Below are 46,804 nucleotides of genomic sequence, written 5' to 3'. Positions count from 1 at the left end.
GGAACCTCGACCATCCGAAGGATGGACGGGGTATCAACATATCTGGCGTTGACTTTTGGCACGCTGTTGAGTTCTCAAGGAACGGACGCTTCCTTTGTACTCACCCGAGAGACTCTCTCAGGCTTTCCTCCGGGCGCTTCCCTTCGGTCTTGCGTCTCCGACTCTATCAGATCCTTTTCCGATCCGATCTCCTCGGTGCTTTCCAGGTTCCCGCTTCCGCGTTTCCCTTTCCGGCGGTTCCGACTCTATCAGATCCTTTCAGGCCCTGATTCCCCGTCAGAGGGGGTTGTCTTCCCGGCCCTTGGGCCGTTCCGACGTCCCAAACCTTAGCGGACTTTCCCGGCGTTTCCCAATCGGTGTCGATCGGGCTGCCGAGTCCCCCGCGGAATTGAATTCGGACATGCCGAAACAGTTCCCGGAGGAAGGTCGTGCTGGTGGTTGGGGTTGCCGCTGCTGCGGCGGAGGTGCTGCCGCAGAACCGTTACGGCTCCGTGGCAACCCGAAGAACCTTACGGATACCGCAGGGGGCTGTCAAGCTCCCCTGTCAAGATCTTTAATCGAGGTCGCTGAGCCGGCCACCGGCGTCGGGCTGGGCGTGCTCGACCCTGCGCAGAAGGCGGGTGAGGACCTCGCCGAGGGCCGAGCGCTCGTCCGGCGACAGGTCCTGGAGGAGGTCCTCCTCGAAGACCGTGGCGAGGCGCATGGCCTCCAGCCACTTCTCGCGCCCCTCCGCCGTCAGCTCGACGATGACGCGGACCCGGTTCGTCTCGTCGCGGTCGCGCGTGACCAGACCTTCCGCCACCATCCGGTCGATGCGGTGGGTCATGGCGGCCGGCGTCAGGCCGAGACGCTTGGCGAGGTCGCCGGGGCCCAGCCGGTAGGGGGCGCCGGACAGGACCAGGGCCTTGAGGACCTCCCAGTCGGTGTTGCTGATGCCCAGCTCGGCGGTCTGCCGGCCGTACGCGACGTTCATGCGCCGGTTGAGGCGGGAGAGAGCCGAGACGATCTTCTCCACCTGTGGGTCGAGGTCCTGGAACTCGCGCTGGTAGGCGGCGATCTGTTCTTCGATTGACGGCTCGCCGACGCCGGAGGTGTCGCCCATGGCCGCAGTATGGCACGTCGCTCCTTTGCCTTGAAGTCCTTCGCTATGTACTCTTTAGCTTCGAACTTTAGCTTCTAAGTCTTCAGCTCTAAGGGCTGGAGCGGACGACTCGAGAGAGGGTGAACGTGACCAGGGCAATGGGCGCCGCGATGCGCCGGATCCACGTGGGCAACGCACTCAGCGCGTTCGGGCTCGGTTTCACCGTCCCCTACCTGTACGTCTATGTGGCGCAGGTCAGGGGACTGGGATCGGTGACGGCGGGTCTCGTGCTCGCCGTCTTCGCCGTGGCCGCGCTGATCGTGCTGCCGTTCGCCGGGCGGGCCATCGTCCGGCGCGGCCCGCTGCCGGTGCTGCTGTCCGCCCTGGTCGTCGCCGCGGTCGGTGCGCTGAGCCTGGGGCTGTCGGCCTCCGCGGCCACGGTGCTGCTGTCCGCCGCGGCGCTGGGGGCGGGACAGGCCGTGATGCAGCCGGCGCTCGCCACGATGATCGTGGACTGCTCCCCGTCGGAGACCCGGTCGCGGGCGTTCGCGATGCAGTTCTTCCTGCAGAACCTGGGGCTCGGCGTCGGCGGGCTCATCGGCGGTCACCTGGTCGACACCACGAGCGCGTCCTCCTTCACGCTGCTGTTCGCGATCGAGGCGGCAATGTTCCTGCTGCTGGTCGCGGTGATGGCGACGGTGCGGATGCCGCGTGCGCCGCGGGTGGCGGACGCGCCGGGGCAGGCTGCCGGCGGCGGCTGGAAGCAGCTGCTGGGCAACCGGGCGATGGTGCAGCTGTGCGTGCTGGGCTTCGTGCTGTTCTTCGCCTGCTACGGGCAGTTCGAGTCGGGCCTGAGCGCGTACGGCGTCGAGGCCGCCGGTATCTCGACGTCCGCGCTGGGCACGGCGCTGGCGGCGAACACGCTGATGATCGTGGTCGCGCAGTTCGCGGTGCTGAAGTTCGTGGAGCGGCGGAAGCGGTCGCGCGTCATCGCCGCCGTGGGTCTGATCTGGGCGGTCGCCTGGGCGGTGGCCGGGTACGCGGGGCTCGGGCACGGCAGCCAGACGATGGCGACGGCCGCGTTCATCTCGACGTACGCGCTGTTCGGGCTGGGTGAGGCGATGCTGTCGCCGACGCTGGCGCCGCTCGTGGCCGACCTGGCGCCGAGCGGGATGGCCGGGCAGTACAACTCCGCCTTCGCCCTGGTGAAGCAGCTCGCGCTGGCGATCGGGCCTGCGGTGGGCGGGCCGCTCGGGGCCTCGCTGCACGCGCCGTACATCGTGGCGTTCACGCTCTTCTCGCTGGTCATCACGGTGCTGGCGCTGCGGCTGGGGCGGCAGCTCACTGATGTGCAGAACCAGCCGTCGCTCGCGCGGAGCCGGGTGGTCACGCAGGGCGGGGCGCCCGCCGACGCGGTGGCGGCCGCGGACGCGTGACGGCGGCCGTGACGGGGCCCCCGGCCGATACGGCCGCGGGCCCCGTCACGGTTTCTGCAGGAGGAACTCGCACCAGACGGCCTTGCCGCCGCCGGGGGTGTGTCTGGCTCCCCAGTTGGAGGCGATCGTCGCGACGATGGCGATGCCCCGGCCGGACTCGTCCCCCGGCTGCGCGCAGCGGCGCAGCGGCAGGTGGTCGTCCCCGTCGGTGACCTCGATGATCAGGCGGCGGTCGGTGCGGCGCAGGCGCAGCCGCATGGGCGGCGTGCCGTGCTGGAGGGAGTTGGCGACCAGTTCGCTGGTGGCCAGGACGCCCGCGTCGTGCAGGTCGGCGGGGAAGCGCCAGCTGGTGAGGACGCCGGAGGCGAAGGCACGTGCGCGGGGTGCCGCCTCCACGCCGCCGAGGAGTTCCAGGGTGGCGTTGCGGAAACGCTCGGCCTCGGCGCCGCTGCGGGCGGGGTGCTGGAGGACCAGGACGGCGACGTCGTCGTCGTGCTCCGGGGTGACGCCGGCCGAGCGGACCAGGCGGTCGCAGATCACCTGGGGGCTGCCGGTCGCACCCGCCAGGGCGCGTTCCAGGGCGGCGATGCCCTCGTCCAGGTCCTCGTTGCGCCGTTCCACCAGGCCGTCGGTGTAGAGGACGGCGGTGGAGCCGGGGGCCAGGGCGATCGAGTCGGAGGCGTGCATCCAGCCGCCGGTGCCGAGCGGGGGGCCGGTGGGCTCTCCGGCACGCTGGACGGTGCCCTTCTCGTCGCGGACCAGGATGGGCAGGTGCCCGGCGGAGGCGTACACCAGCCGGCCCTCGTTCGGGTCGTGGATGGCGTAGACGCAGGTGGCGATCTGGTTGGCGTCGATCTCGGCGGCGAGGCCGTCGAGGAGGCGGAGGACCTCGTGCGGGGGCAGGTCGAGGCGGGCGTAGGCCCGCACGGCCGTGCGGAGCTGGCCCATGACGGCCGCCGCGCGCACCCCGCGGCCCATGACGTCGCCGATGACCAGGGCGGTGCGGCCGCCGCCGAGGGTGATCACGTCGTACCAGTCGCCGCCGACCGCGGCCTCGGTGCCGCCGGGGTGGTAGGTGGCGGCGACGCGCAGGTCGTCGGGCTCCTCCAGTTCCTGGGGGAGCAGGGAGCGCTGGAGGGTGACGGCGGTCTCGCGCTGGCTGCGTTCGCTGGCGCGCAGGCGGGCGGCGGCCTCGGCGTGGTCGGTGACGTCGGTGGCGAAGACGAGGACGCCGCGTCCGCCGTCGTGGGCGCCCTCGGTGACCGGGGTGCAGGTGAAGGTGTAGGAGCGGCCGTCGGGGGCCTTGCGGGACTTGAGGGTGCGGGGTCTGCCGCTGCGCTGGACCTGGTCGAGCAGGGGGAAGAGGCCCAGCTCGGCGAGTTCCGGGAGGGCCTCGCGGGCCCGTCCGCCCGGGGGGCGGGTGCCGAAGGCCGTGACGTAGGCGTCGTTGACGTAGGCGAGGCGGTGGTCGGGGCCGTGGACGAGGGCGACGAGGGCCGGGACGCGGTCGAGGACGTCGCGCGCCGGCAGGTCGTCGACGGACGGTACGGGCGGTTCCGCGTCGGTCAGCTGCTCGGCGCGGGCGGTGGGCACGGAGCCGTCCGGGCGGTGGTCCGGGGAGTGCGTCGGGTCGGTCCGCGCGGTGGCGCGGCGTGTGCCGGGGAGTCGGGCGCTCCAGCGCGTGAAGTTCACGAATCCTTGCCTCGGGTAGTCGTCGGCGGCCGGTACCGGAACCGGCAGGGCCCGGGAGCAGCGCGGGGCGGACGGTGGCCCGCCCGCGGTGGTGGACCAGTCTGGCAGGGTGCCGGCCGGGCCGACATCCGTCGGACGCCGGGCCGGGCCGGGGAGTTCCTGGGACCGGGAAGGACTACTCCTTCGGGTTGCGCGGTGGTTCCCCGGAAGGCTCTCCACCGGCCGCGCGTTCGAATTCTGCGCGAGGGTGTTCGAGGGATCCGAGGGAGACGATCTCCCGTTTGAAGAGTCCGGCGAGGGTCCACTCGGCCAGCACGCGTGCCTTGCGGTTGACGGTGGGGACCCGGCTGAGGTGGTAGGCGCGGTGCAGGAACCACGCGGGGTACCCCTTGAGCCTGCGTCCGTACACGTGGGCGACGCCCTGGTGGAAGCCGAGGGAGGCGACGGATCCGGCGTAGGTGTGCGCGTAGGTGTCCAGGGGTTCGCCGCGCAGGGCGTGGGTGATGTTGTCGCCGAGGACCCTGGCCTGGCGGACGGCGTGCTGGGCGTTGGGGGCGCACTTCTGTCCCGGTGCGGGGGCGGTGACGTCGGGGACGGCGGCGGCGTCTCCGGCGGCCCAGGCGTGCGGGGCGCCGTCGACGGCGAGCTCGGGGGTGCACACGAGCCGGCCGCGGTCGTCCAGGGGCAGATCGGTGGCGGCGAGGAGCGGGTGGGGTCTGACGCCGGCGGTCCAGACGACCGTGCGGGCGGGGAAGCGGGAGCCGTCGCTGAGGACGGCGACGCGGTCCGTGCAGGACTCCAGGCGGGTTTCCAGGCGTACGTCGATGTTGCGGCGGCGCAGTTCGGTGACCGTGTAGCGGCCCATGTCCTCGCCGACCTCGGGCAGGACGCGGTCCGAGGCCTCGACGAGGATCCACTTCATGTCCTCGGCGGTGAGGTTGTGGTAGTAGCGGGTGGCGTAGCGGGCCATGTCCTCCAGTTCGCCGAGGGCCTCGACCCCGGCGAAGCCGCCGCCGACGAAGACGAAGGTGAGGGCGGCGTCGCGGAGCGCGGGGTCGCGGGTGGAGGAGGCGATGTCCAGCTGCTCGAGGACGTGGTTGCGCAGGCCGATGGCCTCCTCGACGGTCTTGAAGCCGATGCCGTGGTCGGCGAGGCCGGGGACGGGGAGGGTGCGGGAGACCGAGCCGGGCGCGAGGACGAGTTCGTCGTACGTCAGCCGGCGGGCGCCCGTGCCCTCGTCCCCGGTGGCGAGGGTGGTGACGGTGGCGGTGCGGCGGGTGTGGTCGACGCTGTGCGCCTCGCCGACGACGAGACGGCACCGGTCGAGGACGCGGCGCAGCGGTACGACGACGTGGCGCGGGGAGATGGAGCCGGCGGCCGCCTCGGGGAGGAAGGGCTGGTACGTCATGTAGGGGTCGGGGGTGACGACGGTGACCTCCGCCTCGCCCCGCCGGATCTCGTTCCTCAGGTTCCGCTGCAGACGCAGGGCCGTGTACATCCCGACGTAGCCACCGCCGACAACGAGAATGCGCGCACGTTCCTTCACCATCCCATGACGCACCCGTCGCTCGCGTTTGTCCACAGGCCCGGCGATTCGTATGACCGGTGGCCGGGTGGGTGCCCGGACGGCCGGATCGCCGTGCCGGTCCGTGGCGTCGCAGGTCAGCGGGGGTGCGTCCGTCGGCGGGCGGGGGCATACTCCGGGCGAATACGGCTCGTGCCCCGATCGGTGGGCACTCCGTGCGGAACCTGCCCCTTCTGAATTGACCCCCGCTCAACTATGTTCGTCCCCACGGCGTGTGGGGGGATGTGCTCAGGGGATCCGCGACGAACGGCTCCGCCGGTCCGGCCCGTACCGCACTCCGGCTTTCGATGACGGGGAGAGTCTCCGGGGGGAGACGTCATTACCGGGGGATTGGCTATGCATGTTCAGGACTCTCATCGGCCGTCCGCATCCGCGTCCGCTGTCGCGCCGGGCGGCGCGGTGAGCGCGGCGGCGGGCGCTCCGCGGGCGGGCTCGGGGCGTTCGGCGCCCCTGCGGGTGGACGCCCAGCGCAATCTGGAGCACGTGCTGCGTGCGGCGCGCGAGGTCTTCGGCGAGCTGGGGTACGGCGCTCCGATGGAGGACGTCGCACGGCGCGCCCGGGTCGGCGTCGGCACGGTGTACCGGCGTTTCCCGAGCAAGGACGTGCTGGTCCGGCGGATAGCCGAGGAGGAGACGGCCCGGCTCACCGACCAGGCCCGGGCGGCGCTCGGGCAGGAGGACGAGCCGTGGTCGGCGCTGTCGCGCTTCCTGCGCACCTCGGTGGCCTCGGGGGCAGGCCGGCTGCTGCCGCCGCAGGTGCTGCGGGTGGGGGTGTCGGACGACGCCGACGGCGCGGTGGGCGGTGGCACGGCCGGTGAGCCGCGGGTGCCGCAGCAGCGGCTGCAGCCGGGCTCCGGCGAACTGCGGCTGGTGCCCGGGGACGCGGTTTCCCCGGCGCCGGGCCACGGCGCGTCCGGTTCCGGCGCCGCTCCGGCGGCCGCGGCGGACGACCACGGGGCGGCGGCGCTGCTGGAGGTCGTGGGCCGTCTCGTGGAGCGCGCGCGGGCCGCGGGTGAGCTGCGGCCCGACGTGTCGGTGGCGGACGTGCTGCTCGTGATCGCCACGTCGGCGCCCTCGCTGCCCGACGCGGCACAGCAGGCGGCGGCCTCGGCCCGGCTGCTGGACATCCTGCTGGAGGGGCTGCGCTCGCGTCCCGCGTGACACCGGCCCCGGAGCAGAGCGCGTATTGATACCCCGAACGGTTGAACGTCAGTACCACTGCGGGGCAAGTACCCACGGACGGGTGACCGTCCGACCTGCCTCTCTCTGTCCGGATGCTCCTGTGGCACTCTGACCCGATGTTCGGATCTGGTCGGGCAGGGGGCGGGGGCTTTCCGCGATGAGCGTTGACGGGCGGGACGGCGCACGCGACGACGACGCCGTACCGGGTGCTCCGCCACCGGTTCCGGAGCAGGGGGGTCCCGCGCGCGTTCCGCGGGGCGGGGCCTTCCCCGACGGGGGCGTCCCGGCGCAGCGGGAGGTGCACGAGGACAGCGTGCTGCCGCCCCCGCGCGAGGTGCCCCCGCACGACGCGCCGCCGTCCGACGCCGAGCTGATCGGGCTGATGCGCTCGGGCGACGACACGGCCTACGAGGAGCTGTACCGGCGCCACGCGGACGCGGTGCGCCGGTACGCGCGCACCTGCTGCCGGGACGCGCACACCGCGGACGACCTCACCGCCGAGGTGTTCGCCCGCATGCTCCAGGCGGTGCGCGGCGGTTCCGGCCCCGAGCACGCCGTACGCGCCTACCTGCTGACCGCGGTCCGGCGGGTGGCCGCCGGCTGGACGCGGACGGCCGGGCGGGAGCACCTGGTCGAGGACTTCGCGGTGTTCGCCGCCCAGTCCGCGTACGCCGCCAAGGCCTCGGACGACGACACCCTGGAACTGGGCGCCGACGTCCGCGCCATGCGCGAGGCCGAGCAGTCCATGGCCATGCAGGCGTTCCGGTCGCTGCCCGAGCGGTGGCAGGCCGTGCTGTGGCACACCGAGGTCGAGGACGAGTCGCCGAGCGAGGTGGCCACTCTCTTCGGGCTGGACGCCAACGGCACGCGCGTGCTCGCCAGCCGGGCCCGCGAGGGCCTGAAGCAGGCCTATCTCCAGGCACACGTCAGCGAGGCCCTCGCCGCGGACGAGGAGTGCGCCCGCTACGCCGACCAGCTCGGCACCTACGCCCGCGGCAGGCTGCGCACCCGGGCCGAGCGCGGGCTGCGCAAACACCTGGAGGAGTGCGCCAGGTGCCGGCTGGCGGCCAGTCAGATCGAGGAGGTCGCGAGCGGCATCCCGGCCGTGGTCCCGGTCGCGGTCATCGGCTGGTTCGGTGTCGCGGGGTACGCCAAGGCCGCCGGGTTCGTCGCAGGCGGCGCGGGCGCGGGTGCGGCCGGTGCCGCGGGCGCCGCCGCCGCGGCGGGCGGCTCGTCGGGAGGGGCGGCCGGCGGTGCGGCGGCCTCCGAGGGGCTGGGCGCGCCGGTGAAGGCAGGCATCGCGGCCGGCGTGGTGGCGGTGGCCGCCGCGGCCGCGCTGGTCCTCGCGCTCACCGGCGGTGACGCCCCGCCCGGGCAGCCGCCCAGGGCGGCCCCTGCCGAATCGGCGCCCGCCGCCCAGCCGGCCCCGCCCACGCCCACTCCCCCGGCACAGCCGCCGCGCCCGCGTCCCCCGGTGGCCGCGCCCGAGCCGCCCCCGGAGCCGACGCCCACACCGACCCCGACTCCCACGCCTTCCCCGACGCCCACTCCCACGCCCTCACCGACCCCGGCCCCGACTCCGCCCCCGTCACCGAGCCCGACGCCCACCCCGGCCCCGACGCCTCCGCCCGCACCGGCCGTCTACCAGTGGAGCGAGCTGGCGTACGACCTCACCGGTGACGGCACCGGGCCCGAGATGCGGCTCGCCGGGAGCAGCTGGGTGTGGCAGCGCGACTCCCTGTCGATCGGCGACCGGCGGTACGCGCACGGCGTCACCGTGCACGGCCGCTCCTCCGTCACCGTCGACCTGAACCGCGCCTGCTCGGCCTACGACGCGCTGGTCGGCGTGGACGACCTGACGAGGGGACTGGGCAAGGTCCGCTTCGCGGTCGAGGCCGACGGCGTACGGCTGTGGAGCTCCGCGGTGCTGCGGGGCGGCGATCCGGCGGTGCCGGTCCACGTGGACGTCGCGGGCCGCAGGACGCTCCGCCTGGTGGTCGAGCCGCACGGTCCCGTCGACACCGTGGCGCTCGCGGACTGGGCGGAGTCGCGGTTCACCTGCGCGTAGGGCCTGCCGGTCGGATCATGCCGGCTCGCGGGGCGTCCGCTCACCCCCGCCGTGCCACGGTCCCCGCGCCGCCCAGCGCCCCCCGCTGCGGGGCGATCCCGGCGGGGACCGCGCGCCGGCGTGCCGGGGTACCGGTCCAGCAGGTGCCCCGGCGGGCGAGGAGACGGCGGAGCCAGAGCTCCAGGGAGACGAGGTCGGCCAGCCCGTCCAGCGGCAGCGGCTCGCCCGCGGCCGCCGCGCGCACCGCCTTGCGCACGACCCGGGCCTCGACCAGCCCCGCCTCCGCGAGCAGCGGCGTGTCGAAGAGGTCCAGCAGCGAGTCGGCGGCGACCCGCAGCCCGGCCCGCGCCGCGGAGGCCGCCACCGCCTGCGTCGGCGCTCCCCAGCCGCTCGGCAGGTCGCTCACGCCGGCGCCCTCCAGCACCGTGCGCAGGATCGCGGCCCGGGCGCCCGGCCGTACGCGCAGCGCCTCCGGCAGCGCACGGCAGGCGCGGACGACCTGGTTGTCGAGGAACGGCGCGTGCAGCCGCTGGAACCGGATCTCCGCCGCCTGCTCCAGCACCCGCAGATCGGCCGCCTGCCGGGCCAGTGCGGCACGCGCCCGGAAGTCGCCGGGCCGCTGTCCCGGACCGATCCCGGACCGCTGGACGGACGCCTGCAGGCGAACCGATACTTCAGCGAGCGCCTCCCCGGTCAGCCACCGCGCCGCCGGCCCGGGTCCGGCCCAGCTCAGCACGGCGAGCGACGCCTCCACGGCACCGCCGCCGCTGCCCGCGCCGCCCCCCGGTTCGTCGAAGCGCCGCCGCAGCAGCCGTTCGGCGAGTCCTTCGAGCCCCGCCCGGTAGGGGGTGCGCGACAGGCGCCGGGCCGCGGCGTACACGCGCGCGGGGACCAGCACCGAGCCGTCCGCCCTGGCGAGCGCGGCGACCGGACGTACGAGGTGGCGGCGTTTGCGGTCCATCAGCAGGTCGGCGAGCCGGGCCGGGTGGGCGTCCAGCACCTGCCGCGCCCCGTAGCCGGTGAAGTGGTCGGCGCTGCCGGCCGCCAGGCGCGCCCGGTGCCGTGCCGCCGACACCAGACAGGGGCCCGGTTCGTCGGTGAGGGGCCCGTCCAGCACGGTGTACGGCAGGACCTCCTCGCCGCCCGTGACCACCACGTGGTGCAGCCGCGGATCGGCGGCCAGCTCCCCCGCCCGTTCGAGTTCGGCCTCGCTGCCGCCGACCGCCAGGTCGTTGAAGGTGACGGCGAGCAGCCGCTCGCCCGCGCCCGTGCCGTGTCCGAGCAGGGTGCCCGGCATGCCCGGCAGCCCGGCGGCCAGCAGCGCCAGCGTCCCCGAGGCCGGTCCGCCGGACAGGTCGGCGCCGATCCCCGGCACCGGCATGCCGCGCGCGGCGCGCCGTTCGGCGGGTCCCATGCCCGGCACCGGTCCGGGGTCTATGCCGTCGCCGGGGACGTGCCGGGGCGCGGCGAGCCGGGTCCGCACGGCCTCCACCAGCGCGTCCCGCACCGCGTCCACGGCCCGGTCCGGGTCGGCGGCGGGCGCGGCCACCGCGAGCGAGGCGACCGGCTCGTACCCGGCGATCTCGCGCGCCCCCGCGCGCAGGATCAGCGCGTGCCCCGGCGGAACGCGCTTCACGCCGTCGTACGGGGTGGAGTCGTCCAACGCGGCCGGTACGTCGGGCGCGGCGAGCAGCGCGGCGAGGTGCCCGAAGTCGAGGTTGGCCTCGACGAGGTCGGCCAGGGGCAGCGCGGCGGTCGCGTACGCCGTGCCGCCCGCCCAGGGGGCGTGGAACACCGGGCGGGCGCCCGCGAGGTCGCCGCACACGGTGATCCGCCGGCCGACCTGGACGACGGCGGTGTAGCTTCCGGGCCAGGCGGTCAGATGGCGGAGGGCCCCGCCGCGGGCGGCGAACAGACCGACGCGCAGCTGCTCGTCGCTCGCGCCGCAGATGCCGAGGACGGCGATCCGGGTCCGGGGGTCGACCGTGACGACACGCACCTCGTCGGGACGCCAGTCGCCGACCGCCCACAGCGGGTCGGGGCCGCCCCACAGCGGCTGGGACCCCACGGGCTGCACCGTCCCACCGTCGTACCCGGTGGCACCGTCGTACCCGGTGGTCCCGTCGTACCCGGTGGTCTCGGCAAAGCCGCCGGTCACCGTGTTCCCCACGGGCCCCACGGCGGTGCTGCTCCACCCCACCAACCACCGCATCGACGCCTCCACAGGCTGGGGAACCAGTGCACCGTACGAACTGGTTCCCCATGCTGCCATGAAGGGCGCGCCACGGAGCGCCGGCGGTGCCGCATGTGCTCCCCCGAATGCGCCCCCGCGGATACCCGCGCGGGAGCGTCAACTCGCCGTCCCGGTAAGCGGTACAGGACGCGTGGTCCGCTCGGGGAGCGCACCGGCGACGTGAACGCGCCCCGTGGGCAAGCCCTTTGGCGCCCCCGCGCGCCCCCCGTTTCCCGTGGTGGGAGGGCCTGCGCGCGCGGACGGCAGGGGGTGCGTTCCGGCCAAATCCCCGCGTCACGGACGGTGTTGGGCACAGGCCGTACGGGCCCGGCGCACCGTACGGTGGCGTACGGTCCGGGAGGCGGGCCACGCCTCCCGGACCGGTCCGCCGCCCGCGGGGATGTAGGCGGCGGTCTCCCCCGGCCCACCGGATCCAGTACAGCGGGCCGACCCACGCACCGCCATGGAACCGGCCCGCCGATGGCCGGAGAAGAGCGCACGGGCGGGCGCACGGCCACACATCGGGAGCACGTGACGACGTTCCGTACAGGCGCCGCGCCCGCGTACGGGCCACAATCCCGCCATCCGGAACAATGCCTCTTAACGCATGGGATGCGGCGAACTACGCTGGGTTTACGAATGCCGCGCGGTTATGCCAGCACGGCAGCCGTCTGTGTCGAGGGGTGGCGCATGTCCAGGGAGCAACGCGGGCCGAACGAAAAGCTCGGCGCCGTTCTCGCCCTCGCGGGAATCAGCAACGCCGGCCTCGCCCGGCGCGTCAACGACCTCGGCGCCCAGCGCGGGCTGACGCTTCGCTACGACAAGACGTCGGTGGCGCGCTGGGTGTCGAAGGGCATGGTGCCGCAGGGCGCGGCGCCGCACCTGATCGCCGCCGCCATCGGCCAGAAGCTCGGCCGCCCGGTGCCGCTGCACGAGATCGGCCTGGCCGACGCGGATCCCGCGCCCGAGGTGGGTCTCGCCTTCCCGCGGGACGTCGGCCAGGCGGTCAGGTCCGCCACCGAGCTGTACCGTCTCGACCTCGCCGGCCGCCGGGCCGGCTCCGGCGGCATCTGGCAGTCGCTGGCCGGATCGTTCGCGGTGAGCGCGTACGCCACGCCCGCCTCACGGTGGCTGATAACCCCGGCCGACAGCTCGGTGGCGCGCGAGGCGAGCCCCGCGGAGGGGTCGGGCGCACCGGTCAAAGTCGGCCACAGCGATGTGCGGAAACTGCGCGAGGCCGCCGAGGACGCCCGCCGCTGGGACTCCAAGTACGGCGGCGGCGACTGGCGTTCGTCGATGGTCCCCGAGTGCTTACGCGTCGAGGCGGCACCGCTGCTCCTCGGCTCCTACTCCGACGAGGTCGGCCGCGCCCTGTTCGGCGCCTCGGCCGAACTGACCCGGCTGGCCGGCTGGATGGCCTTCGACACCGGCCAGCAGGAGGCGGCCCAGCGGTACTACATCCAGGCCCTGCGCCTGGCCCGCGCGGCGGCCGACGTCCCCCTCGGCGGCTACGTCCTCGCCTCCATGTCCCTGCAGGCGACCTACCGCGGCTTCGGCGACGAGGGCGTGGACCTCGCCCAGGCCGCCCTGGAGCGCAACCGCGGCCTGGCCACGGCCCGCACCATGAGCTTCTTCCGCCTGGTCGAGGCCCGCGCCCACGCGCGCGCGGGCGACGCGCCGGCGGCCGGCGCCGCCCTGAAGGCCGCCGAGAGCTGGCTGGAACGCGCCCGCCCGGGCGACAACGACCCGACCTGGCTCGGTTTCTACTCCTACGACCGCTTCGCCGCCGACGCGGCCGAGTGCTACCGCGACCTGAAGGCGCCGCGCCAGGTCCGCCGCTTCACCGAGCAGGCGCTGTCGCGGCCGACGGAGGAGTTCGTCCGCTCGCACGGCCTCAGGCTCGTCGTCTCGGCGGTGGCCGAGCTGGAGTCCGGCAACCTCGACGCGGCCTGCGAGCAGGGGGTGCGCGCGGTGGAGGTCGCCGGCCGCATCTCCTCGGCCCGCACCACCGAGTACGTCAAGGACCTCCTGCACCGCCTGGAGCCGTACGGCGACGAACCGCGGGTGGCCGAGCTGCGCGAGCGCGCCCGTCCGCTGCTGGTGACCCCGGCCTGAGCCGGCCGCGCCCGCCGGGTTCGAGGGCGTTGTCAGTGGCACAGTGCACTATCGGAGCCGGGAGGTGGGACGAGTGCGGACCGGAATCGCGCGCGGTGCCGCGTACGACTGCGACGTGCTGGTGGTAGGCGGCGGCATCGTCGGCCTGTCGACGGCGTACGCGATCACGCGCGCCGCGCCGGGCACGCGGGTGACGGTGCTGGAGAAGGAGCCGGGTCCGGCCCGGCACCAGACGGGCCGCAACAGCGGAGTGATCCACAGCGGCATCTACTACCGCCCGGGCTCGCTCAAGGCGCGCTACGCGGTGCGGGGCGCCGCCGAGATGGTCAAGTTCTGCGCCGAGTACGGCATCGAGCACACGGTCACCGGCAAGCTGATCGTCGCCACCGAGCGGGCCGAGCTGCCCCGGCTGCACGCGCTCGTGCAGCGCGGCCGGGAGAACGGCATCCCCGTGCGGGAACTGGGCCCGGCCCAGATCCGGGAGTACGAGCCGGAGGTCCGGGGCCTGGCTGCCATACACGTCGGGACGACCGGCGTCTGCGACTACACCGGAGTGGCCCGGCAGCTGGCCCGCGCCTCGGGGGCGGAGATCCGCTACGGGGCGGAGGTCCTGCGCATCGACCGGCGCCCGGGCCTCGGGGTCGCCGTCCGCATCCGCACCGGTGAGGTCGTCCGCGCCCGCGTCATGGTCAACTGCGCCGGTCTGCACTGCGACGAGATCGCGCGGCTGACCGGGGACGAGCCGGGGATGCGGATCATCCCGTTCCGCGGCGAGTACTACGAGCTGGCCCGGCCGGAGCTGGTGCGGGCGCTGGTGTATCCGGTGCCGGACCCGGCGTTCCCCTTCCTCGGCGTCCATCTGACCCGCGGCGTCGACGGCGGCGTCCACGTCGGCCCCAACGCGGTGCCGGCCCTGGCCCGCGAGGGGTACGGCTGGGGCGTCGTCCGGCCCCGCGAGCTGGGCGCGACGCTCGCCTGGCCGGGCGCGTGGCGGATCGCCCGGCGGCACTGGAGGTACGGCGCGGGGGAGCTGCGGCGGTCGCTGTCCAAGAGGGCGTTCACGACGGCGGTGCGCAGGCTGCTGCCCGCGGTGACGGAGGACGACCTGGTCGCGGCGCCGGCGGGGGTGCGGGCGCAGGCGGTGCTGGCGGACGGGACGCTGGTGGACGACTTCCTGATCCGGGAGGGGGCGTGTGCGGTGCACGTGCTGAACGCGCCCTCCCCGGCGGCGACGGCGGCGCTGCCGATCGGGCGGGAGGTGGGCCGCAGGGCGCTGGCCGCGCTGGGGGCGGGGTGAGGCGGTCCGGCACCGACGGGAGAAGGCGGCGGCGGGAGACAGCGGGCGGCAGCAGCGGCGGGCGGTGAAGACGGCGGGCAGTAAAATCGACTCACTGTGTCTGATTCCCGTCACTCCCCCGAGACCCCGCCGCAGGCGCTCGACGGCGCCCTGGACCGGCATGACCGTGCTGCGGGTGAGCCCCGGTTCCCCGACGGCCCGAAGGCCGATCCCGCCGGGTCGCACTTCGAGCGGCGGATCCGCAGCTTCCAGCCGCGCCGGAGCCGGGTGACCGCCGGGCAGGCGGACGCCCTGCGACGGCTGTGGCCGAAGTGGGGACTGGACATCGACGGACAGCGGGTCCTCGACCTCGCCGAGCTGTTCGGGAACACCGCCCCCGTCGTCCTGGAGATCGGCTTCGGCATGGGCGAGGCCACCGCCCGGATGGCCGCCGCCGACCCGGACACCAACATCCTCGCCGTGGACGTCCACACTCCCGGCCAGGGCAACCTGCTCGCCCTCGCCGACCGGCAGGGGCTCACCAACGTCCGGGTCGCCAACGGCGACGCGATCATCCTCCTGCGCGAAATGCTCGCCCCCGACTCCCTCGCCGGGCTGCGCGTCTACTTCCCCGACCCCTGGCCGAAGAAGCGGCACCACAAGCGCCGCCTGATCCAGCCGGAGTTCCTGACCCTGGCCGCCTCCCGCCTCGCGCCGGGCGCCGTCGTGCACTGCGCCACCGACTGGGAGCCGTACGCGGAGCAGATGCTCGAGGTCCTCACCGCGCACCCCGACTTCGAGAACACGGTGCCCGGCGGCGGTTTCGCGCCGCGTCCCGAGAACCGGCCGCTGACCCGTTTCGAGAGCCAGGGACTGGACAAGGGTCACGTGGTGAACGACTTGCTCTTCCGCCGCGTACCGCACCCCGTATCGCACAGTGGGCGGCGCGAGGAGCAGTAGCCTCCCACCGGTTAGGGTCCATGCCGTGGCCACCTGTCCCCCGTATCCGCCGCGTCCGCCCGTCCGTCCGCGTCCGCACTGGTGGCAGCGGGCCTGGGTGCGTCACGGGGCGCTGATCGCCCTGCTCGCGCTCTCCGGCCTGGTGATCCTGGCCCTGGTGCGCGAGCAGACCGGCACCGAGGGGTTCCTGGTGGGGCTGGGCCTGGCGGTGCTTCCCGTGCCGCTGCTGCTGGCGGCCTTCCGCTGGCTGGACCGGGTCGATCCCGGCCCCTGGCCGAACCTGCTGTTCTCCTTCGCCTGGGGCGCCTGCGCGGCGGCGCTGATAGCGATCATCGCGAACAGCTTCGCGACGCGGTGGATAGCGACGGCCACCGCCGATCCCGCCGGCGCGGACACCCTGGGCGCCACGGTGATAGCGCCCGTCGTCGAGGAGTCCGCCAAGGCGGCCGCGGTCCTCCTCGTCTTCCTCTTCCGCAGACGGCACTTCACCGGCGTCCTCGACGGCGTCGTCATCGCCGGTGTCACCGCCACCGGCTTCGCCTTCACCGAGAACATCCTCTACCTGGGCACCGCCTTCGGCACCGACCAGCTCACCGGCGGCCGGGGCGTCGCCTCCGTCACCGCGGCGACCTTCTTCGTCCGCGTCGTGATGTCGCCGTTCGCCCACCCGCTGTTCACCGTGCTCACCGGCGTCGGATTCGGCGTCGCCGCGCTCACCGCCGGCCGCCGCCGCCTCCTGCCGCGTGCCCTTCTCCCGCTGGGCGGACTGCTGCTGGCGATGGGCATGCACGCCCTGTGGAACGGCTCGGCCTCGCTCGGCGGGTACGGCTTCCTCGCCGTGTACGGGGCGTTCATGGTGCCCGCGTTCGGGCTGCTGACCTGGCTGGCGATCTGGACCCGGCAGCGTGAACTGGCCGCCGTCCGCGCCGAGCTGCCCGTCTACGTCCTGGCCGGCTGGCTGGGCCCGGCCGAGCCGTTCGCGCTCGGCTCGATGCGGGCGCGGCGCATCGCCCGGCGGTACGCGCGCAGGCACGGCGGGAAACCGGCGGCGCGTGCGGTGGCGCGGTACGAGGCGTACGCGACCTCGCTGGCGTTCCTGCGGCAGCGGGGCCGCCGGGGCAGGGCGGGCGCGGACTACACCGTACGGGAGCGGGAGTTGCTGGACGGGCTGTGGCACCGCCGGGAGGCGGCGCGCCCCGCGCTGGAGCACGCGGCCCGCGTCACGGCGCCGCCGGTGCGGATGCCCGTACCGCACCGGCCGCCGTACGGGTTCCACGGGGCGCCCGTGACGTACGGGCTTCACCCGCCGTACCCGGCGCCCGTCCCGCATCCCGCCGCCCCGTACGCCGGTGCCCGCCCCCTGTACGCCCCGCCCCACAACCCGTACCGGACGTGACGCGGGGCGACTTGGGCGGCGCGTGCGGCGCGGGTGTTCTCAGAGGCTGAGGCCCTTGTCCTGCAGCCAGGCCGCCGGGTCGACGCCGCCTCCGCCGCTGGTGTGGACCTCGAAGTGCAGGTGCGGCCCGGTGACGTTGCCGGTGGCGCCCACGCGGCCGATGACGTCCCCGGTGCTGACCTTCTGGCCGACGCTGACGTTCATCGACGCCTGGTGGCAGTACCAGAGTTCGGTGCCGTCCTCCAGGGTGAGGACCGTGCGGTAGCCGTAGGCGCCGGCCCAGCCCGCCTCGGTGATCGTGCCGGTGTGGACGGCCTTGAGGAGGGTACCCGTGGGCGCGGCGAAGTCGAGGCCGGTGTGCTGGCCGGAGGACCACATGGAGCCGGCCTGGCCGTAGGTGGAGGTGATCGTGTACGAGGAGGTCGGCAGCGTGTACTGCCTGGCCAGCTCGGCGAGCCGCTCGGCCTCGGCCTTCTTCCTGGCCTCTTCCTCCGCCTTCGCCTTGGCGGCGGCGGCCTTGGCCTCGGCCTCCTTCTCCGCCTTGGCGGCGGCTTCGGCGGCCGCCTTCTCGGCGGCGGCCGCGGCCTCTTCGGCGGCCTTGGTGTCGACCTGGATCTGCTGCTGCTCGGCCTGCTGCATGATGCGCGCCCGCAGGGCCTCGCCTGCGTCGGTGGCGCCTTCGCCGGTGTCCGCGGAGGCGGTGACGATGCTGCTGAGCGGGGCGGCGGAGCCCTCGGCCGCCGGCCCGTCACCGGAGTCGTCGGAGACGCCGGGGACCAGCGAGCCGACGTTCGGCAGATCGGGCATCGAGATCGGCACCGGTGCCTTGCCGGTCTGCGCGCTGGCCATGCCGCCCGCTCCGACGGCCGCTATGACACCGACGCCGAGGACGGTGGAGCTGCGGGCGAGCCCGCCGCGCTGCTTGGCGACGCGGTGCCGGCCGCGGACGGGACGGACGGACTCCGCGGTGGGGTTCCACTCCTCCCAGGGGCCCTCTCCGGCGCGGGGGACGTCGTGGCCGAAGATGTCGGTGTCGTGCGCGCTCGGCGCGAACGGGGCCTCGGGAGCAGGCCGGTTGGACGCCACGTGGGCGTACTCCTTTCCTTCCTTCCGCCTACCGGGTTAGCTGACGGGTTCGGAGCAGGAAGGTCTCCTACGCGCGTAAACCGGCCGTGTCTCCACGGCGGCATACGCCCGATTCACCCCAGAGTGGTGGTTCCCCGGTTCCCTCGCGGGATTCGGCGCGTGCGCACGGAGCCGCCTTCTGTGACGGCTGGGACGACCGCGCTGCGTTATCGAACGTTAATAGAAGCGAGGCGTCGATTCCAAGCCGTTCCGGGTGATCATTAAGGATTCCGGCCGGGACGTATGTCTCATGAAGTGCGAAAACGGGGCGAGTTGACCGCCTATCAGGCCACCGTCCCGCAACACACGTTTCTGACTGTGTGTCAGTTGTTATGCGCAGGGCGGTCGCTCGGTCACCCGCCGTGACTCCGGTCGGGGTGGTGCTCAGTGGCGGCGTACGGCGAGCAGAGCCATGTCGTCCGTCATGCCGCCCCCGGAGTGCCGGCGCACGTCGTCGGCGAGGGTGTCGAGCAGCTCGGCCGGGTGCCGGAAGACGCGTCCGGACAGGCGTGCCTGGGGGTCGTAGAACCTGCCGAGGGCGTCACGGGCCTCGGACAGCCCGTCGGTGTACAGCAGCAGGGTGGCTCCGCCGGGGAAGGGTGCCTGCTCGGCCCGGTCGGGCCACACCCCCAGCTCGCCCATCCCGAGCGGCAGCGCGTACTCCCTGACCTGCAACGGGTGCACGGTGCCGTCGGCGTGCAGCAGCAGGGGCGGCGGGTGGCCGCGGTTGACGATGCGGAGGACCCCCTCGCCGTGCGGGAGTTCGGCGAGGACGGCGGTGGTGAATCCCTCGAAGGCGTCCAGCCCCTCCCGCCGGGTGCCCTCGCGGGCCAGGGCCCGTTCCAGCCGCTGCGCCACCGCCTCCAGCGTCGCCTCCTGCTCGGCCGCCTCCCGGAACGCGCCGATCACCACGGCGACGGCGGCCACCGCGCCCATGCCCTTGCCGCGCACGTCGCCGACGATGAGCCGCACCCCGCGCGCGCTGTCCTGCACCGCGTACAGGTCGCCGCCGATGAAGGCGTCGGCCTGGGCGGCCTCGTAGCAGGCGGCGATCTCGAAGCCGCCGATCCGCTCGGCGGGCTGGGGCAGTACGGCGCGCTGGGCGGCCTCGGCGATCTCGCGGGCGGAGGCGAGCTGCTCGTCGGTGCGCCGGACGAAGGCGTTCACGAGGACGGCGAGACCGGCGACCGTGGCGATGGTGATCAGCTCGGTGAGCGAGTCCACGTAGTGGATGACGCCCTTGGTCGTCTGGAGGCAGAGGACGGTGACGACCACGGCGGCACCGGTGAGCGCGGTGCCGCGCCGCGAGTAGACCGGCGCCGCGACCAGGGGCGCGGCCGTGTAGAGGGGCGCGGCGGTGAAGTACCGGGGGGTGAGGACGTCGTACAGGATGGCGGCGACGATCAGCAGGACGGGGAGCGCGCGCACGAACCTGCGGCCGTACAGCGCCCGCCGCCGCGCCCCGTCGGGGGAGGACGGTACGGGCATCGGGGGGTCGCCGACGCCCGGGTCGGGCACGGGGCCGGGCACCGGGTCGCCGGGGAGCCGGCCGCCGGTCCGGCCGTCCGCGCCCCTGCCCTTCTCCTTGCCCTTCTCCCTGCTCTCCCCCTCGCCCTCCGCCTCGTCTGGCCGCACCACTCGTCTCCCGCCGCCCCGGTCGCCGTCCGTCCTCCAGATTTCCCGGGGCGGGGGTGGGGGGCGAGCCGTGAGGTCCGGCCGGGTGACGGCCACGCGGGCCGCCGGGCGCACAGGACGTCACGAGACGCCGTAGGACGCCAGGACGCACCGAAGGCCGGAACCCTTTCGGATTCCGGCCTTCGGTCTTCAGTAGCGGGGACAGGATTTGAACCTGCGACCTCTGGGTTATGAGCCCAGCGAGCTACCGAGCTGCTCCACCCCGCGTCGTTGTGTCTCCAGTGTACGTCATGTCGGGGGTGGAACGCACACGCGTATCTCAGGGGCCCTCGAGGTGACGGTTCGGCGCCTTCGCGCGCCCCTCGTACTCCGGCAGTACGACCACGGCGGCGCCGCCGGCGGCGAGCACCCCGCTGCCGTCGGCGCCCGGCACGAAGGTGTCCGGCTCGCGCCAGGCGGTGACCACCCGGCGCACCCCGGCGTCGAGGATCAGCCGGGCGCAGGGCGCGGGCCGGGAGGCGCGGCGGGCGCACGGCTCCAGGCTGGAGTACACCGTGGCCGTGGCGAGCCGCGGATCGGCGGGGTCGGTCTTGGCGAGCGCGGCCTCCTCGGCGTGCACGACCGGGTCGTCCCCTTCCCGCGAGTGCCCGCGCGCGAGTTCCGTCCCGTCGGCGGCGACGATCACCGCCCCCACGCTGAACGCCGTGCCGGAGGGCGGGCACAGCTCGGCCAGCTCGCAGGCGAGCGCCAGCCAGTGCCGGTCGGCGGCGGCCGGCTCGCTCCCGGTCCCCGGGGCGGTCGGCAGGTACCGCATGAACACGACGTCCTCGATCCGCCGCGTCTCCACCAGCCGGAGCCGCCCGCGCTGGTAGTCGCCGGGCCCGAACAGCCGGGGCGCGTCCGGGTCCCCGACGAGCAGCGGAGCGAGGACGAGCTGCAGCTCGTCGGCGAGTCCCTGCCGCAGCAGCTGGCTGTGGACGCTCCCCCCGCCCTCGACCATCAGCCTCCGCACACCCAGCCGGTCGTGCAGGTGCTCCAGCGCCGCCCGCCAGTCGAGCGCGCCGCCGAGCGGTACGACGGCGGCGGCGATGCCGAGCGCGTGGGCCCGCCGGGCGCCCTCGTCCGTGGTCAGCAGCACCTTCTCCCCGCCGGTGTGCCAGAAGGCCGCCGCCGGGTCCAGCTCGCCGGACCCGCTGACCGTGACCTTCAGCGGGTACTCCGGCTTCCCCGCGGCGACCCGGCCGGCCCGCCGCCGGTCCGAGTTCACCAGCAACCGCGGATTGTCGGCCCGGATCGTGCCGGCGCCCACCAGGATCGCGTCGACGGACGCCCGCACCTCGTCGACCCGGTCGAAGTCGGCGGGCGAGGACAGCATCAGCCGCCCGGCCCCGGCGTCGTCCAGGTACCCGTCGAGGGAGACGGCGGCGGAGAGCAGGACGTACGGGAGGGGCATGGGCGTACTCCGTGAGGGGTGCGGTCGGGCTCCGGGTGCTGTGGGGCAACCCTAGGCATCCGCGCCACCGCCGTCCTCGTCTTCGTCCTCGTCCCCGGCCGGGGCCAGGCGGCGGCCCCGGGACTCCGCGACCCGGAGGGCGTCCGCGAGGCACTCGGTCAGCCGGATCGCGGCGTAGCGGACCTCGACGTTCGGGGACAGCGGGTCGTCCAGCACCCGCCGTGAGTCGCGGAGCACGTCGAGGCCCTCGGTGAGCTGCCGGTCCTCCGTCTCGTCGGCGAGGCGGGACACGAAGCCGCCGCCGTCACCGGGGACGAGGAAGCAGGGCTTGCCCTCCGCCGACAGCCAGGGCAGCAGACGCGGCGAAGGGGACCCGCTCGTCACGCGGCCACCTCCCGGGCGCCGACGACGTGCTGATCGAGGTCGATGCCGAAGTCGGCGGCGAGGACGAGGGCGAGCCGGCGGTATCGCCGGCGGTCCTGTTCGAGGGCGGTGAGGTAGGGGCGGACGAGCCGGTTGTCGGCGCCGTCGAGAGGGAGGTGACGGCAGTGGGACGAGTGGTGCAGGGGGAGGCGCGCGGGGGCGTCCGGGAGCGGACGGTGGTGCGGGTGGTTGCGCGGGGCGCCCGCACGGTGCCTTCCGGTGCCGGGACCGAGGAGAAAGCCCAGCCACTGGGCGATGCGGTGGATAAGGTCGTACATGTCGACGCTCCTTGTGTAAGCGTTGGCCGCGCCCCGGGAGGTCTTGCCACCTCGCCGGGGTTTTACATGCCCGAAGGTAAGCCGGGAGCTAGCCCTCTACATACAAGTACAGAGGGATCCACTCGAACGTGTTCATCTCGGCCTGCATACGTTGGACGCGTGAGCGATACAGTCCCCCAGCCCCTGGACCCGATGAGCGCCAGGCCCCTCTACGTCCAGCTCGCCGACGTCATCACCAAGAAGATCGAGTCGGGAGAGCTGGCGCCGGACAGGCCCATCCCGTCGGAGAACCACCTCGCCGACGAGTACGGCGTGGCACGGCTCACCGCGCGCCGGGCCGCACAGGAACTCCGCGAACGAGGACTCATCGTGACCGTGCGCGGCAAGGGCTCCTTCGTCGTGGAGCGACCGCCGACCGGCTCCTCCCCTCAGGGCAAGGACGAACCCACCCCCTGACGCATCCGGCGAAACGGGTACCCCTCCCCGCATGAGCTCCGAACCCGCCCCGTTGCTCGCCCTGGACCTCACCGGCACGTTCGCGTTCGGGCTGAACGGGGCGCTGACCGCGGTGCGCGCCGCGCGGCTGGACGTGGTCGGCGTGGTCGTCCTCGGCATGATCACCGCGCTGGGCGGCGGCTTCGTCCGTGACGTCCTGATCGACTCCCTGCCCCCGGCCACCCTCCTGGACTGGCGTTACTACACGCTCGCCGCCGCCGGTGGCCTGATCGCCTTCGCGCTCAGCCGGCATCTGCGCCGGATCGGGACGGTGATCGCCGTGCTCGACGCGGTAGGCCTGAGCGTCTTCGCGGTGATCGGCGCGAGCAAGGCGCGGGAGGCCGGGCTGGGCGTCGCGCCCGCGATCCTGCTGGGGGTGATCACCGCGGTGGGCGGAGGGACGATCCGCGACACCCTCGTCCGCCGGGTCCCGTCGGTGCTGAGCAGCGGCCTGTACGCCATCCCCGCCCTGGTGGGCGCGGCGGTGACCGTCGCCACCGTCGAGGCGGGCCTCTACGGTCTCCCGGCGGCGCTGGGCGCGGCCACGGTCTGCTTCCTGATCCGCGTGCTCGGCCTCCGCTACCGCCTCGACGCCCCCGAACCCCCCGAGACCAGCGGCCGCGGCAGGCCCCGCCGGGCCGACACCCGGCGGTGACGCTCCGTGGCCGTCCGAGTGGCCGGACCCGGCGCCGTCGTCGAAGCTCGGTCCATGGAGCGAGACTCGACGACCGCAGCCGCCCGGACCGTACTGTCCGGCCTCGACGCCATCCGTTCCGACGTGGAGGACCTCTACCGGGACCTGCATCAGCACCCCGAGCTCGGCCTGCGCGAACACCGTACGGCGAAGAAGGCGGCGGACGCCCTGCGGGACTGCGGCTACGACGTCACCGAGGGCATAGGCGGCACGGGCGTCGTCGGGGTCCTGGCCAACGGGGACGGGCCGGTCGTCATGGTCCGCGCCGACATGGACGCCCTGCCGGTACGCGAACGCACCGGCCTCCCGTACGCCTCCACCGCCACGGTCCCCGGCGACGACGGCGGCGAACAGCCCGTCATGCACGCCTGCGGTCACGACGTGCACGTGTCCTGCCTGGTGGGCAGCGCCCGGCTGATGGCCCAGCACCGGGACGCCTGGCGGGGGACGTTCGTGGCGCTCTTCCAGCCGTCGGAGGAGAACGGCGACGGCGCCGACGCCATGGTGCAGGACGGTCTCACCTCGAAGGCACCCCGGCCGGACGTGGTGCTCGCCCAGCACGTCCTGCCCTACCCCGCCGGTTACGTCGGCACCCGGGCCGGTTCCTTCCTGGCCGCCGCGGACAGTCTGCGCGTCACCGTCCACGGGCGAGGGGGCCACGGCTCCATGCCCCAGGCCACCGTCGACCCCGTGGTGATCGCCGCCATGATCGTCGTACGCCTGCAGACCGTCGTCTCCCGGGAGCTGGGCGCCACCACGCCCGCCGTGGTGACGGTGGGCAGCATCCGGGCCGGCAGCAGCCCCAACGTCATCCCCGACCAGGCCGTCCTGCAGATCAACGTCCGCACCTACGACGACACCACGCGCAGCCAGGTCCTGGACGCGATCGAACGGATCGTCAGGGCCGAGTGCCAGGCGTCGAATTCCCCCCGGGAACCCGAGTTCGAGCGGATCACCTCCTTCCCGCCCACCGTCAACGACGAGGAGCCGACCCGGCGCGTCGCGGACGCGTTCGCCGCGTACTTCGGCGACGACGCCCACACCATCGGGCTGCAGACCGCCAGCGAGGACATGAGCGAGATCCCCCAGGCGTTCGGGGTGCCGTTCACCTACTGGGGGCTCGGCGGCACCGACCCGAAGCGCTACGCCGAGGCCGAGAAGAAGGGGACCGTCGCCCAGGACGTCCCGGTCAACCACAGCGCCCTGTTCGCCCCCGTCATCCAGCCCACCCTGGACACCGGCATCAGCGCGGTGACGGTCGCCGCCCTCGCCTGGCTCGGCGACGCCTGAGCCGGGCGGGGCGTCCGCCGGGGGACGGGTCTCAGCCGTACGCCCGCGCCGTCAGGTAGGGGTCCCGGCGCAGGGCCTCGCGGGTGCCGAAGAAGGTGCCGACGGCCAGGCCGGTGGCGGGGAGCAGGAGCGCGGCGGTGGTCCAGAGCGGGCCCGGCAGGGCGTCGGTGAGTCCGATCGGAAGTCCGAGCACGTCGCTGAGCGGGCCGGTCAGGGCCAAGGACAGCCCGGTGCCGACGGCCACGCCGAGTACTCCCGCCACACCTCCGGAGAGCACCGCCTCGCCCAGCAGGATGCGGCGCAGTTCGGGCCGCCCGGTGCCGAGGATGCGCAGGACGGCGAACTGGCCGAGGCGGGCCCGCGTACTGTCCGCGGCCCGGACGGCGCCGAGCCCGACCGCCGCCAGGGCCAGGACCAGCACCCCGGCCCGCATGGCGAGGTCCGCCGCGCCGAACAGTCCGGGCAGGTTGCGGACCCGGTCGGAGACCGGGGACGCCGCGAAACCGTCGGCCTGCAGCGCCCTGGTGACGGCGTCCACCTGCTTCTGGTGCTCGACCACGACGACGGCGGACTGTGCGCCCTCCTTGTCCCGGTAGGCGTCCGGCTCCAGGCCGGCCCGCGCCGCGGCCAGCAGGGCGGCGGTGTCCTCGGCGAGGTAGGCGGCGCCCGGGCCGTCGGCCTGCCAGCCGGGGTCGTACAGGGCGACGGCCTTCAGCCGGACGACGTCGGTGGTGCCGGACGCGGCACCGGTCGCCCTGGTGAAGCCGAAGGCGACGGTCCGGCCGAGGAGCGGGGTGAGGTCGGTCCCCTGCACGGCGGCGGGGAGCACGATCTCGTCCGGGCCCAGCTCCGCGGGGATCTCGCCGCGGGTGACGGGCAGGGCGTCGCCCGGGGTGAGGGTGTGACCGGTCAGGTCGTACGTCCCCTCCTCCTCGGCGTAGAGCGTGGCGGAGTGGTCGGCGACCACCTGCCGGACGCCCGGCACCTCCCCGGCGTCGCGCAGCGCCGAGGTGGTGAGCGGGCGGACCGAGGCGTCGCCCTCGAACGAGGAGAGTTCGATCTGGGTGAGCCCGCCCGCCTTCAGGACGTCCCTCTCGAGGGCCCCGGCGGCGCCCGCGGCCACTCCGGCGGACGTGGTCAGCAGCGCGGCCAGGACGGTGAGGGCGGGCAGCGCCCGGCGCAGGGAACGCCCGTCGCGCTTCCAGGTGTGAAGGCTCCAGCGGCTCATCCCAGGCTCTCCTCGGGGGCGTTCTCCTTGCGGGCGTTCTCCCGGGAGGCCGCCGGCAGCACGCCCCCGTCGAGCACGTGGCGCCGGTCGCAGCGCCCGGTGACCGCCGGGTCGTGGGTGACGAGCAGTACGGCCGCGCCCCGCTCGGCACAGGAACGCAGGGAGGCCATCACCGAGTCGGCGGTGGCCGGGTCGAGGCCGGAGGTCGGCTCGTCGGCCAGGACGAGCACCGGCTGTTTCACGGCCGCCCTCGCCACGGCGATCCGCTGCCGCTGGCCGCCGGAGAGCTCGGTGACCGGGGAGTCGGTGAGGTTGCCCAGGCCGAGGTCGCCGAGCAGGTCGCGGGCGGCGGTGCGGTGCCGGGCGAGGCGGGGACCGAAGGCGGCGGCGACGTTCTCCCAGGCGTTGAGGAACGGCAGCAGTCCCAGGTCCTGCAGGACGATGCCGATCGAACGCCGGCGCAGGAGGTCCCGTTCCGCCGGGGACAGGGACCGGGTGTCGCTGCCCGCGATGCGCAGGGTTCCCGAGTCCGGCGAGAGGATCAGCCCGAGCAGCGCCAGCAACGTGCTCTTGCCGGAGCCCGAGGGCCCCTCGACGGCGACCGTGGCCCCCGCCTCCAGCGTGAGGTCCGCCCGGACCAGCCCGCCCCCGGACGCGTAACGGAAGGCCAGCCCCTCGGCGAGGACGGCGGGAGGAGAAGCGGTGCTCATACGTCGGGTGTCCTTCTCGGTGGGGGACGGGTCGGTTCCGGAGGGAGTGGTTCAGGCGAGGAGGTAGTAGGCGGCCCTGGTGGCGTCCGCGGAGGCGGGGCCACCCGGTGAGGCGGCGTACAGGTCGGGATGCGCGGCATCGCGGTACTTCTCCAGCAGGCCGGGAAGGTCGTCCCACAGCGACTGCGGGATGTCCTGGCCGGCGGCGAGGGCGGCCTGGACCGCGTCGGAGGCGGCCGGCAGATCCCCTTTCCGCAGTGCCTCGCGGGCCTGCGTCACGAGATCGATCCCCTGGGTGAGCCGCTCCGTCTGCGCCGTGCACCCCGCGTCGCCGAGTACGGCCACGATGCGCAGCGCGCTCGGAGAGAGGGTGCCGTCCTTCTCCGCGGGCAGTTCCACGGAACTGTGCCGGCAGCGCAGCCCGAATTCGGCACGTGCCGCCATCGCGCCGTACCAGCCACGCCGGTTCTCCGCCGTGAGACGCGTCGGCACCTCCAACTCGGCAGCCTCTTCAGCCCCTTTGTCGGCCTGCGGGCCGCAGCGCAGGGACAGCCGGTGGCACGTCATGGCGAGCAGCAGCCGGTCGGACGGGTCGAGACCGGCGTCCGAACCCATCTGCTTCAGGCGTTTTCTCAGCCAGTCCGGTGCGTGCTTCTGCTGTCCGGCGGCGGTGAGGGCCCGTGCGGTGTTGTAGGTGGCGGTGAGCGTGCCCAGTTGGGCGGGTGCCTTGGTGACGAGGCCGTCGTGCCGGATGCCTCCCACCGGGGGCGGCAGCGCCTCCGGAGACCTGGCGGCGTCCATGGTCAGCGCACGCCGGACCACCCAGCGCGTCTGGGTGTCGGAGTCGTGCAGCGCGGGCAGCAGGCAGGTCCGCGCCTGCTTCGGCAGATGCCCGCGGAGCAGGGCCGTCGCGGCACGCCGCATGGGGTCGAGCCGCCCGCAGCCGGTCTTCAGGAGTACGTCGGCACCGCGCAGGGACCGTGCGGCACGGCCGCGTACGCCGACCGCCCGCAGGGCGTCGGTGGCGTACAGCGCCGGCACGGGTTCGGTGGTGCGCGCCGTGTCCGCGGCGAGACGGTCCAGCACCGGACGGGGCACCTGGTCATCGCGGTCCAGGCAGGTCAGGGTCTGCAGGAAAGCCGCCCGCGTGGTGAGCGAGGTCGGCGCGTCGTCCTCTTCGTCCGGTGCGCGCAGATAGGCGAGGGCCTCGGCCTCCGCCTCCTCCCGGACACCGGCCCGTTCCAGCACCGCGGCCGCGGCGGCCGTATCGGGGCCCGTGGGCCCTGTCAGTGCCAGGCACACGTAATGCGCCCGCCACGCGGGGGTGTCCAGGGCATCGGCACGGGCCAGGTCCGCCAGGGCGTCCGGACGGACCTCCGGCACCGGCTCACCGGCCTGGCGACCGGTGGCGAGCGCGGCTTCCAGACGCCCGTACGCGGTCGGGTACAGCGCGGGGTCCTTCCCGACGTCCGCACGGGTGGCACGTACCAGGTCGTTCGCCCCGCGCAGGGTGTCGAGCTGCTCCGCCAGCCCGCCGCCGGGCGGGCGGAGCCGGTCCACCGTCCCGCCACCGATCCACGACACGCTCACGGCCGTGGCCGCGACCGTCACCACCACGGCCGCGAGCACACGACCGCGCAGCCCTGCCCGCTCCTGGAGTGAACTGTTCTTCACGTGGCCCCTCACACGCTGTGCGGGGCCGTACGCAGGTACGGCCCCGCAGCACGGCGGATCGTCGGTCAGTCGTTGGCGCAGGCAGAAGCGAACGCCTTGACGCCGGACTTGAAGGCGCCGCCGTCGGAACAGGTGGTGATGCTCGTGTTGAGCGAGCCGCCCGGGTCGGCGATACCGCTGATGTCGGCGATCCACGTGTTCGTGTTGGTCCAGCGGACCCGGCGGGTGTTCTCACTCACCTGCGTACCGCTCGGGCTCAAGGAGAGAGTCGCCTGCCAGCCGTTGGCCTTCACGGTCGCCGTGTTGGTGATCTTGCTGACCTTGTACCTCTTGCCGGCCTTCAGGACCTTGGTGGACGTCCTGAAGGAGCACTTGTCGGCGTAGACATTGCAGTGCCACGCGTTGACCTGGACCTTCGCTCCCGTGCCGGGCAGGGAAGTCGTTCCGGTGTCGGACACGGCCACGCCGGGCACGGCCGTCCCCACGATCAGCATCCCGACGAGACCGGTGGCCGCCAGGATCTTTTTCATTTATGAATCCCCGTGTTCACGGCGTGCCTCCACAGCCCGCCCGTGAGATGACACGGTGTCAGGTGCCGTAGTCCCTGGCGATCTCGCCGCGTGGCCGAAAAATGACCCTCCGGCGCAGGGGCAGCGAGTCCCGAGGAAGGGCGTTCAGGCGTGCGGCCTTGCTGGGCACAGGATGTCCGCATACAGCCATAGGCTTCTTTCAGCCACCGAAAACGCCACCCGGTTCACACCTGAGCGGGACACTCACGCTCTCCGGTGACCGCACCGGCGTGAGCTTCCCTGCCGTGCGGGGTGGGCGGCGGAGTCGGCTGCGGTCGCCGCGGGCCAGCCGGCCGCCTCGGTGTCCTCACGTCCGGCCACAGCAGCGAGCCCCGGCCAGAATGACTGACCGGGGCGTGAAATGCCTGGTCGGAGTCCTGTGCGAGGAACCGACCCGGTAGGCCCTGTGGGACTCGAACCCACAACCAATGGATTAAAAGTCCACTGCTCTGCCAATTGAGCTAAGGGCCCGGGGCGTGTTGCGTGATGTTGCCACACCGAGCATAGCCCGACGCGGCCGGGGCGCCGATCGGGTATCGGGGACTCGGCCGTGTCGGGCGGCGGGAGGGACGGCGAGGGCGGGGGGAGGGACGGCGAGGGCGTGGGGAGGGGGCGCGGTTACGGGTCCACCGGCTCGGGGGCGGTCGCGTGGGCCGCCGCTCGGGCGCGGGTCCGTGCGTGGGCCGGGTCGAGGAACCAGTGGCGGGCCGAGACCAGCCACCATGTCGCGGCGAAGCCGAGGACGGCCAGGACGGCGACCGGCGCGTAGTTGAAGGTCTCCCAGGTGACCGGGGAGACCTGGGGCAGCATGAACAGGACCGTGATGACGCAGACCCACGTCACCGCGACCACGCCCACCGCCTGCGACCAGCGGCCCAGGTGCCACGGCCCCCGCTCGAAGGCGGCGCCCTTGCGGACCCGCAGCAGGGTGGGGATGACGTAGGCGATGTAGAGGCCGATGACGGCGATCGACGTCACCGCCGCGTACGCCGTGACGTTGATCAGGTACGGCAGGCCGAGGGCCAGGGCACCGAGGGCGGCCAGCCAGACGGCGGCGACCGGGGTGCGGGTGCGCGGGTTCACGGTGTGCCAGACGTGCGAGAAGGGCAGCGCGCCGTCGCGGGAGAAGGCGTAGATCATGCGGCTGTTGGCCGTCACCGACGCCATGCCGCAGAACAGCTGCGCCCCGATGACGACGAGGAGGAGCAGCTTGCCGGCGGTGGCGCCGAGCGCGTCGAGCAGGATCTGGGCGGGCGGCGCGCCGGTCGGGGACGTGAGGGCGCCCTCGTAGGACTGGATGGCGAAGGTGAAGCCGAGGAGGAGGACGAAGCCGGCGATCCAGGACGTCCAGATGGAGCGGACGATGCCCTTCGGGCCGGCCGTGGACGCGTCCCGGGTCTCCTCGGTCATGTGGGCGGAGGCGTCGTAGCCGGTGAAGGTGTACTGCGCCATCAGCAGACCGAGCAGGACGACGTAGACGCCGCTGCCCCAGCCGGTGTTGTTGACGAACTCACCGAAGACGAAGGACGCCGACCGGTGGTCGTCCGGCACGAAGGTCAGCGCGCCGACGATCACCGCGACGCCGACGACGTGCCACCAGACGCTGATGCTGTTGAGGAGGCCGACGATGCGGACGCCGAAGGTGTTCAGCAGGCCGTGCAGGACCAGGATGGCGGCGAAGAGGAGGATCGTGCGGCCCGGCGTGACCTCGAAGCCGAACTGCAGGTTCAGGTAGGCGCCGAGGAAGGACGCGGCGCCGAAGTCGATGCCGGCGGTCACCGCGACCTGGCCGAGCACGTTGAACCAGCCCGTGAACCAGGCCCAGGCCGCCGCCGTGCGGGGCGGCGCGAGGCGGTGCGCCCAGAAGTACAGGCCCGCCGAGGTCGGGTACGCCGAGCAGATCTCGGCCATCGCCAGGCCGACGAAGAGGGTCATCAGGCCGACGGCGACCCAGCCCCACGTGATGACGGCGGGGCCGCCGGTGTTCATGCCGAACAGGTAGAGGGTCAGGCAGCCGGAGAGGACGGAGATGATGGTGAAGGAGACCGCGTAGTTGGAGAACGCCGACATGCGGCGGGCCAGGACCTGGGTGTAGCCGAGCTGGGCCAGCCGTTCCTCGTCCGACGGCCCGCTCGCCTTGTCGTCATCTGTCATGCCCCCAGCGATTCCCTTCCTGAGAGCGTGACATGCGTCACTCCGCGGCCGGAAACGTGCTGCCCCGGGTCATGGGAAAGGCCGTGGCCCCTGCCCGGTCGGTCGGGCAGGGGCCACGGCCCTCTGTGCTGTCGGCGGCTGGTGTCAGCCGTTGCGCTTCCAGCGCGGCTTGTCGTCACGACGGCCGAAGGACGAACCACGGTCGTCACGGCGGCCGAAGGGGCGCTCGTGACCGCCGGCGCGGAAGCCGGGGCGGTCGTCACGACGGTCGCGGTTGAACGGGCGGTCGCTGCCGGGGCGGTCGCCCTGGCGGTCACGGTTGAACGGGCGGTCGCTGCCGCGGTGGCCGGGGCGGTCACCGCGGTCGTCACGGCGCTCGAAGGGACGCCCGCCGCGGTCGTCGCGGCGCTCGAAGGAACGTCCGCCACGGTCGTCACGACGGTCGTCACGGCGGAACCCGCCACGGTCGCCGCGGTCGTCACGACGTTCGAACGAACGCCCACCACGGTCGTCACGGCGGTCGTCGCGACGCTCGAAGGGACGCCCGCCGCGGTCGTCACGACGGAAGCCGCCGCGGTCGTCACGACGCTCGAAGGAACGGCCGCCACGGTCGTCACGACGGTCGTCGCGACGGAAACCGCCACGGTCGCCGCGGTCGTCACGACGCTCGAACGAACGCCCACCACGGTCGTCACGGCGCTCGAAGGAACGCCCGCCGCGGTCGTCACGACGGTCGTCGCGACGGAACCCGCCACGGTCACCACGGTCGTCACGACGCTCGAAGCGCTCGCCCCGCTCGGTCTGCTCCACCTCGCGCGGGCCCGACTGCGCCGGCACCGAGACCTCGGCCTCGACGGCGGCGGCCGCGGACACCTCGGCCAGCGCCGTCTCCGGGTCCTCGCCCCGCTCCCGCGCGGCCCGCGCGACCAGACGGTCCGCCTCCTCGCGCAGCTCGGCCGCACGACGCTGGGCCCGCTCCAGCTCCTTGGTGAGCTGCGCGACCTCACGCTCGGCCTGCTGGGCGGCGTTGCCCGCGGACTCGGCCTGGACCTCGGTCATCGACCGGGCACCGGTGATCTCGGCGACCTCCGGGTCGAAGGCGCCGGCACCCTGGATGATGTGGCGCGTGGCGTCGACGCCCGCGTCCTCCATCAGCCGGAAGATCTGACGGCGCTGGTGCGGCAGGGACAGGGAGACGACGGTGCCGGTGCGGCCGGCGCGTGCCGTACGGCCGGCACGGTGCAGGTAGTCCTTGTGGTCACCGGCCGGGTCCACGTTCAGGACCAGGTCGATGCCGTCGACGTGGATGCCGCGCGCGGCGACGTCGGTGGCGACGAGGGCGTTGACGTAGCCCTTCTTGAAGTCCTCCAGCACCCGGGTGCGCGCGCCCTGGGTCATGCCGCCGTGCAGCGCGTCGGCCTTCACACCGGCGTCGCAGAGCTGCTCGGCGATACGGTCGGCGCCGAGCTGGGTGCGGACGAAGATGATCGTGCGGCCCTTGCGCGCGGCGATCGCGGCGGTGACCGGCGCCTTGTCCTTGGGCTTCACGACGAGGATGTGGTGCGACATGGTCGTCACGTTGCCCTGGGCGCTGTCGACCTCGTGCGTGACCGGGTCGGTCAGGTAGCGCTTGACCAGCGTGGAGATCTCGTTCTCCATCGTGGCCGAGAAGAGCATGCGCTGGCCGCCCGCGGGGACCTGGTCGAGCAGCTCGGTGACCTCGGGCAGGAAGCCCAGGTCCGACATCTGGTCGGCCTCGTCGAGAACGGCGATCTGCACGTTCTCCAGGGAGCAGGCGCCGCGGTTGATGATGTCGCGCAGCCGGCCCGGGGTGGCGACGAGAACGTCGACGCCGCGCTCCAGGGCGTAGATCTGGTTACCCATGGACGTACCGCCGCAGACGACCTTCATCTTCAGGCCGAGGACGTCGCCGTAGGGCTGGAGGGCGTCGGCGACCTGCATGGCCAGCTCGCGGGTCGGCGTCAGGATGACGGCGCGGGGCTTGTGCTTCTCGGTGCGGCCGCCGGCCAGCGTGGCCAGGGTCGGCAGACCGAAGGAGAGGGTCTTGCCGGAGCCGGTGCGGCCGCGGCCGAGGATGTCCTTGCCCTCCAGCGCGTCCGGGATGGTCGCGGCCTGGATCGGGAAGGGGGAGGTCACGCCGTTCTGCGCGAGCTTGCGCACGATGCCCTCGGGCAGACCGAGGTCGGCGAAGGTGATCTCGGGGGTGCCGGACGCCTCGGGGGTGCCGACGTCCTCGGAGGCCTCGACGGTCTCGGAGGCCTCGACGACCTCGGGGGCCTCCAGGCCCTCGGAGGCCTCGGCGACGCCCTCGGCGTTCTCGGGCACGACGGCGTGATCAGTACTGATGATGGACATGCGAATGCGAAACCTTCCGGAGTCTCTCGTCGGCACGCGCCCGTCAACTCCGTGAATCGCGATTCGCAATACGACCGCCTCGATGCGGTCCATCACGGCAAGGGAGAGAGTACGCGCCACACGGCGCGCTCTGCAGTGGCGCCGGGCAAATGGGATCAAACGATCTACCACCATACGCACCCACCACCCCTGATGGCAAACCGACTAGCACATGCCCAGGTCAGCCGGTCCCCCGCCCCGCTCGGGCCGGCGCTACACCGGCACCCCGGCCTCCGGCGCCGGCTCCCGCTGCACCAGCTGCGGCTGCGGGGGCTCATGCGCGGACGAGGACGGTTCCGGCGTGGGCTCCGGGGTCGGGGAAGCGGGCGGCTCCGGGGTGGGCGTCGGCTCCGGGTCCACCGTCCGCGGCGGCTCCGGGTCCGCCGTGCGCGGCGGCTCCGGCGGGTCGGGGTCCCCCTTCGCCGGGGCGGAACGGGACGCGTGCGCGGAAGGCGTCCCCGAAGGGTCCGTGTCCTCGTCCTCGCCGCCCCTGCCGCGGCCCTCGTGCCCGCGGTCCGCGTCCTTCCCCTTCTCGCCGTGCCGGCGTTTCTCGCCCGCGGCCGACGGTCCGTACCCGGCCACGCCGCCCGACACCGTCTCTCCCCCGCCGGGCGCCTCGTCGCCCCGCTCACCGGCCGACCAGGAGGGCCTGGCGTCGCCGCCGGACTCGTCACCGACGCTCATGCAGCCGGTCGCGGCGGCGACGGCCACGACCGCGGCGGCCAGACGGGCGGGTACGTACAAGGGGCGCACGGGCGGCCACCTCCGGGGGTCAGGGAGTCGATGTGCCCAACTCCCTTCACCCGCAAGAGGACACGCGCCCCGCCCCGAAGACCGTCACCCGTACCCGAGGGCGTGCAGCCGCGCGTCGTCGATCCCGAAGTGGTGCGCGATCTCGTGCACCACCGTCACCTCGGTCTCCGCGACGACGTCCTCGCGGGTGTCGCAGAACCTCAGCGTCGGCCCCCGGTAGATGGTGATCCGGTCCGGCAGCACACCGGCGTACCACTCCCCGCGCTCGGTCAGCGGCGTCCCCTCGTACAGCCCGAGCAGCTCCGGGTCGTCCGCCGGCGGCTCGTCCTCGACGAACACCGCGACGTTGTCCATCAGCCGCGTCAGCTCCGGCGGAATCCGGTCCAGCGCCTCGGCGACCAGTTCCTCGAACTCCTCGCGCGTCATCTCCAGCACACGCCCATTGTCGGGTACGACACATCGGGTACGACACCACCGCCCACCGGCCGCCGCCCCGCATACCCGCCCCGCGGCTTGGGCATACGGGACCAATGGCCCGCGTCCCCGCCGCAGTCCTGCACACCCCGACCGAGGCGATGAACCGCATCCGCAGCGCCGCACGTGCCCTCCCCCGCCGCCACCGCTCCCGTACGGCGGCCACGACACCGGAGCTCGCCCTCCGGCCCCGTCCCTGGACCCGCGCCCTCGGCCTCGTCGCCGTCGTACTGCTCGGCGCCTGGCTGGGCCTGCTGGTCGTCGGCGACGTGCGCGTCCCGGTCGGCCCCATGAACACGACGATGACCCTGCGCCCCTCCCTGACCGGCGGCACGAAGATCAACGTCTCGCCGCTGGGCGCCCTGCAGCTCGACAGCCACGTCGCCCCCGTCCGCCTCGACGTCAATGTCGACCAGCTCGACCCGGACCGCGCCCAGGCGCTCGTCGACCGCCCCGAACGCCTCTCGGGCCTCCAGGACGAGGTCGCCCAGGACGTCGGACACGGCACCCTCGACCTGGCCGTCCGCTCCTGCGTCGCCGTCGTCACCGGCGCCACCGCCCTCGGCCTCGTCGTCTACCGCCGCCCCCGCCGCGCCCTGACCGCGGGCGGACTCGCCCTCACCCTCCTGGTCGCCTCCGGCGGCACCGCGTACGCGACCTGGAACCCCGACTCGGTCCTGGAGCCGCGCTTCTCCGGCCTGCTCTCCTCCGCGCCCTCCCTGGTCGGCAACGCGCGCAGCATCGTCACCGAGTTCGACGTCTACCAGAAGGAGCTGGCCCGCCTGGTGACGAACGTGACCAAGCTCTACGACGTCACGTCCACGCTCCCCGCCTACCAGCCCGACCCCACCACGATCCGCGTCCTGCACGTGTCGGACATCCACCTCAACCCGGCGAGCTGGAAGATCATCGCCTCGCTGGTGAAGCAGTACGAGGTCAACGTGATCGTCGACTCCGGCGACACCATGGACCACGGCTCGGCCGCGGAGAACGGCTTCCTCGACCCCGTCGAGGACCTCGGCGCCCCCTATGTGTGGGTCCGCGGCAACCACGACTCCCGCACCACCCAGAAGTACCTGGAGGGCCTGAAGAACGTGCACGTCCTGGACGACGGCCGGGCCCGCACGGTCGCCGGACTGCGCTTCGCCGGCATCGGCGACCCGCAGTTCACCCCGGACCGCACCACGAAACCCGGCGCGGAGGCCTCCCAGGAACTGGCCGGCGCCCGCCTCGCCTCCGCCCTGCGCGACCAGACCAGGGCCGGCAGCCCCGTCGACGTCGCCGTCGTCCACGAACCGTCGGCCGCCCGCGAGGTCGACGGCACCGTGCCGCTGGTGCTGGCCGGCCACGTCCACCACGAGGACATGAAGGTCATGAAGTACGGCACCCGGCTGCGCATCGAGGGCTCCACCGGAGGCAGCGGCCTGCGCGCGGTCGAGGGAAAGCATCCCGACCCGATCCAGGCCTCGATCCTCTACTTCGACCGGGACAGCCGGCGCCTCCAGGCCTGGGACGAGATCAAGCTCGGCGGCCTCGGCCTGACCACGGCGGAGGTCAGCCGCCACCTGCCGAAGGAGAACCAGCCGGGCGCGACCCCGTCCCCCTCCGGCGGCACCCCCTCCCCCACCGGGACCGCCCCGTCCCCCTCCGGCGGCACCCCGTCTCCCTCCGGTCCGGCACCCTCCCCGTCGGGCGCGACTCCCGGCCCTCCGTAAAGCGTTTTGGCGATACCTCTCGCCATCGCCTATGCTTCTCACGTCCCCGACGCGCTGAGAAGCGCCCAGGCGGGCCGATAGCCCTCATCGTCTAGCGGCCTAGGACGCCGCCCTTTCAAGGCGGTAGCACGGGTTCGAATCCCGTTGGGGGCACGCAGTACGGTGTGCGACACTTGCTTCGTTGGTTCGCACACACCCACTTGGTCCTGTGGAGCAGTTTGGAGTGCTCGCCACCCTGTCAAGGTGGAGGCCGCGGGTTCAAATCCCGTCAGGACCGCTGAGGTTTCACGTGAAACCTCGCGGCTGGGTAGCTCAGTTGGTACGAGCGATCGCCTGAAAAGCGATAGGTCGCCGGTTCGACCCCGGCCCCAGCCACAGCAAAGGCCCCGATCTCCGGATCGGGGCCTTGTTGTTTCTCTTCCCTCAGGCTCCCTTCCGGACCGGCCCCGCCAAAAGCGTTCGCCAGGTTTTTCCGGATGATGAGATCCTGGAACCCGTATGTCTACGCACCCTGCCCCCGCCCTCGGCACCCTCGCCTCCCGGCTGACCGAGCTGTCCCTGCGTGACGCGCACCGGCTCGGCCGAAGGCTCGAGGGTGCGCGGAAGATCCGTAAGCCGGAGGCCCGCGCCGCCGTCCTCGCCGAGATCGAGGCGGAGGCGGACAAGGCCGAGCAGCGCATCGCCGAACGCCGGGCCCGTGTGCCCGCCGTCAGCTACCCCGAGCAGCTCCCGGTCAGCCAGAAGAAGGACGAGATCGCGGCGGCCATCCGCGATCACCAGGTCGTCATCGTCGCCGGTGAGACCGGTTCCGGGAAGACCACGCAGATCCCGAAGATCTGTGTGGAGCTCGGCCGTGGCGTGCGCGGCATGATCGGGCACACCCAGCCCCGCCGGATCGCCGCCCGTACCGTCGCCGAACGGGTCGCGGACGAGCTGGACACGCCGCTCGGCGAGGCCGTCGGCTGGAAGGTGCGGTTCACCGACCAGGTGAACCCGGACGCCACCTTCATCAAGCTGATGACGGACGGCATCCTGCTCGCCGAGATCCAGACCGACCGCGACCTGCGCGCCTACGACACGATCATCATCGACGAGGCCCACGAGCGGTCCCTCAACATCGACTTCCTGCTCGGCTACCTCGCCCAGCTGCTGCCCAGGCGGCCGGACCTGAAGGTCGTCATCACCTCGGCGACCATCGACCCCGAGCGCTTCTCCCGGCACTTCGGCGACGCCCCGATCATCGAGGTCAGCGGACGGACGTACCCGGTGGAGGTGCGGTACCGGCCGCTGCTGGAGGAGGACGGCGACGACGCCGACCGGGACCAGATCACCGCGATCACGGACGCCGTCGAGGAGCTGATGGGGGAGGGCAAGGGCGACATCCTCGTCTTCCTCTCCGGCGAGCGCGAGATCCGGGACACGGCCGACGCGCTGGAGAAGAAGAACTACCGGTTCACCGAGGTCCTGCCGCTGTACGCGCGGCTCTCCCACGCCGAACAGCACCGGGTCTTCCAGCCGCACACCGGGCGCAGGATCGTCCTGGCGACCAACGTCGCCGAGACCTCCCTCACCGTCCCCGGCATCAAGTACGTCATCGACCCCGGCTTCGCCCGCATCTCGCGCTACAGCCACCGCACCAAGGTCCAGCGGCTGCCGATCGAGCCGATCTCGCAGGCCAGCGCCAACCAGCGCAAGGGCCGCTGCGGCCGCACCAGCGACGGCATCTGCATCCGCCTGTACTCCGAGGACGACTTCAACGCCCGCCCGGAGTTCACGGACGCGGAGATCCTCCGTACCAACCTCGCCTCCGTCATCCTCCAGATGACCGCGGCCGGCCTCGGCGACATCGAGAAGTTCCCGTTCATCGACCCGCCGGACCACCGCAACGTCCGCGACGGCGTGCAGCTCCTCCAGGAACTCGGCGCGCTCGACCCGGCGCAGAAGGACGTGCGCAAGCGGCTGACCGACACCGGCCGCAAGCTGGCCCAGCTGCCCGTCGACCCGCGACTGGCCCGGATGGTGCTGGAGGCCGACAAGAACGGCTGCGTACGCGAGGTCATGGTCATAGCCGCGGCCCTGTCCATCCAGGACCCGCGGGAGCGCCCCGCGGACAAGCAGGCGCAGGCGGACCAGCTGCACGCCCGCTTCAAGGACGAGACCAGCGACTTCCTGGCCTTCCTCAACCTGTGGCGGTACGTCCGCGAGCAGCAGAAGGAGCGCGGCTCGTCGTCCTTCCGCCGGATGTGCAAGCAGGAGTACCTCAACTTCCTGCGCATCCGCGAGTGGCAGGACATCTACACGCAGCTGCGCACGGTCGCCAAACAGATGGGCATCCACCTCAACGACGAGGACGCGCCCGAGGACCGCGTCCACGTGTCGCTGCTCGCCGGACTGCTCTCCCACGTCGGCATGAAGGACGTGAAGGACGGCGCGAAGAACGAGTACCTGGGCGCCCGCAACGCCAAGTTCGCCATCTTCCCCGGTTCGGCGCTCTTCAAGAAGCCGCCGCGTTTCGTGATGTCGGCGGAGCTGGTGGAGACCTCCCGGCTCTGGGCCCGCGTCAACGCGAAGATCGAGCCGGAGTGGGTGGAGCCGCTCGCCGGACACCTCCTCAAACGCACCTACAGCGAGCCGCACTGGGAGAAGGACCAGGCGGCGGTGATGGCGTACGAGAAGGTCACGCTGTACGGCGTGCCGATCGTGGCGCAGCGCAAGGTGAACTACGGGCGGATCGACCCGGAGGTCAGCCGCGAACTGTTCATCCGCCACGCCCTGGTGGAGGGCGACTGGCGCACCCACCACAAGTTCTTCGCGGACAACCGCAAGCTGCTGACCGAGGTCGAGGAGCTCGAACACCGCGCGCGGCGCCGCGACATCCTCGTCGACGACGAGACGCTGTTCGACTTCTACGACCAGCGGGTGCCCGAACACGTCGTCTCCGGCGCGCACTTCGACTCGTGGTGGAAGCGCAAGCGGCACGAGCAGCCCGACTTCCTCGACTTCGAGCGCGAGATGCTCATCAACGAGAAGGCGGGCGCGGTCACCAAGGACGACTACCCGGACTCCTGGCGCCAGGGACCGCTGAAGTTCCGGGTGACGTACCAGTTCGAGCCGGGCGCGGACGCGGACGGCGTGACCGTCCACATCCCGCTCCAGGTGCTCAACCAGGTCACCGACGAGGGCTTCGACTGGCAGATCCCGGGCCTGCGGGAACAGGTCGTCACCGAGCTGATCCGGTCCCTGCCCAAGCCGGTCCGGCGCCACTACGTGCCGGCGCCGAACTACGCCCAGGCGTTCCTCGAACGGGCCGTACCGCTGCAGGAACCGCTGACGGTGACCATGGCGCGGGAGCTCAAGCGCATGGTGGGCGTGCCGTTCGACGCGGAGGACTTCGACTGGGCCAAGGTCCCCGACCACCTGAAGATCACGTTCCGGATCGTCGACGAGCGGCGCCGCAAGCTGGCCGAGGACAAGGACCTGGAGGCGCTGAAGCTCCGGCTGAAGCCGAAGGCGCGCAAGGCCCTGTCGCAGGCCGCGGCGGCCACCGCGGAGCGCAGCGGCGGCGAGTCCCTGGAGCGCTCCGGACTGACGGACTGGACGATCGGCACCCTGACCCGGGTCTTCGAGACGCGCCGCGCCGGCCAGCCGGTGAAGGCGTACCCGGCGCTGGTCGACGACGGGGACACGGTCTCCGTACGCCTCTTCGACACCGAGGCCGAACAGGCGCAGGCGATGTGGAAGGGCACGCGCCGGCTGATCCTGCGCAACATCCCGGTCAATCCCGCCAAGTTCGCGAGCGACCACCTCACCAACCAGCAGAAGCTGGGCCTGTCGGCGAATCCGCACGGGTCGGTCCAGGCGCTCTTCGACGACTGCGCGACGGCGGCGGCGGACAGGCTCATCGCGGACTTCGGCGGACCGGCCTGGGACGAGGCCTCGTACCGCAGGCTCTACGACAAGGTCCGCGCGGAGATCGTCGACATGACCGTCCGCACGGTGGGCCAGGTGCAGCAGGTGCTGGCCGCCTGGCAGGCCTGCGAACGCCGCCTGAAGGCCGTACGCAGCCCCGCGCTGCTGCCGAACCTCCAGGACGTGCGGACGCAGCTGGACGGCCTGGTGAAGCCCGGCTTCGTGACGGAGGCGGGCATCGGACGGATGCCGGACCTGATGCGCTATCTGGTCGCCGTCGACCGGCGCCTGCAGCAGATGCCGACCGCCGTCCAGCGGGACACCTCCCGGATGGAGAAGGTCCACGAGATGCAGGACGAGTACGCGTGGCTGCTGGAGCAGATGCCGCAGGGCCGGCCGGTCCCGCAGCAGGTCCTGGACGTGCGCTGGATGATCGAGGAGTTGCGGGTCAGCTACTTCGCGCACGCCCTGGGAACGGCGTACCCGATCTCCGACAAGCGGATCGTGAAGGCGATCGACGCGCTGGCACCGTAGCGGCGCCGACGTGACGAGGCACGCACGGAGGGTGAGTTCGACCCCGGGCCCACCCTCCTGTAGAGTCTCTTCTCGCAGCGCAACGCAAGAAAAAGCGCAGCAAAACCTGGTCCTGTGGAGCAGTTTGGAGTGCTCGCCACCCTGTCAAGGTGGAGGCCGCGGGTTCAAATCCCGTCAGGACCGCAGTAAGGAAGAGCCCGCACCTGATCGGTGCGGGCTCTTCTCGTTCGCTCTCGCGCTTGCTCGTCCCGCACGCACTCGCTCCCCGCGGCCGGGAGGCCCGTACCGGCCGGTGCGCGAGTCCCTCCGTTCACGCCGGGGACCGCAGGCGGGCGCTCAGCGCCTCTCTCGCGGCCTTGACGGCATCACGCCCTCTCGGTACTCCAGTGGCAGCGCACGTTCTCCGTGCGGCCCCCGGAGGTGGCGTATGGCGGCATCGGTCAGGCACGAGACGCGGGCCCTGCTCCGCGCGCATCTGTCCGCCGCGGCGTCGTACCGTCACCTGACGCGCCATTGCCCGATCTGCCACCGGCTGCTGCGACTCGCGCTGGACTCCGCCGCTCCGCCCTCCGAGCCTCCGGCCTCCCCGTCCCCGCCCTCGTCCCCGACGGAGCGTCAGGAGGCCGCCGACGAGGGGGGTGCCCCCACCGCGTGACCCCGGCCGGCCCCAACAGCCGTGCCATGAGCGGCAACTGGAGCGCTCCGCTCCCTTTAACGCACCCGGGCCGAAGCCGACAAGCGGCAAGCTGTGTGACGGGTGTCACCGCACGAGTTTCCGCAGGGGCGGCGCTTACAGGTCCCCTACACCCGCTCGATTTAATATGTGCAATTGCACTCAGGGGACCGCCCCCTCACCGCACGCCCACACCCCGCGCACAACGGAACCGACAACCCTCCCCGGTCGGGAACAGCCCTGTTCACAGGGCGGCCCAGAAAGCCACCCGCCACCTCTCCGGCGCCCCCTCGACACCCACCGGGCACAAAAAAATCGCGCTGGACCCGGCGGAGTCCAGCGCGATCCACGACGCACCCGGTCGGTTGCCCGACGGTTCGAACGGCTTGGGCGTGGGGCCTGTTGGGGCAGGTCCCGCGTCGGTTGGAGCTGCGGTTCCAGGCGTCCGGCAGGTTGGGGGACCCGCCGTTCTGCCCGGTTATGCGGTTGTTCAGGCCTCGCTGCGCTGCTGCGGGATGCCCGCGAGCAGAGCGCGGACCTCGGCCTCGCGGTAGCGGCGATGCCCGCCGAGCGTGCGGATCGACGTGAGCTTGCCGGCCTTCGCCCAGCGCGTGACCGTCTTCGGGTCGACGCGGAACATGGTGGCGACCTCAGCCGGGGTCAGCAGCGGCTCGGCATCAGGGGTGCGAGCGGTCATGAGCGGCCTCCTCGGGAGAACCGAACCTTCTCGGTTCTTTCCTCTAAATTCTGCACCTTGACCCGCGTTGCCCGAAATGGCGGACGCGAGTCGAGTCGGTTATAGGACGAACGGCTTGTCCTCGGCACTACAACTACACCATCCGTCCAGCCGCGTCGGCCAAACCGATGGAATTGCCCTCCCAGGTGTTCATCAGCGACGGATGCCGATGGACCATGTCATAGCGGACAGTCACGTCACTGTGACGATCAGTCACAGGATGACCAGACACCACCAGACCCCCCAAAGCGTGCAATGCTGAGATTCCACCCACAGTGCACCACAGCAGGACGGATGGAGGCCTCCCCGGACTCCTTGTCCTATTTTGGCATGAGGAGAGGGAAGCGGCGCAAGAGTGATGTACGTGCGGTCCGTCACGCTTGACGCATACGCCCGGATCGGGACCTACGTCCCCCGGTGACGAAGCAACAGGCCACACCGGACAGGTGACGAGGCGAGAGACGAAACCCCAAAACGGGCGGTACGTCAAACGTCAGTTCGCCGACCGCCGGTCACGCACCGACCGCCACCGCTCCACCAGCCTGCCGTACGCCGCCCCCGCCGCCGCCTCGTCCCCGTGGCGCAGCGCCTCGATGCCCTCCGCCACGTCCGCCGCGGAGTGGTCCTCCTCCAACTCCCCGGCCGGCAGGGCGTGCACGAGCCCGCCGTAGTCCAGCTCCACGAGCGAGCGCGGGTGGAACTCCTCGAGCCAGCGCCCCACGTCCACCAGGCCGTCGATGAGCGGTCCCTCGTCCACGGCCTCCTTCAGGGCCCGCAGCCCCCGGGCCACCCGCCGCCGGGCCTGCGCCATGGGCGTCCGGTAACGCAGCACCGGCGGCGGCGCCCCGGCACCGGTGCCGCCCCGGTCGTACTCCCGCTCCTCGTCGGAGACGAGCACGAACCAGTTGATCGGCACCTGCCAGGTGGCCGTGCGGATCCACGGGCGGGCGTCCGGGTTGCGCTCCAGCCAGCGGGCGTAGTCCTGCTCGGTCTGGCGTCGGACGACCGGTGGCAGCAGGGCGTCCAGGACCGGCTCCGGGAAGTCCTCGGCCAGCTCCCCCAGGGCCTGCCAGCCGCGCAGCCGGGTGCGCCAGGGACACACGCGGACCACCCCGTCGGTCTCCGTCACGAAGGCGTCGTCGCTCTCGTGCACCGGGACCGGCACCGGCGGGACGGGCAGCAGGTCGGTCAGCGAGCGGCGCAGCTCGTCCTGGTAGGAGGGCAGGTCGGTGCGGCGGGCGTAGCGCGTCCAGTGGCCGCGCTCCGGTTCGGGGAAGGCGGCCAGCGGCTCGTACACACGCAGGTACGCCGCATAGGGGACGATCACCGAGGACACCTTGGGCACGCCTGCTCCCTCCCCCGCGCACCGCCGCGAAAACCTGCGGCAACCGATCACAAACGCGCGGGAATCTCAGCAAATCGTCGCACGGCCGTACTCCTTGCGGAGGTGATGCCCCGCACTGTGCGGCGGACCGGTGCCGGCAGGCTCTAATCTCGTGCCACAGCCCCGCCGCCCTCCCCACTGCCACAAGCGCGGGGACCCGACGGGGCAGCCACCACCCGCCGTACCCACACAGGAGTCACCACCGTGACCGACGTAACCGGCGCACCTGCTGATGTACTGCACACCCTGTTCCACTCGGACCAGGGCGGTCATGAGCAGGTCGTGCTCTGCCAGGACCGGGCCAGCGGCCTGAAGGCCGTCATCGCCATCCACTCCACCGCCCTGGGTCCCGCCCTCGGCGGTACGCGCTTCTACCCGTACGCGAGCGAGGCGGAGGCCGTCGCCGACGCGCTGAACCTCGCGCGCGGGATGTCGTACAAGAACGCCATGGCCGGTCTCGACCACGGCGGCGGCAAGGCCGTGATCATCGGCGACCCGGAGCAGATCAAGACCGAGGAGCTGCTGCTCGCCTACGGCCGGTGCGTCGCCTCGCTCGGCGGCCGCTACGTCACCGCCTGCGACGTCGGCACCTATGTCGCCGACATGGACGTCGTGGCACGCGAGTGCCGGTGGACGACCGGGCGCTCCCCCGAGAACGGCGGCGCGGGCGACTCCTCCGTCCTCACCTCCTTCGGCGTCTACCAGGGCATGCGGGCCGCCGCCCAGCACCTGTGGGGCGACCCGACGCTGCGCGACCGCACCGTCGGCGTCGCCGGCGTCGGCAAGGTCGGCCACCACCTGGTCGAGCACCTGCTCGCCGAGGGCGCGCACGTGGTCGTCACCGACGTGCGCAAGGACGTCGTGCGGGCCCTGACCGAGCGGCACCCGTCGGTGATCGCCGTCGCCGACACGGACGCGCTGATCCGGGTGGAGAATCTGGACATCTACGCCCCCTGCGCGCTCGGCGGCGCGCTGAACGACGACACCGTGCCGGCGCTGACCGCGAAGGTGGTGTGCGGCGCGGCCAACAACCAGCTCGCCCACCCGGGCGTCGAGAAGGACCTCGCCGACCGCGGGATCCTCTACGCGCCCGACTACGTGGTGAACGCCGGCGGTGTCATCCAGGTCGCCGACGAGCTGCACGGCTTCGACTTCGAGCGGTGCAAGGCCAAGGCGGCGAAGATCTACGACACGACGCTGGCCATATTCGCACGTGCGAAGTCGGACGGTATCCCGCCGGCCGCGGCGGCCGACCGGATCGCCGAGCAGCGCATGGCGGAAGCGCGCGCGGGAAGCTGACCGGAGACGGCCCTGTCGGGTGTCCCGCCGGAGTGGTTTGCGGCGGGACACTCGACAGGTCTTCCCGATCTTCCGGGGGCCGCACGGGGTCGCCCGGGGGCCTTCCGAGGCCGTATTCGAAAGCATGACCGGTACCCGTCGGCGGGCAGTTGGAGAGAACTCTCACTTTGTCCGGCGGGTCGACCGCCGAAACGTGGTTAAAATCGCCTTTGACCAGCGAGGACGGGGCGCCTCGTCGGTCCTGGGCGCAGGCGCGTCCTACGGGCGACGTACCGTAGGGGCGTGGGCTCAGGTACCGTGGAAGCCCTACGGACCGGTCTCTTCACGGAGAGCCCGTTCCGGACCATGAACGCGTGTCAAGACTCTGGGGCCGTCGAGCCCCGTCGTTGAGGGGGTCGAGCCATGGGGCGCGGCCGGGCCAAGGCCAAGCAGACGAAGGTCGCCCGCCAGCTGAAGTACAACAGCGGTGGGACTGATCTCTCCCGCCTGGCCGAGGAGCTGGGCGCATCGCCGTCGAATGCACAACCGCCTAACGGCGGGAAATTCGAGGACGATGAGCAGGACGACGACGTGTACGCACGGTACGCGGACCTCTATGCGGACGACGACGAGGACGAGGACGGCCAGTCCCCGCAGCATCGTCGCGGCGCTTGACCCTGCACGGAACATCACCCGGTCGGTGACTCAGGTCACCGACCGGGTTCTGTGCTACCCGCATCGTGTCGGCGCCGCCGGGCTCAGCGGGCGTAGTCGCCGGTCAGCGTGGCGCCCGTGGCGTGGTCGCCGCGGGCGGTGATCTCGCCGGCCACCCAGGCGTCGACGCCTCGGTCGGCGAGGGTCGCCAGCGCCACGTCCGTGGACTCCTGCGGCACGACGGCGATCATGCCGACGCCCATGTTGAGGGTCTTCTCCAGCTCCAGGCGCTCGACCTTGCCCGTCCGGCCGACGAGGTCGAAGACGGGGGCCGGGGTCCAGGTGGAGCGGTCGACGGTCGCGTGCAGGCCGTCGGGGATCACGCGGGCCAGGTTGGCCGCGAGACCGCCGCCGGTGACGTGGCTGAAGGCGTGCACGTCGGTGGTGCGCATCAGGGCCAGGCAGTCCAGCGAGTAGATCTTCGTCGGTTCCAGGAGCTCCTCGCCGAGAGTGCGGCCGAGGTCGTCCACGTGCGCGTCCAGGGCCAGGCCGGCCTCGTTCAGCAGGACGTGGCGGACGAGCGAGTACCCGTTCGAGTGAAGACCGGACGCCGCCATGGCGACGACCGCGTCCCCCTCGCGGATGCGGTCCGGGCCCAGCAGCCGGTCGGCCTCCACGACGCCCGTGCCGGCGCCGGCGACGTCGAAGTCGTCCTCGCCGAGCAGACCGGGGTGCTCGGCGGTCTCGCCGCCGACCAGGGCGCAGCCGGCGAGCACGCAGCCCTCGGCGATGCCCTTGACGATGGCGGCCACCCGCTCGGGGTGGACCTTGCCGACACAGATGTAGTCGGTCATGAACAGCGGTTCGGCGCCGCACACCACGATGTCGTCCATGACCATGGCGACCAGGTCGTGGCCGATGGTGTCGTAGACGCCGAGCTGCCGGGCGATGTCGACCTTGGTGCCGACGCCGTCGGTGGCGGAGGCGAGCAGGGGACGCTCGTAGTTCTTGAGGGCGGAGGCGTCGAAGAGGCCGGCGAAGCCGCCGAGGCCGCCGAGGACCTCGGGGCGCTGCGTCTTCTTCACCCACTCCTTCATGAGCTCGACGGCGCGGTCGCCCGCCTCGATGTCGACGCCCGCGGCTGCGTAGCTGGCACCGGTCGTGTCAGACATGACGATGAGAACCTCTGACTCTTGTGTCGTACGGCAGGTATGGCGGACGGACGGCTACGGGCGACGGATGGCGTCGGCAGCGGCCGTCGCGGCGGGCCCGGCGGCCAGCTCGGTCTCCAGGAGCTGCTTGCCGAGCAGCTCGGGGTCGGGGAGCTCCATCGGGTACTCGCCGTCGAAGCAGGCGCGGCACAGGTTCGGCTTGGCGATGGTGGTCGCCTCGATCATGCCGTCGATGGAGATGTACGCCAGGGAGTCGGCGCCCAGCGAGGTGCCGATCTCGTCGATGCTCATGCCGTTGGCGATGAGCTCGGCGCGGGTCGCGAAGTCGATGCCGAAGAAGCAGGGCCACTTCACC

36 protein-coding genes, 6 tRNA genes and 1 riboswitch (1 of these 43 running past the window's edge) are annotated in these 46,804 nt (G+C 72.7%); of the genes, 19 read left to right on the top strand and 23 right to left on the bottom strand.

Annotation, left to right across the window (positions count from 1 at the left end; translation table 11 throughout):
- Nucleotides 1–553: 553 nt before the first annotated feature.
- Nucleotides 554–1,102 carry a MarR family transcriptional regulator gene (locus ACFYOJ_RS31110; RefSeq protein ID WP_356557210.1) on the bottom strand — a complete coding sequence of 183 codons (549 nt, stop codon included), beginning with the start codon at nucleotides 1,100–1,102 and terminating at the stop codon, nucleotides 554–556.
- Between the two features lie 137 nt (nucleotides 1,103–1,239).
- Here ACFYOJ_RS31110 and ACFYOJ_RS31105 point away from each other — a divergent pair, with 137 nt between their 5' ends.
- On the top strand, nucleotides 1,240–2,517 hold the full coding sequence (locus tag ACFYOJ_RS31105; protein WP_356557271.1) for an MFS transporter: 1,278 nt from the start codon (nucleotides 1,240–1,242) through the stop codon (nucleotides 2,515–2,517).
- 45 nt (nucleotides 2,518–2,562) lie between these two features.
- Here ACFYOJ_RS31105 and ACFYOJ_RS31100 read toward each other — a convergent pair whose 3' ends face one another.
- Together ACFYOJ_RS31100 and ACFYOJ_RS31095 are read right to left on the bottom strand one after the other, a co-directional pair.
- Nucleotides 2,563–4,209, bottom strand: a complete 1,647-nt coding sequence (locus ACFYOJ_RS31100; RefSeq protein WP_356557211.1) for a SpoIIE family protein phosphatase — start codon at nucleotides 4,207–4,209, stop codon at nucleotides 2,563–2,565.
- A gap of 175 nt (nucleotides 4,210–4,384) precedes the next feature.
- Nucleotides 4,385–5,758: an NAD(P)/FAD-dependent oxidoreductase gene (locus ACFYOJ_RS31095; RefSeq protein WP_356557212.1), complete on the bottom strand. Its 1,374-nt coding sequence runs from the start codon at nucleotides 5,756–5,758 to the stop codon at nucleotides 4,385–4,387.
- A 372-nt stretch (nucleotides 5,759–6,130) separates the two neighbouring features.
- Here ACFYOJ_RS31095 and ACFYOJ_RS31090 point away from each other — a divergent pair, with 372 nt between their 5' ends.
- Nucleotides 6,131–6,955, top strand: coding sequence for a helix-turn-helix domain-containing protein (locus ACFYOJ_RS31090; protein WP_356557213.1), 825 nt, complete (start codon nucleotides 6,131–6,133; stop codon nucleotides 6,953–6,955).
- 178 nt (nucleotides 6,956–7,133) lie between these two features.
- Nucleotides 7,134–9,044, top strand: a complete 1,911-nt coding sequence (locus ACFYOJ_RS31085; protein ID WP_356557214.1) for a sigma-70 family RNA polymerase sigma factor — start codon at nucleotides 7,134–7,136, stop codon at nucleotides 9,042–9,044.
- A gap of 40 nt (nucleotides 9,045–9,084) precedes the next feature.
- On the opposite strand, the gene ACFYOJ_RS31080 is transcribed toward ACFYOJ_RS31085, so the two are convergent.
- Entirely contained in the window at nucleotides 9,085–11,256 is a 2,172-nt protein-coding gene (locus tag ACFYOJ_RS31080; protein WP_356557215.1) for an asparagine synthase-related protein, read from the bottom strand.
- Nucleotides 11,257–11,967: 711 nt separating this feature from the next.
- On the opposite strand from ACFYOJ_RS31080, the gene ACFYOJ_RS31075 reads away from it, so the two are divergent.
- The 4 genes from ACFYOJ_RS31075 to ACFYOJ_RS31060 all read left to right on the top strand — a co-directional run bounded on the left by ACFYOJ_RS31075 (nucleotide 11,968) and on the right by ACFYOJ_RS31060 (nucleotide 17,024).
- Complete coding sequence (locus ACFYOJ_RS31075) at nucleotides 11,968–13,392, top strand: MFS transporter (protein WP_356557216.1); 1,425 nt, start codon at nucleotides 11,968–11,970, stop codon at nucleotides 13,390–13,392.
- Nucleotides 13,393–13,456: 64 nt separating this feature from the next.
- Complete coding sequence (lhgO, locus tag ACFYOJ_RS31070; RefSeq protein ID WP_388598309.1) at nucleotides 13,457–14,689, top strand: L-2-hydroxyglutarate oxidase; 1,233 nt, start codon at nucleotides 13,457–13,459, stop codon at nucleotides 14,687–14,689.
- A 96-nt stretch (nucleotides 14,690–14,785) separates the two neighbouring features.
- Nucleotides 14,786–15,628, top strand: coding sequence for a tRNA (guanosine(46)-N7)-methyltransferase TrmB (gene trmB / locus ACFYOJ_RS31065; RefSeq protein ID WP_356557218.1), 843 nt, complete (start codon nucleotides 14,786–14,788; stop codon nucleotides 15,626–15,628).
- 25 nt (nucleotides 15,629–15,653) lie between these two features.
- Complete coding sequence (locus tag ACFYOJ_RS31060) at nucleotides 15,654–17,024, top strand: PrsW family intramembrane metalloprotease (protein WP_356557219.1); 1,371 nt, start codon at nucleotides 15,654–15,656, stop codon at nucleotides 17,022–17,024.
- 39 nt (nucleotides 17,025–17,063) lie between these two features.
- Here ACFYOJ_RS31060 and ACFYOJ_RS31055 read toward each other — a convergent pair whose 3' ends face one another.
- The 6 genes from ACFYOJ_RS31055 to ACFYOJ_RS31030 all read right to left on the bottom strand — a co-directional run bounded on the left by ACFYOJ_RS31055 (nucleotide 17,064) and on the right by ACFYOJ_RS31030 (nucleotide 21,938).
- Nucleotides 17,064–18,110 (bottom strand): M23 family metallopeptidase, encoded by a 1,047-nt coding sequence (locus ACFYOJ_RS31055; protein ID WP_356557220.1) that lies wholly within the window; start codon nucleotides 18,108–18,110, stop codon nucleotides 17,064–17,066.
- An 11-nt stretch (nucleotides 18,111–18,121) separates the two neighbouring features.
- Nucleotides 18,122–18,278, bottom strand: a riboswitch (cyclic di-AMP (ydaO/yuaA leader).
- 255 nt (nucleotides 18,279–18,533) lie between these two features.
- The gene (locus tag ACFYOJ_RS31050; protein ID WP_388598306.1) at nucleotides 18,534–19,787 is read right to left on the bottom strand and encodes a PP2C family protein-serine/threonine phosphatase; all 1,254 of its coding nucleotides are present in this window, start codon (nucleotides 19,785–19,787) and stop codon (nucleotides 18,534–18,536) included.
- 190 nt (nucleotides 19,788–19,977) lie between these two features.
- Nucleotides 19,978–20,051 (bottom strand) — tRNA-Met (locus tag ACFYOJ_RS31045).
- Nucleotides 20,052–20,103: 52 nt separating this feature from the next.
- Entirely contained in the window at nucleotides 20,104–21,237 is a 1,134-nt protein-coding gene (locus tag ACFYOJ_RS31040) for a dihydrofolate reductase family protein (RefSeq protein WP_356557221.1), read from the bottom strand.
- A gap of 51 nt (nucleotides 21,238–21,288) precedes the next feature.
- Nucleotides 21,289–21,621: a hypothetical protein gene (locus ACFYOJ_RS31035; RefSeq protein ID WP_356557222.1), complete on the bottom strand. Its 333-nt coding sequence runs from the start codon at nucleotides 21,619–21,621 to the stop codon at nucleotides 21,289–21,291.
- On the bottom strand, nucleotides 21,618–21,938 hold the full coding sequence (locus ACFYOJ_RS31030; RefSeq protein WP_356557223.1) for a hypothetical protein: 321 nt from the start codon (nucleotides 21,936–21,938) through the stop codon (nucleotides 21,618–21,620). The genes ACFYOJ_RS31035 and ACFYOJ_RS31030 overlap by 4 nt, the downstream gene beginning before the upstream one ends.
- Before the next feature lie 192 nt (nucleotides 21,939–22,130).
- Here ACFYOJ_RS31030 and ACFYOJ_RS31025 point away from each other — a divergent pair, with 192 nt between their 5' ends.
- The 3 genes from ACFYOJ_RS31025 to ACFYOJ_RS31015 are packed head-to-tail and all read left to right on the top strand — an operon-like array spanning nucleotide 22,131 to nucleotide 24,417.
- Complete coding sequence (locus tag ACFYOJ_RS31025; RefSeq protein ID WP_356557273.1) at nucleotides 22,131–22,394, top strand: GntR family transcriptional regulator; 264 nt, start codon at nucleotides 22,131–22,133, stop codon at nucleotides 22,392–22,394.
- A gap of 31 nt (nucleotides 22,395–22,425) precedes the next feature.
- Entirely contained in the window at nucleotides 22,426–23,088 is a 663-nt protein-coding gene (locus ACFYOJ_RS31020; protein ID WP_356557224.1) for a TRIC cation channel family protein, read from the top strand.
- A 54-nt stretch (nucleotides 23,089–23,142) separates the two neighbouring features.
- Complete coding sequence (locus ACFYOJ_RS31015) at nucleotides 23,143–24,417, top strand: M20 family metallopeptidase (protein ID WP_356557225.1); 1,275 nt, start codon at nucleotides 23,143–23,145, stop codon at nucleotides 24,415–24,417.
- A 31-nt stretch (nucleotides 24,418–24,448) separates the two neighbouring features.
- Here ACFYOJ_RS31015 and ACFYOJ_RS31010 read toward each other — a convergent pair whose 3' ends face one another.
- The 9 genes from ACFYOJ_RS31010 to ACFYOJ_RS30970 form a co-directional block, all read right to left on the bottom strand.
- A complete protein-coding gene (locus ACFYOJ_RS31010) occupies nucleotides 24,449–25,645 on the bottom strand; it encodes an FtsX-like permease family protein (RefSeq protein WP_356557226.1) in 1,197 nt (398 codons plus the stop codon).
- Complete coding sequence (locus tag ACFYOJ_RS31005; protein WP_356557227.1) at nucleotides 25,642–26,355, bottom strand: ATP-binding cassette domain-containing protein; 714 nt, start codon at nucleotides 26,353–26,355, stop codon at nucleotides 25,642–25,644. Before ACFYOJ_RS31005 ends, ACFYOJ_RS31010 begins: the two co-directional genes overlap by 4 nt.
- 51 nt (nucleotides 26,356–26,406) lie before the next feature.
- Nucleotides 26,407–28,029 carry a hypothetical protein gene (locus ACFYOJ_RS31000; RefSeq protein WP_356557228.1) on the bottom strand — a complete coding sequence of 541 codons (1,623 nt, stop codon included), beginning with the start codon at nucleotides 28,027–28,029 and terminating at the stop codon, nucleotides 26,407–26,409.
- Nucleotides 28,030–28,094: 65 nt separating this feature from the next.
- Nucleotides 28,095–28,559 carry a hypothetical protein gene (locus ACFYOJ_RS30995; RefSeq protein ID WP_356557229.1) on the bottom strand — a complete coding sequence of 155 codons (465 nt, stop codon included), beginning with the start codon at nucleotides 28,557–28,559 and terminating at the stop codon, nucleotides 28,095–28,097.
- Nucleotides 28,560–28,996: 437 nt separating this feature from the next.
- Nucleotides 28,997–29,069: transfer RNA gene (locus ACFYOJ_RS30990), tRNA-Lys, on the bottom strand.
- 147 nt (nucleotides 29,070–29,216) lie between these two features.
- The gene (locus ACFYOJ_RS30985; protein ID WP_356557230.1) at nucleotides 29,217–30,752 is read right to left on the bottom strand and encodes an amino acid permease; all 1,536 of its coding nucleotides are present in this window, start codon (nucleotides 30,750–30,752) and stop codon (nucleotides 29,217–29,219) included.
- Nucleotides 30,753–30,896: 144 nt separating this feature from the next.
- A complete protein-coding gene (locus ACFYOJ_RS30980; protein WP_356557231.1) occupies nucleotides 30,897–33,128 on the bottom strand; it encodes a DEAD/DEAH box helicase in 2,232 nt (743 codons plus the stop codon).
- Nucleotides 33,129–33,380: 252 nt separating this feature from the next.
- Entirely contained in the window at nucleotides 33,381–33,920 is a 540-nt protein-coding gene (locus ACFYOJ_RS30975) for a hypothetical protein (RefSeq protein ID WP_356557232.1), read from the bottom strand.
- Nucleotides 33,921–34,004: 84 nt separating this feature from the next.
- Nucleotides 34,005–34,355, bottom strand: coding sequence for a metallopeptidase family protein (locus tag ACFYOJ_RS30970; protein WP_161165491.1), 351 nt, complete (start codon nucleotides 34,353–34,355; stop codon nucleotides 34,005–34,007).
- Nucleotides 34,356–34,450: 95 nt separating this feature from the next.
- On the opposite strand from ACFYOJ_RS30970, the gene ACFYOJ_RS30965 reads away from it, so the two are divergent.
- From ACFYOJ_RS30965 to ACFYOJ_RS30935, 7 genes are all read left to right on the top strand, one after another.
- Entirely contained in the window at nucleotides 34,451–36,109 is a 1,659-nt protein-coding gene (locus ACFYOJ_RS30965; protein ID WP_356557233.1) for a metallophosphoesterase, read from the top strand.
- A gap of 80 nt (nucleotides 36,110–36,189) precedes the next feature.
- Nucleotides 36,190–36,262: transfer RNA gene (locus ACFYOJ_RS30960), tRNA-Glu, on the top strand.
- A 49-nt stretch (nucleotides 36,263–36,311) separates the two neighbouring features.
- A tRNA-Asp gene (locus ACFYOJ_RS30955) sits at nucleotides 36,312–36,386 on the top strand.
- A 24-nt stretch (nucleotides 36,387–36,410) separates the two neighbouring features.
- Nucleotides 36,411–36,484, top strand: a tRNA-Phe gene (locus tag ACFYOJ_RS30950).
- Nucleotides 36,485–36,607: 123 nt separating this feature from the next.
- Nucleotides 36,608–40,552, top strand: a complete 3,945-nt coding sequence (gene hrpA / locus ACFYOJ_RS30945; RefSeq protein WP_356557234.1) for an ATP-dependent RNA helicase HrpA — start codon at nucleotides 36,608–36,610, stop codon at nucleotides 40,550–40,552.
- Between the two features lie 108 nt (nucleotides 40,553–40,660).
- Nucleotides 40,661–40,735: transfer RNA gene (locus tag ACFYOJ_RS30940), tRNA-Asp, on the top strand.
- A gap of 244 nt (nucleotides 40,736–40,979) precedes the next feature.
- Entirely contained in the window at nucleotides 40,980–41,207 is a 228-nt protein-coding gene (locus tag ACFYOJ_RS30935; protein ID WP_356557235.1) for a DUF6274 family protein, read from the top strand.
- A 508-nt stretch (nucleotides 41,208–41,715) separates the two neighbouring features.
- Here the strand turns inward: ACFYOJ_RS30935 and bldC are convergent.
- Both bldC and ACFYOJ_RS30925 read right to left on the bottom strand, forming a co-directional pair.
- A complete protein-coding gene (gene bldC / locus ACFYOJ_RS30930) occupies nucleotides 41,716–41,922 on the bottom strand; it encodes a developmental transcriptional regulator BldC (protein WP_003949541.1) in 207 nt (68 codons plus the stop codon).
- 532 nt (nucleotides 41,923–42,454) lie between these two features.
- Nucleotides 42,455–43,306 (bottom strand): hypothetical protein, encoded by an 852-nt coding sequence (locus tag ACFYOJ_RS30925; protein WP_356557236.1) that lies wholly within the window; start codon nucleotides 43,304–43,306, stop codon nucleotides 42,455–42,457.
- Between the two features lie 243 nt (nucleotides 43,307–43,549).
- On the opposite strand from ACFYOJ_RS30925, the gene ACFYOJ_RS30920 reads away from it, so the two are divergent.
- Both ACFYOJ_RS30920 and ACFYOJ_RS30915 read left to right on the top strand, forming a co-directional pair.
- Entirely contained in the window at nucleotides 43,550–44,644 is a 1,095-nt protein-coding gene (locus ACFYOJ_RS30920; protein WP_356557237.1) for a Glu/Leu/Phe/Val dehydrogenase dimerization domain-containing protein, read from the top strand.
- A gap of 402 nt (nucleotides 44,645–45,046) precedes the next feature.
- Nucleotides 45,047–45,298 carry a DUF3073 domain-containing protein gene (locus ACFYOJ_RS30915; RefSeq protein WP_356557238.1) on the top strand — a complete coding sequence of 84 codons (252 nt, stop codon included), beginning with the start codon at nucleotides 45,047–45,049 and terminating at the stop codon, nucleotides 45,296–45,298.
- Between the two features lie 83 nt (nucleotides 45,299–45,381).
- Here ACFYOJ_RS30915 and purM read toward each other — a convergent pair whose 3' ends face one another.
- On the bottom strand, nucleotides 45,382–46,449 hold the full coding sequence (gene purM / locus ACFYOJ_RS30910; RefSeq protein ID WP_356557239.1) for a phosphoribosylformylglycinamidine cyclo-ligase: 1,068 nt from the start codon (nucleotides 46,447–46,449) through the stop codon (nucleotides 45,382–45,384).
- Nucleotides 46,450–46,503: 54 nt separating this feature from the next.
- On the bottom strand, nucleotides 46,504–46,804 hold the 3' portion of the coding sequence (gene purF, locus ACFYOJ_RS30905; RefSeq protein WP_356557240.1) for an amidophosphoribosyltransferase. The gene runs 1,229 nt beyond the window's last position; the window shows 301 of its 1,530 coding nt (coding positions 1,230–1,530); its start codon lies beyond the right edge, outside the window; its stop codon occupies nucleotides 46,504–46,506.

Origin of the sequence: Streptomyces sp. NPDC006384, assembly GCF_042870695.1 — a bacterium.
GTDB lineage: Bacteria > Actinomycetota > Actinomycetes > Streptomycetales > Streptomycetaceae > Streptomyces.
Note: the sequence above shows the minus strand (reverse complement) of the source record. Positions and strands in the feature narration are given on the sequence as shown.

Excerpts from the sequence above, each read along its gene's own strand:
- ACFYOJ_RS31110 (WP_356557210.1), bottom strand. The coding sequence starts at position 1,102 with ATGGGCGACACCTCCGGCGTCGGCGAGCCGTCAATCGAAGAACAGATC.
- ACFYOJ_RS31105 (WP_356557271.1), top strand. The coding sequence starts at position 1,240 with ATGGGCGCCGCGATGCGCCGGATCCACGTGGGCAACGCACTCAGCGCG.
- ACFYOJ_RS31095 (WP_356557212.1), bottom strand. The coding sequence starts at position 5,758 with ATGGTGAAGGAACGTGCGCGCATTCTCGTTGTCGGCGGTGGCTACGTC.
- ACFYOJ_RS31090 (WP_356557213.1), top strand. The coding sequence starts at position 6,131 with ATGCATGTTCAGGACTCTCATCGGCCGTCCGCATCCGCGTCCGCTGTC.
- ACFYOJ_RS31085 (WP_356557214.1), top strand. The coding sequence starts at position 7,134 with ATGAGCGTTGACGGGCGGGACGGCGCACGCGACGACGACGCCGTACCG.
- ACFYOJ_RS31080 (WP_356557215.1), bottom strand. The coding sequence starts at position 11,256 with ATGCGGTGGTTGGTGGGGTGGAGCAGCACCGCCGTGGGGCCCGTGGGG.
- ACFYOJ_RS31075 (WP_356557216.1), top strand. The coding sequence starts at position 11,968 with ATGTCCAGGGAGCAACGCGGGCCGAACGAAAAGCTCGGCGCCGTTCTC.
- ACFYOJ_RS31040 (WP_356557221.1), bottom strand. The coding sequence starts at position 21,237 with ATGCCCCTCCCGTACGTCCTGCTCTCCGCCGCCGTCTCCCTCGACGGG.
- ACFYOJ_RS31030 (WP_356557223.1), bottom strand. The coding sequence starts at position 21,938 with ATGTACGACCTTATCCACCGCATCGCCCAGTGGCTGGGCTTTCTCCTC.
- ACFYOJ_RS31025 (WP_356557273.1), top strand. The coding sequence starts at position 22,131 with ATGAGCGCCAGGCCCCTCTACGTCCAGCTCGCCGACGTCATCACCAAG.
- ACFYOJ_RS31020 (WP_356557224.1), top strand. The coding sequence starts at position 22,426 with ATGAGCTCCGAACCCGCCCCGTTGCTCGCCCTGGACCTCACCGGCACG.
- ACFYOJ_RS31015 (WP_356557225.1), top strand. The coding sequence starts at position 23,143 with ATGGAGCGAGACTCGACGACCGCAGCCGCCCGGACCGTACTGTCCGGC.
- ACFYOJ_RS31010 (WP_356557226.1), bottom strand. The coding sequence starts at position 25,645 with ATGAGCCGCTGGAGCCTTCACACCTGGAAGCGCGACGGGCGTTCCCTG.
- ACFYOJ_RS31005 (WP_356557227.1), bottom strand. The coding sequence starts at position 26,355 with ATGAGCACCGCTTCTCCTCCCGCCGTCCTCGCCGAGGGGCTGGCCTTC.
- ACFYOJ_RS30995 (WP_356557229.1), bottom strand. The coding sequence starts at position 28,559 with ATGAAAAAGATCCTGGCGGCCACCGGTCTCGTCGGGATGCTGATCGTG.
- ACFYOJ_RS30985 (WP_356557230.1), bottom strand. The coding sequence starts at position 30,752 with ATGACAGATGACGACAAGGCGAGCGGGCCGTCGGACGAGGAACGGCTG.
- ACFYOJ_RS30980 (WP_356557231.1), bottom strand. The coding sequence starts at position 33,128 with ATGTCCATCATCAGTACTGATCACGCCGTCGTGCCCGAGAACGCCGAG.
- ACFYOJ_RS30965 (WP_356557233.1), top strand. The coding sequence starts at position 34,451 with ATGGCCCGCGTCCCCGCCGCAGTCCTGCACACCCCGACCGAGGCGATG.
- hrpA (WP_356557234.1), top strand. The coding sequence starts at position 36,608 with ATGTCTACGCACCCTGCCCCCGCCCTCGGCACCCTCGCCTCCCGGCTG.
- ACFYOJ_RS30935 (WP_356557235.1), top strand. The coding sequence starts at position 40,980 with ATGGCGGCATCGGTCAGGCACGAGACGCGGGCCCTGCTCCGCGCGCAT.
- bldC (WP_003949541.1), bottom strand. The coding sequence starts at position 41,922 with ATGACCGCTCGCACCCCTGATGCCGAGCCGCTGCTGACCCCGGCTGAG.
- ACFYOJ_RS30915 (WP_356557238.1), top strand. The coding sequence starts at position 45,047 with ATGGGGCGCGGCCGGGCCAAGGCCAAGCAGACGAAGGTCGCCCGCCAG.
- purM (WP_356557239.1), bottom strand. The coding sequence starts at position 46,449 with ATGTCTGACACGACCGGTGCCAGCTACGCAGCCGCGGGCGTCGACATC.